This window comes from Amycolatopsis sp. NPDC102522 (assembly GCF_055584485.1).
Window position 1 is genome coordinate 221,389 of record NZ_JBVJLY010000002.1, and the last position, 55,178, is coordinate 276,566.

Annotated in this window: 62 protein-coding genes (2 of these 62 only partly in view); 16 read left to right on the forward strand and 46 right to left on the reverse strand. The window is 68.4% G+C overall.

The window, feature by feature from the left end; all coding sequences use genetic code 11:
- The 3 genes in view from ACZ6YV_RS06960 to ACZ6YV_RS06970 are tightly spaced (at most 20 nt apart) and all read left to right on the forward strand, a layout consistent with a single transcriptional unit that may run on beyond the window.
- A protein-coding gene (locus ACZ6YV_RS06960) for a nicotinate phosphoribosyltransferase (RefSeq protein ID WP_465508743.1) crosses the window boundary here: on the forward strand, positions 1-63 show its end. Its footprint begins 1,242 nt before the window's first position; the window shows 63 of its 1,305 coding nt (coding positions 1,243-1,305); its start codon lies beyond the left edge, outside the window; the stop codon is at positions 61-63.
- Between the two features lie 20 nt (positions 64-83).
- The gene (locus ACZ6YV_RS06965; protein WP_465508744.1) at positions 84-659 is read left to right on the forward strand and encodes an isochorismatase family protein; all 576 of its coding nucleotides are present in this window, start codon (positions 84-86) and stop codon (positions 657-659) included.
- Entirely contained in the window at positions 656-1,306 is a 651-nt protein-coding gene (locus ACZ6YV_RS06970) for a bifunctional 4-hydroxy-2-oxoglutarate aldolase/2-dehydro-3-deoxy-phosphogluconate aldolase (protein ID WP_465508745.1), read from the forward strand. The genes ACZ6YV_RS06965 and ACZ6YV_RS06970 overlap by 4 nt, the downstream gene beginning before the upstream one ends.
- A 171-nt stretch (positions 1,307-1,477) precedes the next feature.
- Here the strand turns inward: ACZ6YV_RS06970 and ACZ6YV_RS06975 are convergent, their stop codons facing one another.
- Positions 1,478-2,143, reverse strand: coding sequence for a choice-of-anchor P family protein (locus tag ACZ6YV_RS06975; protein WP_465508746.1), 666 nt, complete (start codon positions 2,141-2,143; stop codon positions 1,478-1,480).
- A 153-nt stretch (positions 2,144-2,296) separates the two neighbouring features.
- Between ACZ6YV_RS06975 and ACZ6YV_RS06980 the strand changes: the two genes are divergently transcribed.
- The 3 genes from ACZ6YV_RS06980 (at position 2,297) to ACZ6YV_RS06990 (ending at position 5,499) form a co-directional block, all read left to right on the forward strand.
- The gene (locus ACZ6YV_RS06980; RefSeq protein WP_465508747.1) at positions 2,297-2,905 is read left to right on the forward strand and encodes a biotin transporter BioY; all 609 of its coding nucleotides are present in this window, start codon (positions 2,297-2,299) and stop codon (positions 2,903-2,905) included.
- A 125-nt stretch (positions 2,906-3,030) separates the two neighbouring features.
- Positions 3,031-5,088 (forward strand): ATP-dependent DNA helicase, encoded by a 2,058-nt coding sequence (locus tag ACZ6YV_RS06985; protein WP_465508748.1) that lies wholly within the window; start codon positions 3,031-3,033, stop codon positions 5,086-5,088.
- Positions 5,089-5,145: 57 nt separating this feature from the next.
- Entirely contained in the window at positions 5,146-5,499 is a 354-nt protein-coding gene (locus tag ACZ6YV_RS06990) for a hypothetical protein (protein WP_465508749.1), read from the forward strand.
- A gap of 68 nt (positions 5,500-5,567) precedes the next feature.
- Here the strand turns inward: ACZ6YV_RS06990 and ACZ6YV_RS06995 are convergent, their stop codons facing one another.
- From ACZ6YV_RS06995 to ctaD, 5 genes are all read right to left on the reverse strand, one after another.
- Positions 5,568-5,972 carry an OsmC family protein gene (locus ACZ6YV_RS06995; protein ID WP_378243456.1) on the reverse strand — a complete coding sequence of 135 codons (405 nt, stop codon included), beginning with the start codon at positions 5,970-5,972 and terminating at the stop codon, positions 5,568-5,570.
- 11 nt (positions 5,973-5,983) lie between these two features.
- Positions 5,984-7,741: a serine/threonine-protein kinase gene (locus ACZ6YV_RS07000; RefSeq protein WP_465508750.1), complete on the reverse strand. Its 1,758-nt coding sequence runs from the start codon at positions 7,739-7,741 to the stop codon at positions 5,984-5,986.
- A gap of 17 nt (positions 7,742-7,758) precedes the next feature.
- On the reverse strand, positions 7,759-8,517 hold the full coding sequence (locus tag ACZ6YV_RS07005) for a peptidyl-tRNA hydrolase (protein ID WP_465508751.1): 759 nt from the start codon (positions 8,515-8,517) through the stop codon (positions 7,759-7,761).
- Entirely contained in the window at positions 8,514-9,743 is a 1,230-nt protein-coding gene (serB, locus tag ACZ6YV_RS07010; RefSeq protein WP_465508752.1) for a phosphoserine phosphatase SerB, read from the reverse strand. The genes ACZ6YV_RS07005 and serB overlap by 4 nt, the downstream gene beginning before the upstream one ends.
- A gap of 88 nt (positions 9,744-9,831) precedes the next feature.
- On the reverse strand, positions 9,832-11,610 hold the full coding sequence (gene ctaD / locus ACZ6YV_RS07015; protein ID WP_465508753.1) for an aa3-type cytochrome oxidase subunit I: 1,779 nt from the start codon (positions 11,608-11,610) through the stop codon (positions 9,832-9,834).
- A 135-nt stretch (positions 11,611-11,745) separates the two neighbouring features.
- On the opposite strand from ctaD, the gene ACZ6YV_RS07020 reads away from it, so the two are divergent.
- On the forward strand, positions 11,746-12,579 hold the full coding sequence (locus ACZ6YV_RS07020) for a phosphotransferase (RefSeq protein ID WP_465508754.1): 834 nt from the start codon (positions 11,746-11,748) through the stop codon (positions 12,577-12,579).
- A 93-nt stretch (positions 12,580-12,672) separates the two neighbouring features.
- On the opposite strand, the gene ACZ6YV_RS07025 is transcribed toward ACZ6YV_RS07020, so the two are convergent.
- Positions 12,673-13,881: a glycosyltransferase gene (locus ACZ6YV_RS07025; protein WP_465508755.1), complete on the reverse strand. Its 1,209-nt coding sequence runs from the start codon at positions 13,879-13,881 to the stop codon at positions 12,673-12,675.
- Between the two features lie 110 nt (positions 13,882-13,991).
- Entirely contained in the window at positions 13,992-14,729 is a 738-nt protein-coding gene (locus tag ACZ6YV_RS07030) for an alpha/beta fold hydrolase (protein ID WP_465508756.1), read from the reverse strand.
- Between the two features lie 40 nt (positions 14,730-14,769).
- On the opposite strand from ACZ6YV_RS07030, the gene ACZ6YV_RS07035 reads away from it, so the two are divergent.
- Positions 14,770-15,270, forward strand: coding sequence for a GNAT family N-acetyltransferase (locus ACZ6YV_RS07035; RefSeq protein WP_465508757.1), 501 nt, complete (start codon positions 14,770-14,772; stop codon positions 15,268-15,270).
- A gap of 50 nt (positions 15,271-15,320) precedes the next feature.
- On the opposite strand, the gene ACZ6YV_RS07040 is transcribed toward ACZ6YV_RS07035, so the two are convergent.
- Complete coding sequence (locus ACZ6YV_RS07040) at positions 15,321-15,608, reverse strand: hypothetical protein (RefSeq protein WP_465508758.1); 288 nt, start codon at positions 15,606-15,608, stop codon at positions 15,321-15,323.
- A 26-nt stretch (positions 15,609-15,634) separates the two neighbouring features.
- Positions 15,635-16,387, reverse strand: a complete 753-nt coding sequence (locus tag ACZ6YV_RS07045; protein WP_465508759.1) for an AraC family transcriptional regulator — start codon at positions 16,385-16,387, stop codon at positions 15,635-15,637.
- Positions 16,388-16,438: 51 nt separating this feature from the next.
- On the opposite strand from ACZ6YV_RS07045, the gene ACZ6YV_RS07050 reads away from it, so the two are divergent.
- Positions 16,439-17,002 carry a class I SAM-dependent methyltransferase gene (locus ACZ6YV_RS07050; protein WP_465509279.1) on the forward strand — a complete coding sequence of 188 codons (564 nt, stop codon included), beginning with the start codon at positions 16,439-16,441 and terminating at the stop codon, positions 17,000-17,002.
- Positions 17,003-17,069: 67 nt separating this feature from the next.
- Here the strand turns inward: ACZ6YV_RS07050 and ACZ6YV_RS07055 are convergent, their stop codons facing one another.
- A complete protein-coding gene (locus ACZ6YV_RS07055) occupies positions 17,070-18,194 on the reverse strand; it encodes an alkaline phosphatase family protein (RefSeq protein WP_465508760.1) in 1,125 nt (374 codons plus the stop codon).
- A gap of 51 nt (positions 18,195-18,245) precedes the next feature.
- Between ACZ6YV_RS07055 and ACZ6YV_RS07060 the strand changes: the two genes are divergently transcribed.
- A complete protein-coding gene (locus ACZ6YV_RS07060) occupies positions 18,246-18,461 on the forward strand; it encodes an FmdB family zinc ribbon protein (protein ID WP_378243480.1) in 216 nt (71 codons plus the stop codon).
- A gap of 97 nt (positions 18,462-18,558) precedes the next feature.
- Positions 18,559-19,473 (forward strand): mechanosensitive ion channel family protein, encoded by a 915-nt coding sequence (locus ACZ6YV_RS07065; RefSeq protein WP_465508761.1) that lies wholly within the window; start codon positions 18,559-18,561, stop codon positions 19,471-19,473.
- A 34-nt stretch (positions 19,474-19,507) separates the two neighbouring features.
- Here ACZ6YV_RS07065 and ACZ6YV_RS07070 read toward each other — a convergent pair whose 3' ends face one another.
- Together ACZ6YV_RS07070 and ACZ6YV_RS07075 are read right to left on the reverse strand one after the other, a co-directional pair.
- Entirely contained in the window at positions 19,508-19,891 is a 384-nt protein-coding gene (locus ACZ6YV_RS07070) for a DUF6401 family natural product biosynthesis protein (protein WP_465508762.1), read from the reverse strand.
- 63 nt (positions 19,892-19,954) lie between these two features.
- Positions 19,955-21,073, reverse strand: coding sequence for a trans-sulfuration enzyme family protein (locus ACZ6YV_RS07075; RefSeq protein WP_465508763.1), 1,119 nt, complete (start codon positions 21,071-21,073; stop codon positions 19,955-19,957).
- Positions 21,074-21,132: 59 nt separating this feature from the next.
- Here ACZ6YV_RS07075 and ACZ6YV_RS07080 point away from each other — a divergent pair, with 59 nt between their 5' ends.
- On the forward strand, positions 21,133-21,606 hold the full coding sequence (locus tag ACZ6YV_RS07080) for an Lrp/AsnC family transcriptional regulator (RefSeq protein ID WP_465508764.1): 474 nt from the start codon (positions 21,133-21,135) through the stop codon (positions 21,604-21,606).
- 6 nt (positions 21,607-21,612) lie between these two features.
- Here the strand turns inward: ACZ6YV_RS07080 and ACZ6YV_RS07085 are convergent, their stop codons facing one another.
- The 13 genes from ACZ6YV_RS07085 to nucS form a co-directional block, all read right to left on the reverse strand.
- Positions 21,613-22,446 carry a hypothetical protein gene (locus tag ACZ6YV_RS07085; protein ID WP_465508765.1) on the reverse strand — a complete coding sequence of 278 codons (834 nt, stop codon included), beginning with the start codon at positions 22,444-22,446 and terminating at the stop codon, positions 21,613-21,615.
- A gap of 10 nt (positions 22,447-22,456) precedes the next feature.
- Positions 22,457-22,822 carry a hypothetical protein gene (locus tag ACZ6YV_RS07090; RefSeq protein ID WP_465508766.1) on the reverse strand — a complete coding sequence of 122 codons (366 nt, stop codon included), beginning with the start codon at positions 22,820-22,822 and terminating at the stop codon, positions 22,457-22,459.
- Positions 22,823-22,953: 131 nt separating this feature from the next.
- Positions 22,954-24,729 (reverse strand): 3-hydroxyacyl-CoA dehydrogenase family protein, encoded by a 1,776-nt coding sequence (locus ACZ6YV_RS07095; protein WP_465508767.1) that lies wholly within the window; start codon positions 24,727-24,729, stop codon positions 22,954-22,956.
- 96 nt (positions 24,730-24,825) lie between these two features.
- A complete protein-coding gene (dhaM, locus tag ACZ6YV_RS07100) occupies positions 24,826-25,500 on the reverse strand; it encodes a dihydroxyacetone kinase phosphoryl donor subunit DhaM (protein WP_465508768.1) in 675 nt (224 codons plus the stop codon).
- Entirely contained in the window at positions 25,497-26,120 is a 624-nt protein-coding gene (gene dhaL / locus ACZ6YV_RS07105; RefSeq protein ID WP_465508769.1) for a dihydroxyacetone kinase subunit DhaL, read from the reverse strand. The genes dhaM and dhaL overlap by 4 nt, the downstream gene beginning before the upstream one ends.
- Positions 26,120-27,121 carry a dihydroxyacetone kinase subunit DhaK gene (gene dhaK / locus ACZ6YV_RS07110; protein ID WP_465508770.1) on the reverse strand — a complete coding sequence of 334 codons (1,002 nt, stop codon included), beginning with the start codon at positions 27,119-27,121 and terminating at the stop codon, positions 26,120-26,122. Before dhaK ends, dhaL begins: the two co-directional genes overlap by 1 nt.
- Positions 27,122-27,188: 67 nt before the next feature.
- Entirely contained in the window at positions 27,189-28,187 is a 999-nt protein-coding gene (locus tag ACZ6YV_RS07115; protein ID WP_465508771.1) for a DUF3558 domain-containing protein, read from the reverse strand.
- Positions 28,188-28,234: 47 nt separating this feature from the next.
- Positions 28,235-28,501 carry a hypothetical protein gene (locus tag ACZ6YV_RS07120; RefSeq protein ID WP_465508772.1) on the reverse strand — a complete coding sequence of 89 codons (267 nt, stop codon included), beginning with the start codon at positions 28,499-28,501 and terminating at the stop codon, positions 28,235-28,237.
- Positions 28,502-28,511: 10 nt separating this feature from the next.
- Complete coding sequence (locus tag ACZ6YV_RS07125) at positions 28,512-30,209, reverse strand: sodium:solute symporter family protein (protein ID WP_465509280.1); 1,698 nt, start codon at positions 30,207-30,209, stop codon at positions 28,512-28,514.
- 279 nt (positions 30,210-30,488) lie between these two features.
- Positions 30,489-31,496, reverse strand: a complete 1,008-nt coding sequence (locus ACZ6YV_RS07130; RefSeq protein WP_465508773.1) for a calcium-binding protein — start codon at positions 31,494-31,496, stop codon at positions 30,489-30,491.
- A 370-nt stretch (positions 31,497-31,866) separates the two neighbouring features.
- A complete protein-coding gene (locus ACZ6YV_RS07135; protein WP_465508774.1) occupies positions 31,867-32,643 on the reverse strand; it encodes a hypothetical protein in 777 nt (258 codons plus the stop codon).
- A 43-nt stretch (positions 32,644-32,686) separates the two neighbouring features.
- Positions 32,687-33,649 carry a patatin-like phospholipase family protein gene (locus tag ACZ6YV_RS07140; RefSeq protein ID WP_465508775.1) on the reverse strand — a complete coding sequence of 321 codons (963 nt, stop codon included), beginning with the start codon at positions 33,647-33,649 and terminating at the stop codon, positions 32,687-32,689.
- Positions 33,650-33,906: 257 nt separating this feature from the next.
- Positions 33,907-34,566, reverse strand: coding sequence for an endonuclease NucS (nucS, locus tag ACZ6YV_RS07145; RefSeq protein WP_465508776.1), 660 nt, complete (start codon positions 34,564-34,566; stop codon positions 33,907-33,909).
- Between the two features lie 37 nt (positions 34,567-34,603).
- Between nucS and ACZ6YV_RS07150 the strand changes: the two genes are divergently transcribed.
- The gene (locus ACZ6YV_RS07150) at positions 34,604-35,146 is read left to right on the forward strand and encodes an NUDIX domain-containing protein (protein ID WP_465508777.1); all 543 of its coding nucleotides are present in this window, start codon (positions 34,604-34,606) and stop codon (positions 35,144-35,146) included.
- A gap of 67 nt (positions 35,147-35,213) precedes the next feature.
- On the opposite strand, the gene ACZ6YV_RS07155 is transcribed toward ACZ6YV_RS07150, so the two are convergent.
- Together ACZ6YV_RS07155 and ACZ6YV_RS07160 are read right to left on the reverse strand one after the other, a co-directional pair.
- Positions 35,214-35,987: an enoyl-CoA hydratase-related protein gene (locus ACZ6YV_RS07155; protein ID WP_465508778.1), complete on the reverse strand. Its 774-nt coding sequence runs from the start codon at positions 35,985-35,987 to the stop codon at positions 35,214-35,216.
- Positions 35,960-36,946, reverse strand: coding sequence for a GlxA family transcriptional regulator (locus ACZ6YV_RS07160; protein ID WP_465508779.1), 987 nt, complete (start codon positions 36,944-36,946; stop codon positions 35,960-35,962). Before ACZ6YV_RS07160 ends, ACZ6YV_RS07155 begins: the two co-directional genes overlap by 28 nt.
- A gap of 72 nt (positions 36,947-37,018) precedes the next feature.
- Between ACZ6YV_RS07160 and ACZ6YV_RS07165 the strand changes: the two genes are divergently transcribed.
- Complete coding sequence (locus ACZ6YV_RS07165; RefSeq protein WP_465508780.1) at positions 37,019-37,579, forward strand: cysteine hydrolase family protein; 561 nt, start codon at positions 37,019-37,021, stop codon at positions 37,577-37,579.
- Between the two features lie 58 nt (positions 37,580-37,637).
- Here the strand turns inward: ACZ6YV_RS07165 and ehuA are convergent, their stop codons facing one another.
- The 6 genes from ehuA to ACZ6YV_RS07195 form a co-directional block, all read right to left on the reverse strand.
- Positions 37,638-38,402 carry an ectoine/hydroxyectoine ABC transporter ATP-binding protein EhuA gene (ehuA, locus tag ACZ6YV_RS07170; RefSeq protein WP_465509281.1) on the reverse strand — a complete coding sequence of 255 codons (765 nt, stop codon included), beginning with the start codon at positions 38,400-38,402 and terminating at the stop codon, positions 37,638-37,640.
- Between the two features lie 7 nt (positions 38,403-38,409).
- Complete coding sequence (gene ehuD, locus ACZ6YV_RS07175) at positions 38,410-39,066, reverse strand: ectoine/hydroxyectoine ABC transporter permease subunit EhuD (protein ID WP_465508781.1); 657 nt, start codon at positions 39,064-39,066, stop codon at positions 38,410-38,412.
- On the reverse strand, positions 39,066-39,761 hold the full coding sequence (ehuC, locus tag ACZ6YV_RS07180; RefSeq protein ID WP_465508782.1) for an ectoine/hydroxyectoine ABC transporter permease subunit EhuC: 696 nt from the start codon (positions 39,759-39,761) through the stop codon (positions 39,066-39,068). The genes ehuD and ehuC overlap by 1 nt, the downstream gene beginning before the upstream one ends.
- Positions 39,762-39,774: 13 nt before the next feature.
- Entirely contained in the window at positions 39,775-40,668 is an 894-nt protein-coding gene (ehuB, locus tag ACZ6YV_RS07185; protein WP_465508783.1) for an ectoine/hydroxyectoine ABC transporter substrate-binding protein EhuB, read from the reverse strand.
- A 117-nt stretch (positions 40,669-40,785) separates the two neighbouring features.
- Positions 40,786-42,807, reverse strand: a complete 2,022-nt coding sequence (locus ACZ6YV_RS07190) for a protein meaA (RefSeq protein WP_465508784.1) — start codon at positions 42,805-42,807, stop codon at positions 40,786-40,788.
- 81 nt (positions 42,808-42,888) lie between these two features.
- Positions 42,889-43,437 carry a hypothetical protein gene (locus ACZ6YV_RS07195; protein WP_378243528.1) on the reverse strand — a complete coding sequence of 183 codons (549 nt, stop codon included), beginning with the start codon at positions 43,435-43,437 and terminating at the stop codon, positions 42,889-42,891.
- Positions 43,438-43,704: 267 nt separating this feature from the next.
- On the opposite strand from ACZ6YV_RS07195, the gene ACZ6YV_RS07200 reads away from it, so the two are divergent.
- Positions 43,705-44,331: a LysE family translocator gene (locus ACZ6YV_RS07200; protein WP_378243530.1), complete on the forward strand. Its 627-nt coding sequence runs from the start codon at positions 43,705-43,707 to the stop codon at positions 44,329-44,331.
- Here ACZ6YV_RS07200 and murA read toward each other — a convergent pair.
- Positions 44,328-45,602: a UDP-N-acetylglucosamine 1-carboxyvinyltransferase gene (gene murA, locus ACZ6YV_RS07205; RefSeq protein WP_465508785.1), complete on the reverse strand. Its 1,275-nt coding sequence runs from the start codon at positions 45,600-45,602 to the stop codon at positions 44,328-44,330. The genes ACZ6YV_RS07200 and murA overlap by 4 nt on opposite strands.
- Positions 45,603-45,663: 61 nt before the next feature.
- Here murA and ACZ6YV_RS07210 point away from each other — a divergent pair, with 61 nt between their 5' ends.
- The gene (locus tag ACZ6YV_RS07210; protein ID WP_378243534.1) at positions 45,664-46,236 is read left to right on the forward strand and encodes a cob(I)yrinic acid a,c-diamide adenosyltransferase; all 573 of its coding nucleotides are present in this window, start codon (positions 45,664-45,666) and stop codon (positions 46,234-46,236) included.
- 80 nt (positions 46,237-46,316) lie between these two features.
- On the opposite strand, the gene ACZ6YV_RS07215 is transcribed toward ACZ6YV_RS07210, so the two are convergent.
- The 11 genes from ACZ6YV_RS07215 to atpB all read right to left on the reverse strand — a co-directional run.
- Positions 46,317-46,469, reverse strand: coding sequence for a hypothetical protein (locus ACZ6YV_RS07215; protein ID WP_465508786.1), 153 nt, complete (start codon positions 46,467-46,469; stop codon positions 46,317-46,319).
- Between the two features lie 93 nt (positions 46,470-46,562).
- On the reverse strand, positions 46,563-47,804 hold the full coding sequence (gene aroA / locus ACZ6YV_RS07220) for a 3-phosphoshikimate 1-carboxyvinyltransferase (RefSeq protein WP_465508787.1): 1,242 nt from the start codon (positions 47,802-47,804) through the stop codon (positions 46,563-46,565).
- A 33-nt stretch (positions 47,805-47,837) separates the two neighbouring features.
- Positions 47,838-48,272, reverse strand: coding sequence for a DUF2550 domain-containing protein (locus ACZ6YV_RS07225; RefSeq protein ID WP_465508788.1), 435 nt, complete (start codon positions 48,270-48,272; stop codon positions 47,838-47,840).
- Positions 48,273-48,297: 25 nt separating this feature from the next.
- Complete coding sequence (locus tag ACZ6YV_RS07230; protein WP_465508789.1) at positions 48,298-48,663, reverse strand: F0F1 ATP synthase subunit epsilon; 366 nt, start codon at positions 48,661-48,663, stop codon at positions 48,298-48,300.
- Between the two features lie 114 nt (positions 48,664-48,777).
- Positions 48,778-50,205, reverse strand: a complete 1,428-nt coding sequence (atpD, locus tag ACZ6YV_RS07235) for a F0F1 ATP synthase subunit beta (RefSeq protein ID WP_101610244.1) — start codon at positions 50,203-50,205, stop codon at positions 48,778-48,780.
- Positions 50,205-51,143 (reverse strand): F0F1 ATP synthase subunit gamma, encoded by a 939-nt coding sequence (locus tag ACZ6YV_RS07240; RefSeq protein WP_465508790.1) that lies wholly within the window; start codon positions 51,141-51,143, stop codon positions 50,205-50,207. The genes atpD and ACZ6YV_RS07240 overlap by 1 nt, the downstream gene beginning before the upstream one ends.
- Positions 51,144-51,154: 11 nt before the next feature.
- Positions 51,155-52,792, reverse strand: a complete 1,638-nt coding sequence (gene atpA, locus ACZ6YV_RS07245; protein WP_465508791.1) for a F0F1 ATP synthase subunit alpha — start codon at positions 52,790-52,792, stop codon at positions 51,155-51,157.
- 54 nt (positions 52,793-52,846) lie between these two features.
- A complete protein-coding gene (locus ACZ6YV_RS07250) occupies positions 52,847-53,668 on the reverse strand; it encodes a F0F1 ATP synthase subunit delta (protein WP_465508792.1) in 822 nt (273 codons plus the stop codon).
- Between the two features lie 6 nt (positions 53,669-53,674).
- Positions 53,675-54,232: a F0F1 ATP synthase subunit B gene (locus ACZ6YV_RS07255; protein WP_465508793.1), complete on the reverse strand. Its 558-nt coding sequence runs from the start codon at positions 54,230-54,232 to the stop codon at positions 53,675-53,677.
- A 33-nt stretch (positions 54,233-54,265) separates the two neighbouring features.
- Positions 54,266-54,520, reverse strand: a complete 255-nt coding sequence (locus tag ACZ6YV_RS07260; RefSeq protein WP_005150354.1) for an ATP synthase subunit c family protein — start codon at positions 54,518-54,520, stop codon at positions 54,266-54,268.
- A 62-nt stretch (positions 54,521-54,582) separates the two neighbouring features.
- On the reverse strand, positions 54,583-55,178 hold the 3' portion of the coding sequence (atpB, locus tag ACZ6YV_RS07265; protein ID WP_465508794.1) for a F0F1 ATP synthase subunit A. It continues 199 nt past the right edge of the window; 596 of the gene's 795 nt are visible here — the last part of the coding sequence; its start codon lies beyond the right edge, outside the window — the gene reads right to left on this strand; it ends in the stop codon at positions 54,583-54,585.

Below are 55,178 nucleotides of genomic sequence, written 5' to 3' on the forward strand. Positions count from 1 at the left end.
CTTCCGTGGGAAGGCCTCAAGCTCTCGCACGGAGAGCCCGCCATCCCGACCGTATTCGTCTAAAGAGAACTCAGGAGCAACACATGGGGACCGCTCTGATCGTGGTCGATGTGCAGAACGACTTCTGCGAAGGCGGGTCGCTCGGCCTGCCCGGTGGCGCCGCAGCCGCCGAAGCGATCTCCAAGCAGGCCGCGGAAGGGGGTTACGCGCACGTCGTCGCCACCCGCGATTACCACATCGATCCGGGTGACCACTTCAGCGAGACGCCGGACTTCAAGGACAGCTGGCCGCGTCACTGTGTCGCCGGCACCTCCGGCGCGTCGTTCCACCCCGCGCTCGACGTGGTCCCGATCAGCGAGGTCTTCTCCAAGGGCGAGTACACCGCCGCGTACTCCGGCTTCGAGGGCAACGCGCGCGATGGCAAGACGCTCGACGCGTGGCTGAAGGAGCGCGACGTCACCGAGGTCGACGTCGTCGGCATCGCGGCCGACTTCTGCGTCCGCGCGACGGCGCTCGACGCGGCGAAGGCGGGCTTCACCGTGCGCGTGCTGCTGGACCTCACCGTCGGCGGTTCGCAGCCGACGGTCGACGCCGCGCTCAAGGACTTCGACGAGGCAGGCGTCACCTACACCGGAAAGGCGCCGGTCCCGGCCGCATGATCCAGCACGACCTCCAGGACGCCCTGATCGAAAACCGGCTCGTCGCGATCCTGCGGGCTGCGGACGCGAGCCGCTTCGCCGACGCCGCCACGGTGTTGCACGCGGCGGGGGTGCGGGTGCTCGAAGCGGCGTTGACCACGCCGGGAGCCCCGGACGCCATCGCGGCCATCCGCAAGAAGCTCGGCGACGACGCGCACGTCGGCGCCGGGAGCGTGCGCGAGGTGTCCGATGTGGACCTCTCGGCGGACGCGGGCGCGACGTTCCTGGTCACGCCGACGGTGAACCCGCTGGTGCTGGAGCGCGCGCACGAACGCGGGCTGCCGGTGATCTGCGGCGCGCTGACGCCGACCGAGATCGACCAGGCCTGGCGCCTCGGCGCGGCGGCGGTGAAGGTGTTCCCGGTCGCCGCCGTCGGCGGGGTCGCCTACCTGCGGGCGATCCGGGCGCCGATGCCGGACATCCCGCTCGTCCCGACGGGCGGGATCCATCTCGCCGAGGTCGCGAAGTACCTCGAGTCGGGTTCGATCGCCGTCGCGGCCGCCACACCGCTGCTCGGTGACGCGCTCACCTCGGGTGGGTCGCTGACGGACCTCGCGACCCGGGCGAGCGAGTTCGTCGCCGCGGCTGTGCAATTTGCCGCGCGCTGACGAAAACCCGCCGAAGGGGCGAAGTTCACACTCGACGTCACGTTGAACGTGAAAGTCGCCCCTTCATCGTGTTTTCGTGGCCTTCGGCCAAAAGCGGCGCGCGGGTGAAGTCTCCGTCGGGCGCAGAGCGCTCTTTGGGAGACCCTGTGGTCGAGTCGGCATGAGCTTCACTCAGGGCTTCTTTTTGCCGTACGGGTCGCAGCGGGCGGTGCCGAGGTAGATGTCGCCCTTCGCCGGGCCACTGCCCTGCGGGAACAGCTTGATGTGCAGCATGTGCGTCACGAGGCTCCCGTCGGGCGGCGTCGGCGTGACGGTCTCGTTGACCGTGAGCGACGCCAGCGCCGTCCCGCCCTTCCCACCGGCGATGGTCAGCCGGTAGTTCTGCGGGATGTTGTCCGGCAGCGTGAACCCGGTGACGTCGCCGAACTCGATGTAGCCGAGGCTGCCGTCCTCGGTCGTGCTGCACTTCGCCATGAAGGTGCGGACCTTGATCACCGGGCCGCCGAACCGCTTGAGCAGGGTGGTCTCGAACCGCCGCCCGGCCGCTTCGCCGATGGCCACCGCGCCGTTCCGGCCACACCTCGACTCACCCCCGCCGAAGCGGGCGAAGTCACCCGTGGACCCGCCCTGGGTCTTCGCGGTCAAGGGGCCGTCGACGTCGCACGGCGCGAGTTCGCCGGTGACCACGTGCTCGTCGCCGATCTCCACGTCGAGCGACCCGACCGACGCGGACGCCGTCGCGGGCGCCGTGTCGGCCGACGCGATCACCGGGCCTCCCGTCACCAGCGCCCCGGTCAGGATCGTCACCGACACCAGCCTCGAACCGAGTTTCTTCATGTCCGGCAGCCTCCACCAAGAGCCTGACCCGCGCAGGGCCATGCCACCCGGACGAGTGGACGGTCCATGACCGTGAGGTGGCCGACATTCGGTCCGCGGCCCGTCGTCTGGCGTTAACCTCGGTTCACATTCGTGTACTCATAGGAGGTCTGAGTGTCTTCGCTGTCTGTGGCCGGCACCCGTCCGGTTCTCGCCGACCTCGTTCCCGGAGCGCTGGTCCGTGACGCCGTCCTGGTCGCCGGTGGTGCCGTCCTGACCGGCGCGGCCGCGCAGATCCTGATCCCGGTGCCCGGCTCGCCGGTGCCGATGACCGGCCAGACGTTCGCCGCCCTGTTCGTCGGCGCGGCGCTGGGCTGGAAGCGCGGCGCGCTGTCGATGGCGCTGTACCTCGCCGTCGGTGCGGCCGGCTTCGGCTGGTTCCAGAACGGTTCGTCGGGCCTGTTCGGCGCCAGCGCCGGCTATGTCGTCGGGTTCGTCCTCGCCGGCGCGCTGGTGGGCGCGCTCGCCGGCCGCGGCGGGGACCGCACGCCGCTGCGCACGGCGGGGACGATGGTGCTGGGCAACCTCGCCATCTACTCGGTCGGTGTGCCGTGGCTGATGGCGTCGACCGGCTTCGGCCTGTCGACAGCGCTCGAAAAGGGTGTCGTGCCGTTCCTCGTCGGGGACGCGCTGAAGATCGCCGTCGCGGCGGCGCTGCTTCCGGGCACCTGGGCGCTGGTTTCCCGCTTCAGCGAAGACAAGCACAGCCACAAGGAGCCGTGACCGGCCCTTTCACCGCCGTCCGGAGTGTTATGAACGGGACTTTCATGGCGAAATTTGCCATGAAAGTCCCGTTCATAACACCGGGAGGACGATCTTGACGGTGCCCCCGGCTATCGTCTTGTCCCGTGCCCTCCCGTGCTGATTTCCCCGGTGTCCTCGAACTCCTGACCCACGCGGTCGAGTCCGTGGGCGGTGCCGAGCGCGAGGGCCAGGTCCAGATGGCGGACGCCGTCGGCCGCGCCATCCGCACCGGTGAGCACCTCGCCGTGCAGGCGGGCACCGGTACCGGGAAGTCGTTGGCCTACCTCGTTCCCGCGATCCGGCACGCGGTCGAGAAGGAGGCCACGGTCGTGGTCTCCACGGCCACCATCGCGCTGCAGCGCCAGCTGGTCGACAGGGACCTTCCCCGGCTGGCGAAGGCGCTCAAGAAGCCTCTGGGCCGCGAGCCCACCTTCGCGATCCTCAAGGGCCGCCGTAACTACCTCTGTCTCCACCGGCTCGATTCCGGCGCCCCGGACGAGCCCGAAGACCAGCAGCTGTTCGACCCGTTCGCCGTCTCCCGGCTGGGCAAGGAGGTCACGCGGCTGCGGGAATGGTCGTCCGACACCGAGACAGGCGACAGGGACGAGCTGGTCCCTGGAGTCTCGGACCAGGCGTGGCGCCAGGTGTCCGTCACGGCCAGGGAATGCCTGGGCGCCTCACGCTGCCCCATCGGCACCGACTGCTTCGCGGAACGGTCCCGCGCCGAGGCGGGCAAGGCCGACGTCGTGGTCACCAACCACGCGCTGCTGGCGATCGACGCGCTGCAGGGCTACCAGGTGCTCCCCGACCACGACCTGGTGATCATCGACGAGGCGCACGACCTCGTCGATCGCGTGACCTCCGTGGCGACGGGCGAGCTGACCAGCGGCATGGTCTCCGCCGCCGCCCGGCGCTGCGGGAAACTGGTCGACGACGAAGTGGCCGACCAGCTGCTCGAGGCCAGTGACGGCCTGGCCCTGATCCTCGACGACATGCCGTCGGGTCGCATGGACTCGTTGCCGCAGGCCCTCACCGGCGCGATCCCCGCGGTCCGCGACGCCGCGCACCGCTGCCTCACTTCCCTCGGCAAGGACCGGAAGGAAGACGTCGACGAGGCCACGGCCCGCAAACTGGCGCGGTCGCTGCTCGAAGAGGTCCACGACACCGCTGTCCGGCTGCTCGAAGCCTTCGACGACGACAAGGCGCATCAGCGCGACGTCGTCTGGCTGACCGGGGACCGCTTCTCCACGAACCCGCGCCCGCCCGCGCTGAAGGTCGCTCCGCTGGGCGTCGCGGGCCTGCTGCGGGAGCGTGTTTTCAACCAGCACACGACCGTCCTCACGTCGGCGACGCTGACCCTGGGCGGCACGTTCGACACCATGGCCCGGCAATGGGGTCTCCCGCCCGGCGGGGCCAGGGTCGAGAAGTCGCCGGGCACGGCGACGGACAAGGCCGCCCCCGCCGACACTGACGACGCCGAAGGCCCGAAGTGGACCGGGCTCGACGTCGGCTCCCCGTTCGACCACAAACGCAACGGCATCCTCTACCTGGCCAAGCATCTGCCGCCGCCGGGGCGGGACGGGTTGCAGCCCTCGACCATGGACGAGCTGGCCGAGCTGATCGAGGCCGCGGGCGGGCGCACGCTCGGCCTGTTCTCCTCGATGCGCGCGGCGAAGCAGGCCACCGAGGAGATGCGGGAGCGGCTCGACCTGCCGATCCTCTGCCAGGGCGACGATTCCACCGGCCTGCTGGTGCAGAAGTTCTCCGAGGACGCGCGCACCTGCCTGTTCGGCACGCTGTCGCTGTGGCAGGGCGTCGACGTGCCCGGCCCGTCGCTCCAGCTCGTGGTGGTCGACAGGATCCCGTTCCCCCGCCCGGACGACCCGGTCTCGTCGGCGCGGCAACGGGCCGTGGAAGCCAGGGGCGGCAACGGTTTCCTCACCGTCGCGGCCACGCACGCCGCGCTGCTGCTCGCCCAGGGCACCGGACGGCTGCACCGCTCGACCAGCGACCGCGGCGTCGTGGCGATCCTGGACTCGCGGCTGGCCACCGCCCGCTACGGCGGCTTCCTGCGCGCCTCGCTGCCGCCGTTCTGGCCGACCATGGACCCGAAGGTCGCCCGCGACGCACTGCGCCGCCTCGACGCCGCCGCCCCGGCCTGAGTGGCCTGGAACACGGCCGAGTACCGTTAACGGAACGCCGAAGACAGGGAGAACCGGTTGTCCCACGAGTCGCCCAACGCACAATCCCGGACCGTCAGCGTCGATGACACCGGAGTGCGGCGCCAGCTCGCGGACGGAAGCGAGGAAGCCGTCAAGTGGTCCGAGCTGTCCGCGGTGGTGGTCCGAGTGATCCCTGAAGGCCCGTGGAAGGAAGACGTCTTCTTCATGCTCGCCGGCTCCGATGGCAAGGGCACCGCGATCCCCAGCGGCGACCCGGCCGCCGACGCGCTGATCGAGCGGCTGCAGACGCTGCCCGGCTTCGACAACGAGAAGTTCATCGAGGCGATGACCACCGACGCCGACGAGGCGTACGTGGTCTGGAGCTCCGAAGGCCACGCCGCTAAGCACTAAGAGTGTTATGAATGGGACTTTCATTGCAAATTTTGCAATGAAAGTCCCATTCATAACATCCGGGAGCCTTACTCGGCCGGGAAGCTCTCCGTGACCGGGATGCCCTTCTTCAACGTCCGGCTCACCGTGCACAGCCGCTCGATGGCGCGGTCCACCGCCGTCGCGAGCGCCTCCCGGTCCTCAGCCCCAAGCGAAGACACGTCGACGTCGAAGGCCACATGGACGGCGTCGAGTTCCGAAGCGCCTTCGCGCCTGTCCGCTGTCACGCCGACTCGGAACTTCGAGTCCTCCCCGATCCGGCGCGTGATGAGGTTCTCGGCGGTGACGGCCGAGCAGCCCGCCGCCGCGATCTGAAGCAGTTCGGCGGGCGAGAAGGCACCCTCGGCGCCCTTGCGGCCGATCACGACCTCGGCGCCGCGTTCGTTGCGGCCGATGAAGCGGTGCTCACCGTCGCGCTGGACTTCCAAAGACACGGTTCTTCCCCTTATCGAAGTGACGGCAGCCGGGGGGCGATCCCGGCGGCCAGCCGTTCCGCGGCCGGGCACATCTCCTGCGGCGGCTTGACCTTGTCCGAAACGTAGATCTCCACCGTCTCGATCATGGCACGCCCGTCGCCGGTGAAGGTCCGGTGCGGGATCTCGGCCTGGCAAGCCTTCCACTCGGCCGAGACTTCGACGAAGGCTTCCCGCGATCCGAGAGCGACGCGCCTGCCGTCGTCTTCGAACGGCGCCCACTCCCGTTCGAACCGGACAGTCACCTCGGTCTCGCGATGGTTCCAGTAGCACTCCCAGTTCCCGAAGACCGGATCCGGCGTGGCCGGGCCGCCGACGACGGCCTGCGGCAGGTCCCCGCCCAGCGCGCAGGCGTCGAGGCTCCCGAGTGTCCCGGCGGCGAAGGGCGCGGGGCGTCGCTTGATCGGCTCCCGGTTCAGCACCGCGACAGCGTTCGAGGCCACCGGATCGACGTAGTCGCACAGGTGGGCGTGCCAGTTCTTGATGTGCCGGGCGTGCACCCAGATCTGGTTGCCGTCCGGCAGCTCGATGGCCCGCTGGCATTTGTCTTCGGTGTCGCTCGGCAGCTCGCGCACGATCAACTGCCCTGGCGCCGGTTTCACCAGCATCGGCGAGCCGGGAATCGTCAGTTCGAGCCGGACGTCGACGATGTCCTCCTCGTCCGGGCTCAGGCGCAGCATGACGCTGCAGGCGTTGAAGTTCCCGTCGGCGGTGTCCAGTTCAGGGGTCCCGAACTGCTTCAGCACGGCCGGGTCCACCAGCGCGCAGGGATCCGCCGTCCGCGGATCTCCGACCGAATCGGCCGGGGACGTGGCAGCGGCCACCGGCGCCGGTTCTTTCATGACGTAGACCAGGCCACCGGCCAGCACCAGCGCCGCCGCCGCGACGGCTCCGATCACGACGGCGCGCCCTGTCGCGCGGAAACGTCGTGACCGCGCGAGAACGCCGACGTCCGCGACTTCGGACAGCAGCTCGGCGGCGCGGACGGCGTCCGGCCGCCCGGCGGGTTTGCGCCGCAGCAGCTCGGTCAGCACCGGCACCAGCGGTCCCGCTCGGCGGATCGGCTCCAGGGTGTACGACGTCGCCCGCCGGAGCTGCACGAACGGTCCCACGCTCGCGTCACCCCACACCGAGGTGCCCTCGACGGCGGCGAACAACGTCGCGCCGAGCGAGAACACGTCCGCCGCGGCGCCCGCCTGCTGCCCTTCGGCCATCTCGGGTGCGACGTAGCCGGGAGTCCCGACGTCGAGACCGCCGCCGGTGCGGGTCACCTCCGCCCATTGCGCGATGCCGAGGTCGGTGAGTTTGGCGGTGCCGTCCTCGGCCACCAGGACGTTGCCCGGTTTGAGGTCGCGGTGGACCATGCCCTTCTCGTGCATCGCCGCGAGCGCCCCGGCGAGCTGGACACCGATCTTCGCCACCTTGCCGGGCGAAAGCGGCCCTTCGGCGTCGATGATGTCGGCGAGACTGCGCGAGGGCAGGTACTCCATGACGAGCCAGCGGTCGTCCTCGTCGAGCACGGCGTCGAACACGGTGACCACGTTCGGATGGTGCAGACCCGCGCCGATCCGCGCCTCGCGCCGGATCTGGCCGCTGTCCCCGGCCTGCGAGCGCTTGAGGGCGACGACCCGTCCGAGGTCCTGATCGGTGGCACGCCAGACCACGCCCATGCCCCCGGCGCCGATCCGCTCCTCCAAGCGGTAGCGCCCGGCGATCAGCCGGTCACCCATACGGGGAGTATAGGAGGCTAAGCCCTTTGGGCTAGCACCGTGACGGTTCCGGGATCGACTTCGGTGAACCCGGCGTCCCGGACCGCGACGACGCCGTCACGGCGCCATGAGCCCTCGGGATCCTCGACCGGGCACAGCGCCTTCCAGGTCCCGACCAGCGGGGTCCGCACCGAGCACCGGAACCCGGTCTCGGCCCAGGCCGCCCGTTCGGCCTCGTCCAGCAGCGAGGCCAGGATCATCGTCGCGTGCCCGACCTGGGCCGCCCCCTTGCCGACGGTCATCGAGACCTCGGGGTTCAGCAGCAACCGCGGGAGCCCGTCCGGCGCGGGCCCCGGCTCGTCGGCCGGGAGTTCGCTCCCGGAGATCTGGAGTCGCGAGACCTCTTTCGGCGTCTCGACGACGAGGCCGGGGAGCAAGGCCCGCGCCTCGGCGCCGTCGACCTCGATCGTGATGCCCGGCAGCTCCTGGACAGCCTGCCAATGCGCGCCCCGCGCACGCCGGGCGACCTTGCGGATCCGGCCGTCGACCCACGCCGTGAGCGGCTCGTGCCATTCGCCCTCGGGCTCGGCGCGTTCGTCGAGGCAGACCGCGACAGCGGCCGCCGCGGCGGCCTCCAGCAAGGCTGTCCGCGACGGCGGTTCGGCACGCTCCATCCGCAGGATCACCGGCATGGCGCGGACCTTGGCGGGATCCTCGTCGGAGGTGTCCACCGTGTCCTCGGCGGGTAGTCCCAGCCAGTACGCGTAGCGCGCGGCCAGCGGCTCCAGCACGCTCATGGCCGGGAGTACTCGAGACCGTCGGCGGCGTCCGCGGCCTCGATTTCGGACCTGGTGACGCCGAGCAGGAACAGCACGGCGTCTAGGTACGGGTGCGAAAGCGCGGTGTCGGCGACCTCGCGCAGCGCGGGCTTCGCGTTGAAGGCGACGCCCATCCCCGCGACCGACAGCATGTCGATGTCGTTCGCGCCGTCTCCGACCGCGACGCACTGCTGCAGCGAGATCTCGTACTCCTCGGCGAAGCGGCGGAGCGCCTTCGCCTTGCCCGCGCGGTCGACGATCTCCCCGACCACCCGGCCGGTGAGCTTGCCGTCGACCACTTCGAGCTCGTTCGCGGCGGCGAAATCGAGGCCGAGGTCGTCCACGAGGGACTGGATGATCTTGGTGAATCCGCCCGAAACGACCCCACAGCGGAAACCCATCCGCTTCAGGGTGCGGATGGTCGTGCGCGCGCCCGGGGTGAGCTCGATCGACGCGGCGACCTCGTCGAGCACCGACTCCGGCAGGCCTGCCAGCAGGGCGACCCGGCGCTCCAGCGACTCACCGAAGTTCAGCTCGCCGCGCATCGCGGCCTCGGTGATCTCGCGGACCTGCGGTTCGACGCCGGCGTGCGCGCCGAGCATCTCGATGACCTCGCCCTGGATGAGCGTGGAATCGACGTCGAAGACCACCAGGCGCTTGGCGCGGCGGGCGAGCCCGGCCCGCTCGACCGAGATGTCGATCCCGGCCTCGACGGCGGCGTCCGCCAGCGCGGTGCGCAGCGCGGCGTCGGCCTCCGGGGTGTCCTGGGCGAGCGAGGTGTACAGCTCCAGCCCGGTCACCGGGTAGTCGGCGACACTGCGGATCGAGTCGATGTTGACGTCCAGCGCGGCGAGGCGGCGCGCGACGTCGGAGAACGCCCGCGCTGTCACCGGGCGGCCGAGCATCAGCAGGACATGCGTCGAGTCCTTCTGGCCGATGGCGAACGGGTCCGCGCCGATGGCCGAACCGATCTTCACCTCGACCTGCATGCCGACCGACGCCATCGCCTGCTCGACGTACTCCTGCAGGCCCTCGGGGTCGCGGTACACGCCGGCGAGCACGCCGAGTACCAGCTGGCCGCGGATGACCACCTGCTCGACATCGAGGACGTCGACGTCGTGCCGGGAAAGCACGGCGAACAGGACCGAGGACACACCCGGCTTGTCGGGACCGGTGGTGGTGATGAGAACTGGTGTCTGCGTCACGGGGGTCAGTCTCCCTTAACCAGCCATGAAAAAGGCGCGTGCCTTGCCTCGGTGTGAGGCAGGGCACGCGCCATTTCCGCTTATCGGGTCACTGCTCGCTGGAGTTGTCCTTCGAGTGATCACCCGGCATGGCCGCCTCGGTGAGCACCTGGGACGGCGCGCGGTGGGTGTTGGCCTTCTGCTTCCCGAAGAAGCCGATCTCACCCTCCTTGTGGATGCGCTCGACCATATGCGGGTAGTGCAGTTCGAACGCCGGCCGCTCGGACCGGATCCGCGGCAGCTCGGTGAAGTTGTGCCGCGGCGGCGGGCAGGACGTCGCCCATTCGAGCGAGTTGCCGTAGCCCCACGGGTCGTCCACCGTGACGATCTCGCCGTACCGGTAGCTCTTGAAGACGTTCCAGATGAACGGCAGCGTCGAGGCACCGAGGATGTACGCGCCGATCGTGGAGATCGTGTTCAGCGTGGTGAAGCCGTCGGACTGCAGGTAGTCCGCGTACCGGCGCGGCATGCCTTCGGCGCCGAGCCAGTGCTGCACCAGGAACGTGGCGTGGAAGCCGATGAACGTGGTCCAGAAGTGCCACTTGCCGAGCTTCTCGTCCATCATGCGGCCGGTGATCTTCGGGAACCAGAAGTAGATCCCGGCGAACGTGGCGAACACGATCGTGCCGTAGAGCACATAGTGGAAGTGCGCGACGACGAAGTAGCTGTCCGACACGTGGAAGTCGATCGCCGGCGCGGCCAGCATGATGCCGGTCAGACCGCCGAAGAGGAACGTGACGATGAAGCCCATCGAGAAGATCATCGGCGTCTCGAAGGACAGCTGGCCCTTCCACATCGTGCCGATCCAGTTGAAGAACTTCACGCCGGTCGGGACCGCGATCAGGAACGTCATGAAGGAGAAGAACGGCAGCAGCACGGCGCCGGTCGCGTACATGTGGTGCGCCCACACGGCCACCGACAGCGCGGCGATCGCCAGCGTCGCCCAGACCAGGCCCTTGTAACCGAAGATCGGCTTGCGGCTGAAGACCGGGAAGATCTCAGACACGATCCCGAAGAACGGCAGGGCCACGATATAGACCTCTGGATGGCCGAAGAACCAGAACAGGTGTTGCCAGAGGATCACGCCGCCGTTCGCGGGGTCGAACACATGCGCCCCGAGATGCCGATCCGCCAGCAGGCCCATCAGGGCCGCGGTCAGGATCGGGAACGCCAGCAGGATCAGGATGCTGGTGACCAGGATGTTCCAGGTGAAGATCGGCATCCGGTACATCGTCATACCGGGGGCGCGCAGGCAGACCACCGTGGTGATCATGTTGACGCCACCGAGGATGGTGCCGAGACCCGACACGACCAGACCGGCGATCCACAGGTCGGCACCGACGCCGGGCGAGTGGATGGCGTCCGACAGCGGGGTGTAGGCGAACCAGCCGAAGTCGGCGGCGCCACCCGGGGTCAGGAAGCCGGACATCACGATCAGGCCGCCGAAGAGGTACAGCCAGTACGAGAACGCGTTCAGCCGCGGGAAGGCCACATCGGGCGAACCGATCTGCAGCGGCAGCACGAAGTTCGCGAATCCGAAGAGGATCGGCGTCGCGTACAGCAGCAGCATGATCGTGCCGTGCATCGTGAACAGCTGGTTGTACTGCTCCTGCGAAAGGAACTGCTGCCCGGGACGCGCCAGCTCGGAGCGGATCAGCATCGCCATCGCGCCGCCCACCATGAAGAAGGCGAACGACGTGACCAGGTACATGATGCCGATTTGCTTGTGGTCCGTCGTGCGGAACAACCGCAGCAGGTACGAACCCTTAACCGACTCGCGCGCGGGGTATGGGCGCGTGGCGATCGGCTTGGGGGCTACGGCCGTCACTCCTGCCTCCAACACTCAAACCTTGTGGTGGTCAATTTCCTGCCGTCGGCCGGGTCGGGGACCCATTTCGGCGGCTAGTGGGGATCGTAGCCCTCACTACCGACAGTCGCGCGCACCGGCTGGCAAGATCGGGCCGTGACCGACGAACACACGCGGGCGGGAGTGGCCGCGGCGATCGCTGTCGGTGACCGGTACGGGTTGCCGACCGGTGCTCCCGAGGTCCTGCATTTCAAGTCGAACGTGCTGGTGAGACTGGGTCCGGTGGTGGCGCGCGTACCGGGCACGACGCGCTTCGCCCGTCCGTCCCCTGAGGACTGGCTCGCGCGCGACGTCGAGCTGTCGAGGTATCTCACGGAGCGTGGTGTGCTCGTCGTCTCACCCACCACGGATCCCCCGGCCGGACCACATTTCGCCGACGGCCTACCGGTCACTCTCTGGCATTACACGCCTCACGAGCCGGGGCACACGCTTTCGCCGCGAGAGGTGGCGACTTCGCTCGCCCGGATGCACGCGGCGCTCGCGGACTACCCCGGCGAACTGCCCGAACTCGGACCGGTCCGCGAACTCCGGACCCTGCTCGACCGGACCGCCTCCCTCCTGGGCGATGCGGCTCCCCGGCTGCACGAAGAACTCGAACGGGTGGCGGCGGCGCTTCCGGACGACGAGGCACGGCCGCTGCACGGTGACGCCCATCGGGGGAACGTCGTCGCGACGGCGGCCGGACCGTGCTGGCTCGACTTCGAGGACACCTGGCGCGGACCGCTCGGCTGGGACCTCGGCGTGCTCTACGCGGAGGCCGGGCTCGCGACCTTGGAGGCGTACCCGGCGGATGTCGCGCCTTCGTCGCTGGAGCCGTTCATCGCGTTGCGGCGGTTGTTCGAGGTGCCCTGGCGGTTCGTGATCGCGCAGCGGTTCCCGGAACGGCTCGGGGAAGCGGAAGCCGCTCTGGCGCGCTACCGGTGGTCGTGACTCGCGTGCTCGAACCCGGAACTCGCGTGCTTGAGCACGTGACTCGCGTGCTCAAGCACGCGAGTTCCGGGTTCGAGCTGCGGGTTCAGGGGGCTAATCGCGGGAGATCAGGAGTTGCGCCGCCACATCGACGCCGTCCGTCCGCACCTCACCGCCGACCTGTGCAGCGTGCGAAGCGACGTCGGGCCGAAGCACCTCGCCCAACGCGTGCGTCAGTGCCTCGGCGGACGGCTCCCCGGTGATCGAGGTCCCCACCCCGAGGTCGCGGACACGCTGCGCGAAGTAGGGCTGGTCGAACATCTGCGGGACGAGCACCTGCGGCACCCCGGCCCGGGTCGCCGCCGTCGTCGTCCCGGCCCCGCCGTGGTGTACGACCGCCGCGACCCGCGGGAAGAGCGCCTGCTGGTTGACGTCCCCGATGGCCAGGCAGTCGGGTTCGTCGTCGATCAGCGCCAGCTCGGTCCATCCGCGGAACACGATCGCCCGCCGTCCGTGCGCCCTCGCCGCGTCGATCATCGCCTTCGCGATCTCCTCCGGCGCGCGGATGCTCCCGAAGCCGAAGTAGACCGGCGGTTCCCCGTCGTCGAGGAACGCCTCCAGTTCCGGAGACAGCGGGTTGTGGTCCGGCAGGATCCAGGCGCCGGTCTGGTGGACGTCCAGCGCCGACGGTCCCCGCCACGGCGCCAGCACCGGATCGGCGGCCAGCCACGGCGCCTCGGTGAAGATGTGCCCGCGGACGTCGCCGACCGGCGGCAGGCCGAGCAGTTTCCGCTGCGCGTCGAGCACACCGCCCCACTGCTCGTTCCATCGTTCCGCGTCGTCGGCCCACAAGGCCGGGATGTCGGCATCGGGATTCTTCGGCGCCCACCCCGCGAAAACGGGCGGACGATGGTGCAGAGAAGGCAGCGTTATCGGGCAGTAGGCGGTGAAGAAATAGGGAATCCCTTTTCGTTCGGCCACCGAATGGGCGGCGATGTTCAAGGCCATTCCCGCGACGACGGCGTCGCAGCCATCGGCCGCCTCCGGCATCGTCTCGAACTGGTCGACGACCATGGCCTCGGCCATCTTGCGCCGCCCCTCGGGCGTGGCCATCGCCTTGGTCAGCGCGGAATCCGGCTTCGCGGTCGACCGGAGTTCCGGCCCCAGCGGGGCGAAGGAGATCCCGAGACCTTCGGCCCAGTCACGGAAATCCGGCGGCGCGCAGAGCCGGACCTCCTGGCCGAGTTCCCGCAACCGCACCGCCAGTGCCACCAGCGGCTGTACCTCACCCCTCGTCCCGATAGTGGACAGGAGTAAACGCATGGGAATCCCCCTTCGGCAAAACGTGAAGGCACGAATTGTGGACCGGGAATGGGGGCTTGCCGCAAGTCCCCCGGTCCGCTATACCTTTGAAGGGGCGAGGGAAACGTTTCTTACGCGGGGTACCAGCCCAAGATCGCTTCGACGACTCCGGCCGGATCCTCCAGCGGCGTCAGATGTCCCGCCTCCGGCAGCACGACGAGTGTCGCGTCCGGCAGCGCGTCCACCAGGGTGTTCGCCGCTTCCAGCGGGGTCAGGCCGTCCTCCTCGCCGACCACGACCAGCGCCGGCACGTCCACCGAGCGCAGTGTTTCGAGCGAATCGGGCCGGGCGGCCATCGCGCGCGCCGCCCACGCGATCCCCTCCGGGGGCTGCGTCGTGATCAGTTCGCGAAGCCGATCAGCGACTTCTGGTGCGGCCTTTTCGGCAAGCAGCCCGGGTGTGACGGCCTCGGGCATCCATCCGGCGCCTTCGGCCTCGACGCGGGCCGCGACGTCGTGCCGGGCCTGCGCGGCTTCGGGAGTGTCGGCCGTGGCCTTCGTGTCGATGAAAACGAGCCCGCCCACACGTTCCGGCGCGAGGCGCAGCACGGCCATCGTCAGATAGCCGCCCATCGAACAGCCGCCGAGGACGACCTCGTCCAGGCCGAGCCTGTCGAGCAGCGCCACGACGTCGCGGGCGGCGTCGTCCAGGTCCGGCTCACGGTCGGTTCCCGGCAGCGGACTGCGGCCGAGGCCGCGCTGGTCGGGGGTGATCAGCCGCAGGCGTTCTGAGAGAGGCGCTCGCACCCCGTCCCACATGCGGGCGTCGACGGGGAAGGCGTGCAGCAGTACCAGCGGGAGATCCTTCATGGCGATAATTCTGTCGTACCCCCGCGCTACCGTCGGATCCGTGCTGACAGAGATCAAGACGGAGAGGCTGCTGCTGCGGAGGCTGCGCGAGGCGGATCGCGCGAACATCGTCGCGCTCCAGGCCGATCCGGACACGAACAAGTTCAACCCGGTGCCGCATACCGTCGAGGGTTCGAACGAGCTTTACGACGCCTGGATGAAGCAGTGGGACGAGCACGGTTTCGGCTATCTCACGGTGTCCGCTTTGGCCGAACCCGAGGTGATCCTCGGCTTCGGCGGCGTCCGGTGTCACGAATGGAACGGCGAGCGCGTGCTGAACCTCGCGTACCGCTTCTGGCCGTTCACCTGGGGCAAGGGCTATGCGACGGAGATGGCGGCCGCCGTCGTCGAATGGGCCGAGCGGGAGATCCCCGACGTCCCGGTGATCGCCAACATCATGGTGTCCAACGAACCGTCCGTCCGGGTCGCCGAGCGGCTCGGTTTCAAGATCCACACGGAGGAGGAATTCGAAGGCGAACCTTCACTGCACCTACGGCGCTGAATCACCCAAGGCGCTGAATCACCCAAGGCGCTGAGTCACCAGCTGCTGAGTCACCAACGACCTGGCCGACGCCGGGATCGCGCGTCCCAGCACGCCTTGTGCCAATGGCGGCGGTCGGCGACCCCGCCGGTGTCGTCGGCGGGCCAGACGACCAGATGCGGGGTCCCGGGCCGGATCTCGTGGTCGCAGCCGGGGCAGCGGTAGTCCTTGGTGGCCTGTGCGCCGGGCACCGTCCGGACCAGCCATTCGCCGTCGCCTGCCGATTCGGAGCGCGCCCATCCTGTCGACGCGCCGAGGTCGGGGCGTCCACCGTGTTCGGGCCGGTTACGTCGAGGCACCCCGGAACCGTAACCGGAGGACTGGTTCAGCCGTCGAAGTAGGCGCCTGGCGTCACACCGACGGCCTTCCGGAAGGCGAAGACGAACGCGCTCGGCGAGGAGTAGCCGATCCGGCGGGAGACCGCTGTCAACGGCATGCCCTCGGCGAGCAGCGGCAGCGACGCGCGGAGCCTGGCCTGGACCCGCCACGCGCCGAACGTCGTCCGGCACTCGGTGAGGAACAGCCGGGCGAGCGTGCGTTCGCTCGCGCCCGCGTCGTGCGCGAAATCCGCGAGGCCGCGGCGGTCCGCCGGATCGGCGATCACCGCTCGTGCGACGGTCAGCGCCCTGCCGTCGGACGGCATCGGCACGGTGATCGGCACGACGTCCACGGGTTCGAGCAGGTCGAAGGCGACGGCTTCGGCCCGGCGGCGCGCGTCGTCGGCGAGGCCGGCCGCGCCGAGGTGCTCCAGCAGTTCCCGCAGCAGCGGCCGGACGGCGACGAGCGTCGGCGCGGTCCAGCGGACCGGGCACCGGTCCTGAGCGGCATAGATCCCCCGCAGCACGGTCTGCGCGGTGGCGCCGGTCCGGTGGACGACACCGGCGGGGATCCACAGTGCCCGCGTCGGCGGCAGCACCCAGTGCCGCTCGCCGACGTTCACGCTCAGGATCCCCCGCGCCGCCCAGGCGAGCTGGTGGCCGTCGTGTTCGTGCCACGGGAGCCAGGTGCCCGCGGGCAGATCCATCTCACCGAGCACCATCGCCGTCGACATCGGGGGAAGGAGTCCGATTTTCGACATCACTTGGCAGCCTATCGCCTACCGGTCACCGTTAGCTTCGGATTCATGCCGATGAACCTGGTCCACCGCAAACTCTGCAGTTCCGCGTTGTGGGCGAAAGCCGTCGCCGCCGAGATGCCGGGCAACGTCGCCGGCTTCGACCTCGGCGACTCCGTGCTGGAGATCGGACCCGGCTTCGGCGCGACCACCCGGGCACTCGTCGGATTCGTCCCCCGGCTCACCGCCGTCGAAATCGACGAGGCGTCGGCAGAGCTCCTGAAACGGGAGTTCGACGGCCGGGTGCGGATCGTCCAGGGCGACGGCGCGGCGATGCCCTTCGAGGACGGCGAGTTCTCGGCGGTCGTCTGTTTCACGATGCTGCACCACGTGCCGACGGCGGCGCTGCAGGACTCGATCTTCGCCGAGGCGTTCCGGGTGCTCCGCCCCGGCGGCGTCCTGCGCGCGATCGACAGCTTGGAGAGCTTCCCGTTCCGGCTGCTCCACATCGGCGACACGATGAACACGCTCGACCCGGTTTCGGTCTGGCCCCGGCTCACCGGCGCCGGGTTCACCGACATCGAGGTCGATCACGTCCCGAAGCGCAGCATCAGGTTCTCGGCCCTGAAGCCGGCCTGACGCGTTTCGTCCTCTGAATGCGGTAGTTGCCCGCGCAAGGATCGCGTTCAGAGGACGAAACGCGGGGTCAGCCGCGCGCGAGGACCAGGGGGACGAGTTGTTCGGCCGGGGTCAGCGAGCCGTGCTGACCCACCAGGGAGGACTCGACGGCCTCGGCCAGTTCCCGCACGAGCCCGAACCGCCCCTTCGACGCCACGACCACGTCGCCGATACGCGGCCGGATCCGGTCGGCGACAGGCCCGAACCAGCCCGCCTCGATGGCCTCGTCGCGCGAGAGGGTCCACGCCCGGTCGCCGATCACCTCGCGCCAGGCCGCCAGGACGTCGGCCTCCGCGCCCGGTTCGCTGTAGACGTGCCGTGCCCGGACCTCGCCCCCGATGGCCCGGACGCCGCCGAGCAGCGCGGGGGTCTCGTCGATGTCGAGCGCGCCCTCGACGGTCACCATGCCGTGGTCGGCCACGACCGCGAGCAGCGCACCGGGCGGCAGGCCGTCCACCAGGGACTCGACCAGCCTGTCGACGTGCCGCAGCTGCATCCGCCACGGCGTCGAACCCGGCCCGTAGATATGGCCCAGCATGTCGAGTTCGCTGTGGTAGCCCCAGCAGAACGCCGGCCGCGCTTCGAGGCAGTGCAGGATGCAGGCGGCCAGGTCGCCGAGCGCGTGGACGCCCACATAGCGAGCGCCGGACTGCGTCGCGCGGGTCAGCGCGGTGTCGGCGAACTTCGCCGAAGACACCACGCTCGTCTTGATCCCGGCGGCCGCCGCGCGTTCGAACGTCGTCGGCAGGGGTTGCACCTCGCGCGGCGGCAGCGCGCCGCGGAGATCGCCGCCGTCCACATGGCTGGTCCAGCGCAACGCGTTCAGGACGCCGGCGCCCGGGACCTCGAAGCTGTAGCCGACCAGGCCGTGCTCGCCCGAGGCCAGCCCCGTGCCGATGGCGCCGAGACCGGCGGACGTCGTCGCCGGGAAACCGACCCGCAGCGGCGACTTCGCCAGTTGCGTGAGCACGGGCGCGTCGGCGGCGTGTTCGGCCAGCAGTTCCCAGCCGAGACCGTCGATGAGCAGGACGCAGGCGCTGGACGCTTCGGCGAGGCTCAGCGAGTTGGCGAACCCCGCGGCGCCGAGGGCGGAGAGCACGGACGGGACGACTTGGCCGAGGTGCGGCACATGCGCCGCGACAGGCAGTTCCACCCGGCCAGCTTGCCATCCCGAAGCCTGGAGGGAGATGGGATAATGCCGGACATGCCGACTTACGCCTACCGCTGCCGCGAATGCGCCGGGACCTTCGAACTGCTGCGGCCGATGAGCGAGTCCGGCGCGCCCGCGCCGTGCCCGGACGGCCACCAGGACACCGTCAAGCTGCTGACCACCGTCGCGCTGACCGGGTCCGCGTCCGGTCCGGCGCCTGTTCCCGCAGGTGGAGGCGGCGGTTGCTGCGGAGGCGGCTGCTGCAGCTGACCACTCGATCGAGTGGCCTAGCGTGTGATCGCCCGAACGGCGGGTACCCCCTTCCCACCAGCCTGGAAGCTCCAGTGGTGGGAAGGGAGAACGTCCAGTGGCCACATCAGCACTGGCGGCCGTCGATTTCGGTCAAGGCGTGTCGAGCGCCTGGAGTTCGGTCGCCACCTTCGTCCCGAAACTGCTCGCGTTCCTGGTCATCCTGTTCATCGGCTGGCTGGTCGCCAAGGCGATCGCCAAGGCCGTGAGCATGGTGCTCGAGAAGGTCGGGTTCAACCGGCTCCTCGAACGCGGGGGCTTCAAACAGATGCTCGCGCGCAATCAGGTCGACGCGTCGGGCATCATCGGCAAGATCATCTACTACGCGATCCTGCTGATCGCCCTGCAGATCGCGTTCGGCGTGTTCGGCCCGAACCCGGTGAGCTCGCTGCTCAACGACATCGTCGCCTGGCTGCCGCGCGCCATCGTCGCGATCGTCATCGTGGTGATCGCCGGCGCGATCGCCAAGGCGGTCAAGGACCTGGTGGGCAACGCCCTCGGCGGCGTTTCCTACGGCAAGACTCTCGCCACCATCGCGTCGGTGTTCATCTGGGGCCTCGGCGCGATCGCCGCGCTGAACCAGATCGGCGTGGCCACCGCGGTCACGCTGCCGGTGCTGATCACCGTGCTCGCCACGGTCGGCGGGATCGCCGTCGTCGGTGTCGGCGGTGGCCTGATCAAGCCGATGCAGCAGCGCTGGGAGACCTGGCTCGGCCGGGCCGAGGCGGAGATCCCGGCCGCGAAGGCGCAGGCCGAGGCCTACCAGCGCGGCCGTGAGGACGCGAGCCGCTCCGGTGACGTGCCGACAGAACGGACGACCGCGCACCAGTCGGTGCCCGCCGGACATCACGCGGCCGACCCGGACATGACCCGGCAGCAGTTCCCGCCCAACCAGGGTCAGGTGCCCCCGCACCAGGATCCCGGCCAGCGGCCCCCCGGTGGGTCAATGCCCCCTCCGCCGGAGTACCGCTGACCTTCCACGGGAACGGGTAGGACGTCCGGCCGCCCTACCCGTTCCCGGTCGGCCGGGTCCGCTGGTCGTCCATCGCGGCGGCCAGCGAACACACGCCGACCAGGCGAGCGGTCAGCCAGTCACTGGTGCCCCAGGCGGACAGGTCGGCCGGAGCACGGAACGTCCAGCCCTTGGTCTTCGCCTCGTCGAGCAGCCCACGCGTGTAGCCGGCGAGGAGCACGACCCCGGCGACCGCCGCCGAACCTTCGACTCCGGCCGCGAGGATGTCGCGCACCGCCGCCGAGTGCTGATCGAAGACGGCCGAAAGCCCGGGAAGAGCCGCCGCCGCGGCCAGCCCGGCCACGCCGATCTGCTGGTGCAGCCGGGAGAGCGTGCTACGAGCCGAAGATTCCACCCAGGACGAGACCAGATCTTTCACCCGACCAGGGTTAACCAGACCGGGCGATTTGTCGACATCCCGGTGACCATGATCGCAGTGCTCTCAGCAGGCCTTGAGTGCCTGATCCAGGTCGTGCCACAGATCCTCGACGTCCTCCAAGCCCACCGACACGCGGATGAGCCGGTCGGTGACGCCCGCGCCGCGCCGGTCGTCCTCGGCGACGATCCGGTGGCTGATCGACGCGGGATGCTGGATGAGCGAGTCCACGCTGCCGAGGCTGACGGCCGGGGTGATCAGCCGGACCGCGCCGATGAGCGCGTGCGGATCGCCGTCGACCTCGAACGCGATCAGCGGGCCGCCGACGCTCGGGTAGTGGACGGTGCTCACGTTCGCGTGACCGCGCAGCCGCTCGACGAGTTCGGCGGCCGTCGCGGAAGCGGCGTTGACGCGCAGCGGCAGTGTCGAAAGGCCGCGAAGCAGCATGTACCCGGCCAGCGGGTGCAGCACGCCGCCGGTGGCGAAGCGGATCTGCCGCAGCATCCCGGCGTCTTCGGCGCCGCACGCGACCACGCCACCCATGACGTCGCCGTGACCGCCGAGGAACTTCGTCGCGCTGTGCAGGACGAACCGGGCTCCGTGGCGGCCGGGCCGCTGGAGCACCGGAGTCGCGAAGGTGTTGTCGACCAGCACCGGGACCTCGCCCGCGGCGCGCACGATCTCGGCGATGTCGACCTCGCGCAGGGTCGGGTTCGCGGGTGTTTCGAGCAGCACCAGCCCGGTGTCGGGACGCAGCGCCGCGGCGACGCCTTCCGGATCGGCCCAGGTCACTTCGGTGCCGAGCAGGCCGGACGTGAGCATGTGGTCGGTGCAGCCGTAGACCGGCCGGACGGCGACGACATGCCGTTTGCCCTGCGCGACGGCGGCGAGCAGCGAGGCCGACACCGCGGCCATACCGGTCGCGAACGCGACGGCGTCTTCGAACCCTTCGAGTTCGGCCAGCGCCTTCTCGAACCGCTCGACCGTCGGGTTGCTCAGCCGCCCGTAGACCGGGAGCCCGGACAGCGAGCCCGTACTGGCGAACTCGTCGATGCGGCCCGCCTCCTCGACGCTGTCCCGCGACGGGTAGGTCGTGGACAGGTCGAGCGGAGCGGCGTGGACGCCGAGGTCCGTGAGATCGTCACGGCCGGCGTGGACGGCTCGGGTGCGCAGCGTTGCGGTCATACTCCAGATGGTGCGATTTTCTCCGGATACAACGCAATATCCTCGGATATCATTCGCCGATGTCGGATTCTGTCGAACTGAGCACGGTAGACCTCCGGATTCTGCGGCTCCTGCAGAACGACGCACGGATCTCGAACAAGGATCTGGCGGCCGAGATCGGCGTCGCGCCCTCGACCTGCCTCGACCGCGTCAACCGGCTGCGCGAGCTCGGGGTGATCACCGGCCAGCGGGCCGAGGTGGACGCCGCCAAGCTCGGCCGACCGCTCGAGGCGCTCCTGTTCGTCCAGGTCCGCCCGCACCGGCGGGACCTGGTCGACTCGTTCGTCGAGCATCTGCTGGCGCTGCCCGAGGTCCGCGCCGTCTACCACCTGACCGGTCCGGACGACTTCCTCGCGCACGTCGCCACCGCTTCGGCGACCGAGCTGCAACGGCTGGTGCTCGACGAACTGACCGCCCGCGACGAGGTCGCCCGGGTGCACACGAACCTGGTCTTCCAGCACTGGAGCGGGGGACCTTTGCTCCCGCCTGCCTGAGCCGGGTCAGTCGATGCGGACCTTGACCGGATGCGTGATGTCGGTGGGGCAGGTGAAGATGTTCAGCACCTCCTGGCGGGAGAACGACCAGCCGGCCGGTTCGTCCTCGGCGACCTCGCACCCACAGCCGACCTCGTGCTCCTCCGTGGACAGCGCGATCGTCTGCCGCAGTTCGGCGCCGCACTCCCGGCAGCCCAGATCGGCACGATCGGAGGTGTACCAGGCCGTCCAGCCGCCGATCTTCGAGTACTGGTCCAGCTCGGGCCAGCCCTCCGGGTCGGCGCCCGCGCCCTCGGGGATGCCGAGGGCGGCGCGGGTCTCCGGCGGGAAGTCGCAGAGCCGGGGCAGTTCGTCGATCGAGCACGGTTCGAAAACGCAGGGTTGCGGCAGGTAGGCGGCCTTGGCATCCGCAGGAGGAGGCGGTGGCTCCGCGATGTCCCCCACCTCGCCGGAATCGCGCCAGACCAGCCGGACCGCGGGCCCCTGGTGGTAGGGGCTGTTGTGCTCCAGCGGGCAGAACAGGATCTGCAGGACGTCGGTGCTCTCCGGGAAGGGCAGCTCCGGGAAGTCGTCGCGGAAGAACTGCGCCGCGCTGACCATCGCCGGAACCGGCTCGTCGAGCGGATGCCCGCCCAGCCACGCGTCGTCGGACGCGTCCGGGTCGGGGGGCCAGGTCACCGGGCATTCCGGCCATGGCTCGTCCGACGGCCAGAGCAACGGGCCGCCGAAGTGGCTTTCGTCGGGACGGGGCTCGCCCGCCGCTGGGTGCAGCCGGATGGCCGTCCGGACCAGGTCGTTCAAGCCGGGGATGGGCACCCCGTCGTATGTCAACTGACGCACCCAGGGGAGCTTAGAGGTCCGGCAGCGGATCTTCAGGTTTTGCCACATCTCGCAGGATCTCCGCGTCGGCGGCGTGGACCACCGAGACGTACTCGTCGTCGATCTCGTAGACGATGCCGTTGAACTTGAACCACGGGGTGGTGGCCGTTTCGACCGGCCCGATCCGATGGTTCCGCAGCGTCGTCGCGATGACGCGTTTCGGCGACTTCCTGCTCAACCGGCCCGTCGACAGGATCGTGATCGTCTTGCGGGTCACCGCGATGAACACGCTGGGATTGGCGCTGCCGAAGATGTCGGCCGGGAACACGTAATGGATCTCGTCGTCCGGATCGAGAAACTCCCTGATCCGCTTCCTGACCCCTGAGGAAACCGGCATGTCACCCACGGTACCGGTACAGCCCCTTTGGGTGCCTGAGGTACGTGAAGGACCCCTTCATTGCGCCTAGCGCAATGAAGGGGTCCTTCACGTACCGGACCTGACCCGACGCCACTCACGAGCCACCAGGTCTAACGGGCCGAGTAGTCCTTGAAGCCCTTCCCCGTCTTCCGGCCGAGCCGCCCGGCGGTCACCAGGTGCTCCAGCAGCGGCGCGGGCGCGAAGCCCTCCTCGCGGAATTCGTTGAACAGGGTCCGCTGGATCGCCAGCGAAACGTCGAGCCCGACGACGTCGAGCAGTTCGAACGGGCCCATCGGCAGGCCGCAGCCCACCTTCATCGCGGTGTCGATGTCGTCGGCCTCCGCGTAGTGCGCTTCGAGCATCTTCACCGCGTCGTTCAGGTAGGGGAACAGCAGCGCGTTGACGATGAACCCGGCCCGGTCGCCGCAGTGCACGGGGTGCTTTCCGACGGCCGCGCAGACGGCGTCGACGGTCGCGATCACGTCGGGCGCGGTGGCGATGGTCGAGACGACCTCGACGAGTTTCATCACCGGCGCCGGGTTGAAGAAGTGCACGCCGACCACGTCCGACGGCCGCGAGGTGGCCGCGGCGCATTCGATGACCGGCAGGGAGGACGTGGTCGTCGCCAGGACCGCGCCCGGTTTCACGACGTCGTCGAGCGCGGCGAAGACGGCCTGCTTGACGGCCAGGTCCTCGGCCACCGCCTCGACGACGAGGTCGACGTCGGCCAGTTCGTCGAACTCCACCGCGGGCGAGATCCGGCCGAGCGCGGCGGCGGCGTCCTCCTCGGACAGTTTGCCCTTGACGACGGCCTTGTCCAGCGACTTCTTCACCCGCGCGACCGACGCAGCGGCCTTCTCCGCGCTCCGCGCCCGCAGGATGACCTCGTAACCGCGTTTCGCGAACACCTCGACGATGCCCGTCGCCATGGTCCCGGTCCCGACGACGCCGACCTTGCGCACTTCCCTCGGCACCACGGTGTCCACTGTGGACTTCGTGACCGCGTCGGTCACCGTCGGCGAATCGGGTTCGTCGTAGGTGTAGAAACCCTGGCCCGTCTTCCGGCCGAGCAGTCCGGCGGTGATCATCTGCTTCAGCAGCGGCGCCGGCGCGTGCAGCCGGTTGCGCGACTGGTGGTACATCGTGTCGAGGATCTCGTACGCGGTGTCCAGCCCGATGAGGTCGAGCAAAGCCAAGGGTCCCATGGGATAGCCGCAGCCGAACCGCATCGCCGCGTCGAGATCCTCACGGGTGGCGTAGCGCTGCTCGAACATCCGCACGGCGTGGTTGAGATACCCGAAGAGCAGGGCGTTCGCGATGAACCCGGCGCGGTCGCCGATCACCACCGGCGTCTTGCCGAGACGTTCGGCGAACGCGACGACGTCGGTGATCACGTCGGGTTCGGTGACGACGGTGCGGACGATCTCGACCAGTTTGAGGATCGGCGCCGGGTTGAAGAAGTGCATCCCGACGACCTTGCCCGGCCGCGCGGTGCGCACGCCGATCTCGGTGATCGACAGCGAAGAGGTGTTCGAGACGAAGATCGTGTCCGGGCCGGTGATCTTGTCCAGCTCGGCGAAAACGTCGGTTTTCGCTTCGAGGTTCTCCGGGATGGCCTCGATCACCAGGTCCACATCGGACAGTTCGGTCAGCGACGTGGTGTACCGGATCCGGCCCAGCAACGTGTCCCGGCCGTCGGCGTCGAGTTTGCCGCCGGACACCGCTCGTTCGGTCGAATGTTCCAGATGGCCACGGCCCCGGTGCACGCCGTCGTCGTCGATCTCGACCGCGACGACGGACACACCACTCCTCGCGAGCACCTCGGCGATCCCGGCGCCCATGGTGCCGAGACCGATGACTCCCACACTCGAGATTTCCCGCGCCACAACCGGCCTCCGGAGGTTACTCGTCGGTAGTTTCTCCGATCGTGCCATGCCTGGGCGCGGAAAGCAGCCGCTGTCACCCTCCGAATCGAGTAAGTGTCACTCGCCGAAGTTCTGGTCGACGAGGTCTTTGACCTTGGTGAGCGCTTCTTCGGCCTGCGTACCCCTGGCACGGACCTCGATCCGGTCGCCCTGACGTGCGCCGAGCGCCATCAGCGCGAGCACGCTGTTGGCGTCCGCGGTCTCCTCGCCCAGCCGCACGGTGACCTCCGCGTCCAGGCCCGCGATGCTCCGGACCAGGACGGCGGCGGGCCGCGCGTGCAGTCCGACGTCGTTCCGCAGCGTGAGCTCGACACTGCTTTCGCCCTCCTGCGCGCCGCTGTCGAGCGTCAGGTCGGGCGGGGCACCGGCCGAGGCCGCGGCATCGGCGACGGCCTGGCGATCCGCCCCGCCCTGCGCCGCGACGGCGGCGGCGATCGCGCCCTCGACGAGCGGCGCGTCCACGACGACCGCGGCCGACGGGTCGGCGAGCGATTCGACGGCGAGGTCCGCTGTCATCTGCGCGCTGCCCAGGTCGTACAGCAGGACGACGCCCGCCCCCGAATCGGCGCGTTGCGTCGCGGCGACGACCTCGTCGTAATCCGTTCCGATCCCGCCTTCGGACAGGCCGCCCGCCGGCACGATGGTGACGTCCGGCGCCATCTGCGCGGCGAGTTCCGCGAGCCCTTCGGCGATTTTGGCGCTGTGGGAGACGAGCACGATTCCGACGCTCACTTGGCGGCCTCCGCGAACGCGCGCAGCAGCAGCGCCGTCGAGCGGGCGCCGGGGTCCATATGCCCCTTCGCGCGCTCGCCGAGGTACGAAGCCCGACCCTTGCGCGGCACGAGGTCCACAGTGGACTCGGCACCCTTGTCCGCGGCGTCGGCGGCCGCTGCCAGGATCACCGCGAGGTCCTCACCGGAGGCCTCCTCGGCGGCGGAGACGGCCGGGATCAGCGCATCGACCATGGTCGCGTCTCCCCCGACGGCCTTGCCCCTCGCCTGCACTCCTTCGAGCGCCGCGCGCAGGGCCTCGACGAGCAGCGGACCGTCCACTTCGGCCGCGGTGCCCAGCTTGACCGAGGCGCGCAGGAAGGCCGTGCCGTACAACGGGCCCGCCGCACCGCCGACCTTCGAGATCAACGTCGTGGCGGCCAGTTTCACGACCGCGGCCGGGGTTTCGGGGGTCGCGGTGTCCAGAGCGGACACGATGGCGGTGAACCCCCGGTCCAGGTTCTCGCCGTGGTCGGCGTCGCCGATCGCGCGGTCGAGGTCGACCAGTTCGGCGCGATGCTCGGCGATCACCACAGCGGCCGCCCGCAAGGCGGCGGCGAGCGTCTCGGCGGTGCAGGCCATCAGATTCCCCACCTCAGGGCCGGGGTGTTCACCGGCGCGTCCCACAACTCGGTCAGCTCGTCGTCCAGTTTCAGCAACGTCAGGCTCATCCCCTGCATCTCGAGGCTGGTGATGTACGGCCCCACCAGGCGCCGTTCGACCACGATCCCACGCTCGGCCAGCAGCCGCTCGGCGATCCCGTGGGCCAGGTACAGCTCGACCAGCGGGGTGCCGCCCATCGAGTTCGTGAACAGCAGGACCTTGTCGCCCTCGCCGAAGGGCAGGTCCGTGACGATCGCTTCGACCATGCGGGCGACGAGTTCGTCGGCCGTCACCACCGCTGTCCGCTCGATGCCGGGCTCGCCGTGGATGCCGATGCCGAACTCGATCTCGTCGTCGGCGAGGTCGAAACTCGGCTCGCCCGCGTGCGGCACTGTCGGCGCGGTGAGCGCGACACCGATCGAGCGGACCTGGCCGATCACCTTGCGCGCCAAGGCCTCCACCGCGTCGAGCGCGTCGCCTCGTTCGGCGGCGGCACCGGTGATCTTCTCCAGCAGCACCGTGCCGCCGACCCCACGGCGGCCGGCGGTGTAGGTGGAGTCCTTGACCGCGACGTCGTCGTCGATGACCACGCTGCGGACGTCGAGCCCCTCGGCGGCGGCGAGTTCCGCGGCGGTCTCGAAGTTGAGCACGTCACCGGTGTAGTTCTTCACGATCAGCAGCGCGCCCGCGTCGCCGGTGGTGGCCTTGACGGCGGCCTCGACGGCGTCCGGCGTCGGCGAGGTGAACACCGGACCCGGGACGGCGGCCGCGAGCATGCCCTGCCCGACGAAGCCCCCGTGCAGCGGTTCGTGCCCGGAGCCGCCGCCGGAGATCACCGCGACCTTGCCCGGCACGGGCGCGTCCACGCGCACCACGATCGCCGGGTCGTCCTCCACCCGCAGGACGTCCGCGTGTGCCGCGGCGAGGCCGCGCAGGGATTCCGCGACCACCGTTTTCGGGTCGTTGATGATCTTCTTCAAGGTGGCCTCCGGCCGTCGGCGGGTGGGGTGTCCCCTTCCTACCTCTCCCGGCCGGATGCCGCCAGCGTCAGGGCTTCGGCAGCTTGGAGATCACCGATTTGGCGATCTTGGTGGCCTTGCCACAGGACGCCGCTTCGTCCTTCTTCTCGTCGTAGTTCTTGTAGATCACACTGACGATCTCGACGCCCTCGTCGGCCCACGGCTTGTGCTGCCACTCGATCTTGCACTCGGCGTCGCTGGTGGTGCCGACCTTCTGGTACGCGGCCATCCCGTCGATGTCGATCTTCTTGGTCCCGTCGCGTTCCTCCGGCGGCAGGCCGTGGCGGAAGCCGATGGAGATCCGCGGGTTGGAGCCCGGGGTCCAGTCGCAGGAGTGGAAGCTGCTCAGCGCGGTCGCGCCGTGCGGCACGACCTCGGCGAGGACGGCGGGGTCCGCGACGGCGCACGGGTCGACGGTGGTCAGCGAGCCCGCGCCGGCGGGGAACTTCGCCGGCGACGCGTGCAGGCTCTTCACGGCCTTGGCCGCCACCGCCCGCCCGGTCGCGCAGGGGTCACCACCGTCGTAGGTGACCATGAAACTGATCCCGCGCTCGGGTTTGCGCAGCGTCATGATGCCGATGTCGCAGCTGTTGCCGTCCTTGTTCTTCCGCTCGATCTGCGGCAGTCCTTCGACCGCCGAGACGACCGCGTTACTGGCCGAGGAGAAGGTCGACGAGCCGATGTCGATACTGACCGAGAGCTTCTTGCCACCGGCGTCGGTGGCCTTCCCGGTGCAGGTGCCGAAGGAGGTGAGCGACGGCCGCGGGTCGTCCGGGGTACCGAGGTCGCTCAGCGCTTCCTTGCCCACCAGCGGGCACGGGTCGATCGTGCGCATCACCGCGGGGGTGACCGCCGGGTCGTTGATGTCCCCGCTCGGCACCTCACCACCGGAACCGGCTTCGGCGGCGGCGGTGGTGCGGGCGAAGTTGGACTTGCCGAGGTTCTGACCGCAGGCCGACACCACGCCGAGCGCGGCGACCAGGGCCAGCACGGACGCGATCCGGCGACGTCGAGCGTTGAGCAGCACGAAGTGCACGGTAGCCGGACCGCCCCGGCGCTGTCCGGACAACCCGGCTATTCGCCGCCCTCGCCGGTCTCGGACGTGGGCGGCACCACGATGGGCCGCAGCTTCGCCCACAGGACGAACAGCAGCCCGAACACCAGCATGCCGATGCCCGCCCACAGGTTGATCCTGACCCCGGCGGCCTTGTCCAGGTCCGCTTGGGTGGTGAAGCCGATGCCCAAGATCGTGAGCACCAGTCCGTAGCCGCCGACGAGCAGGGCGATGATCAGCCGGATGTCGAAGACGCCGGCCTTCTTGGGAGCTTGGGAAGCAGCCATCTCCGGCCTCCTAGAAGATGATGTTGAGCGCGATGGTCAGGATCAGCACGATGCCCGCGAGCAGGCCCGGCTTGCGGTACCAGCCCGCGTCGTCGCCGGTCTCGTCGTGCTTCAGCGACTCCTTCGGGGTGAGGGAGTAGACGAGGCCGACCAGCTGCGACTCCGGCTTCGGCGTGGTGGCCAGCGAAACCCCGACACTGACCATGATGTCGACGGCGAACGCCGTACCGGCGGCCACGAAGCTGATGCCCTGCCCGGTGAGCCCGAGGACCCCGGCCTGCGACAGCAGCCACACGGTGATCGCGGACGCGGTACCGGCGACAAGGCCGACCCAGCCCGCCGTCGGCGTCATCCGCTTCCAGAACATGCCGAGGATGAAGGTGGCGAACAGCGGCGCGTTGAAGAAGGAGAACAGGTCCTGCAGGTAGGTCAGGATGTTCCCGGAGTTCGACGCGATGAACGCGGTACCGACCGCCAGCACCGTGCCGACAGCGGTGACCAGGCGGCCGAGGCGGAGGTAGTAGCCGTCCGACTCGTTCTTCTTCACGTACGACTGCCAGATGTCGTAGGTGAAGACGGTGTTGAACGAACTCAGGTTCGCCGCCATCCCGGCCATGAACGACGCGAGGAGGCCGGCGATCGCGACGCCGAGCATGCCGTTGGGCAGCAGGTCGCGCATCAACAGCAGGATCGCGTTGTTCGCGGTGACCCCGCTGGGCGCTTCGCCGCCGTCGAGCAGGATCTGCTTGTCCTGGACGTACTCGGAAACGGTGACCGCGGCGATCATGCCGGGGATGATCACGATGAACGGGATCAGCATCTTCGGGAAGGCACCGATGATCGGCGTCCTCCGCGCGGCCGACATGCTCTTCGACGCCATCGCGCGCTGGACCTCGACGAAGTTCGTCGTCCAGTAACCGAACGAGAGCACGAAACCGAGACCGAAGACGAGGCCGAGGATGGAGAGGAAGCTGTTGCCGAATCCGGTGAGGTTGTCACCCGGCCAAGAGGACAGCTGCGCCTCGCCGCCGGGGTCCGCGCTGAGCTTGTCGACCAGGCCCTGCCAGCCGCCGACCTTGACCAGGCCGACGATGGTCAGCGGCAGCAGCGCCGCGACGATCACGAAGAACTGAAGGACCTCGTTGTAGATCGCGGCGGACAGGCCGCCGAGCGCGGTGTAAGAGAGCACGACCACGGCCGCGACGAGGATCGACACCCACAGCGGCCAGCCGAGCAGGAGGTTCACCACGCTGGCGAGCAGGAACAGGTTCGCGCCGGCGATGAGGATCTGCGCGCTCGCGAAGCTGATGCCGTTGACCAGGTGGGCGGGTTTGCCGAACCGGCGGAGCATGAACTCCGGGACGCTGCGGACCTTCGAGCCGTAATAGAACGGCATCATCACGATGCCGAGGAACAGCATCGCCGGGATCGCGCCGATCCAGAAGTAATGGACGGTCGGCAGGCCGTAGAGCACGCCGTTGGCCGACATGCCCATGATTTCGACCGCGCCGAGGTTCGCCGAGATGAAGGCGAGGCCGGTGACCCAGGCGGGCAGCGAGCGCCCGGAGAGGAAGAAGTCGAGGCTGCTCGAGACCGACTTTCGCGCCATGTACCCGATGCCGAGCACCAGTGCGAAATAGAAGGCGAGCAGGACGTAGTCGATAGGACTTGCGTCGAGCCGCAGATTCGCATCGGCCAGCACGTGCAACCGACCCACCTCCATAGTGAAAATGTTCACGAGAAACGCCGGTATCGCGTCAATCGCGGACCATACTGCATGGATTCAGGAACGGCAGCGCGGGTGGGCGACGACCGCCCTAGAGTGTCTGTTTCGGGGCGGTTCTTGACAATTCCTGTCCTGTCGCCGCCGGATCGCCTGGCCTTGATCAGGGCAGCCGCACCGCTTCGATCTCGGCGCGGTGCCCATGCCGCGGCCACCGCGCGACGGCCGAAGGTGTCGGCGCGTCGCGCGGTGGGGAATAGAGAGTCAGCAACTGCTGGCGGTGTCACCGGCGTCCGCCGTGCAGGTGTCGCTGCCCAGTCCACCGCCGGCGGTGTCGCCGCCGGTGCCGTCCTGGACGTTGATGCTGTCGTTGCCGTTCCCGCCGGACATGGTGTCGGTGCCGTCCTGGTCGACGAGGGTGTCGTTGCCGTTCTGGCCGTTCATCGTGTCGTTGCCCGGACCGCCGTAGAGGGTGTCGGCACCGTTGTCGAGAATCGACAACAGATCCTCGCCGTAGCTGGTGTCGTTACCCGGGTCGCCGTAAACGGTGTCGCTGCCATTGCCGCCGTTGAGCGGACCGTCGTCGCCGGAACCGGCATAGATGATGTCGTTGCCGTTTCCGCCGCTGATGGAGTCGTTGCCACCCAGGCCACAGATCACGTCGTTACCATTGGTGCCGACGAGGGTGTCGTTGCCCGCGGTGCCGGTGATGGTGCATCCCAGGGAATTGATCGTCAGCGTGCCCGGGATATCGACCAGCGCGTTGCTGTCGTCGGGGTCGTTGGAGAGCCCACCGGTGTAGGGGATCGTGCCGGACGCGCTGTCGGTGACGGTGAACCGGTAGACCACGGTCGATTCAGCGTTGGCGGCGTTCGGCCAGCTCACGTCGTTCCCCCCGGGGTAGCCGCAGGAGGTGGCGTTCCCGCTGAAACTGCACGAGTCGTACATCCAGTTCCCGCCGTTGGCCAGGACGAAATCGTTGGCGCTGCCGGTGGATGCGTAGTGGTAGTTGTAGTGCATGGTGACGGTGAAAGCCTGACCAGGGTCGAGCGTGTCGTCGCTGAAAGTGGCCGATGCGCCCGGGGTCGAGTGGACGATCGGGTCGGCCTGTGCCGAGGTGGCGGGCACGAGCACGAACCCGCCGATGGCCAATGCGGCGGCCAGCAACGCCTGGGCGTTCTCCGTCTGTTGGACCGGGAACCTTTCCCGGTGGCGCGTAGGTAAAATTTCGCTTCGCGCGATCTGCTTCCGATGGTGTACATGGATCCTCATTTCTTCGGGACGGGCACCATGCTTACCCGAAAAATGCACCCCTGAAGGGCCGAAATACCCGACGAAATAGCGTCCAAATACTCTATACGGAATTTCGCGAATTATCTCCAACCGGAAACGCCGAACGGCACAATATCACCGTATCACTTTTCCTCCTGACTCAGGACCGCGGCAGAACTGCCGTGTTCGTTTTCGGCTGGTCGCGGTCGTCACGGCTTGGGCGGCGTACCGGGCGACCAAGGGGACCGTGCGGCACCGGCTGTCCCACGACCGTGCCGCTGGTGCGCACCCGGATCGCCGTCGACCGTCAGGGCAGCGGAAAAGGGCCGCTCCGCATCCGGAACGGCCCTTTCCCGTGACCGGTGGGGGTTTACCGGTCCGTGGGCAGGCCTACTTCGCCGTCCTCCTTGATCAACCGGGCGAGGACGTCGTCCGGCAGGTACGTGCGGTGCGGGTAGCTCGGACCCCACGAGTTGAGGAACGGCACGGCGCCGAGTTCGTCGGCACGCGGGTTGCCGAGGACCTCGTGCACCTCGTCGACGGTCTTCGCCCAGCGATAGGCCTGGATACCGTTCTTGACGTCGGGCGTGTAGGCGGCCCGCTTGACGTAGTCGTCACTGGCGTAGGCCTCGGCCCACGTGACGTGTCCCAGTCCGAGCAGCACCTCGGCCGCCGCGCGGACGGACGTGCCGTTGTTGTCGCCGGGATTGGTCTCTTCCCATTCGTCGCGCAGCTTCGCCTGGTCCCACAGCCACCGCGCGGCGTAGAGGTCGCCGTTGAACAGCGTCATGCAGCGCGACCAGCCGAAGCCGACGCAAGCGCCTTCCCTGCCCTGGTCGTAGAAGGCGTACTGGGTGTCGCCGTCGGCCGATTCGCCGGGTTCGAGGCAGACGCAGTGCCCGCCGCGGATCTTGGTGAGCGACTTCGCGCCGCCCTTCGCGACGAAGAACTCGCCGGACTTCTCGTCCTTCTCCGGTACGTCGAATTCCTTGTACCAGTTGACGCCGATGACGACCGGCGACCGGGTTGGCCGGTCCTCGGCGGCCAGCGCGGTCAGCGGATAGCTGTCGACGTGGCGCCAGTCATCCGGGACGAACCGGCCGAGGCGGCCGTCCGCCGGGTCACTGCCGATCGGGCGATAACGCATGGGATCCTCCTATCCCTCATCCCGCCGGAATACCGCCGGCGAGTCACTGCGGCACAATCTTTTCCAGAAACCTCCGCACGGCCTCCCGCCCGTTTTCGAAGAGGCGCTTCTTCTCCTCGTCGCCGAGCCCGAAGTCGACGGCGGAAACACCGGTCGTGTCGACGCACACCGTCCGCCGGTTCACACCTTCCTCGTGCAACCGGTAACGATTCCAGTCCGAAAGCAGGGTTTCGAGCGAACCGATGGCGATCCGCAACGCGCTCTTCACCGGTTTGTCCCTGCCGCCCACGGGTTCACCGGAAAGCTTCACGCCCCAAGTCGGCCATCGCGGCTCCTTCGCGTCTGTCCGGTCGAAGACGGTGATCGGGAAGTTCGACAGCAGACCGCCGTCGACCCAGGTGACCGTGCCCTCGGGACGGACGTCGAACTGCACCGGCCGGAAATAGAACGGGATCGACATCGACGCGCGGACGGCGTCGACGACGTTCTCCTCACCGGGATCACGACCGTACTGGGAATAGTCCCAAGGCAACCGGACGAGCACGCGGCGGGTCAGGTCGCTGACGTGGACGACGAGTGAATACCGTTGATACGGAAGCAAAGTACCGCCGGGGTCCTCGATGGCGAGATCGGCGAAAGTGTGCACGTCCACCTCGTCCAGCAACGGGGTGAGCCATTCGGCGAGATAGTCGCCGGTGTGCATCCCGTCGTGCAGGACCAGGCCGACGCCGTCACCGATCGGGCCGGTGATCTTGCCGAGCAAGGACCGACCCTCGAAGCGGCGGCAGTCCATGTCGTTCATCACCGCTTCCAGCGCGCCGAGATCCTTCCCGGCCTTCTGATAAGCGGCGACCAGCGTCGCGACTATCGCCCCCGCGCTCGTCCCCGCGATCCGGGGGAACGAATAGCCGGCTTCGTGCAACTCCAGTACCGCGCCCAGCAACGCGATGCCTTTGACGCCGCCGCCTTCCAGCACCAGATCGACGCACTTCGGAGAATCAGCCATGGCACATCACCCCTGCACCCACGACCGCCGCAGATCGGCGGTACCCCTCGGGGAAATCGAGTGTGGCACAACGCGAGACCGGGTAATCCGGCGTTCACCCGAATGGCACAGAAACAGCTGGTTCTTTTGCAGGACGAGTCGAGTTCGTTAATTTCTCGCCGCCCTTTTGGGCATTCTGTGGTGCGGGAAAGAATGCAGATACAAAACCGAGGACTCGATTGGATCTCGGCTGTTCAGCGGGGAAGTCGCAGAGCGGCTCAGAACAGGCGGAACTCGTCCGACTCGATGCCGCGCAGCGCGTCGTAGTCCAGTGTGAGGCACCGGATCCCCCGGTCCTCGGCCAGCACCCGAGCCTGCGGCTTGATGAGCTGCGCCGCGAAGACGCCCTGCACCGGCGCCAGCAGCGGGTCGCGGTTGAGCAGTTCGAGGTACCGAGTCAGCTGCTCGACGCCGTCGATCTCGCCGCGCCGCTTGATCTCGACGGCGACACTGGCGCCGTCGGCGTCGCGGGCCATGATGTCGACCGGCCCGATCGCGGTCGGGAACTCCCGCCGCACCAGGGTGTAGCCGTCACCGAGGGTCTTGATGTGCTCGGCGAGCAGTTCCTGCAGGTGCGCCTCGACGCCGTCCTTCTGCAGTCCCGGTTCCGCGCCGAGTTCCTGGGAGTGGTCGTGGAAGATCTCGTCGATCTTGATGACGAGCTTCTCCCCCTGCTTGTTCTCGACGATCCACAGCTTGCCGTCCTCGATCAGCCAGCACGGCGGGCTCATCCAGTTCAGCGGCTTGTAGGCACGGTCGTCCGAGTGCACGGACACCGAGCCGTCGGCCTTGACGAGCAACAGCCGGGTGGCCATCGGCAGATGGGCGGTCAGACGGCCGGCGTAGTCGACCTGGCAGCGAGCGATCACTAGGCGCACCACGCGAGGGTAGGACAAGCATGGCGATACTGTGCGCATGGACCCCGTTCAGCGTGTCAGCTCGCGTGAGGTGTACCGGAACAACTGGATGGCCGTGCGCGAGGACTCCGTCCGGCGGCTCGACGGTTCCGAAGGGATCTACGCGGTCGTCGACAAACCCACTTGCGCGGTGATCATCCCCTTCGACGGCGCCAGGTTTCACCTGGTCGAGCAGTTCCGCTATCCGCTCGGGCTGCGGCGCTGGGAGTTCCCCATGGGCACCGCCCCCGATCGGGCCGACGTCCCGCCGCCCGAACTCGCCGCCCGCGAACTGCGCGAGGAGACCGGGCTGCTCGCGGGTTCGATGGCCGACCTCGGCGTGACCGACGTCGCCGCCGGTATGTCGAGCCAGCGCGGTCGCGTGTTCCTGGCCACCGCTCTCACGCAGGGTGAGACCCAGCGCGAGGTCGAGGAGCAGGACATGCGGACGGCGTGGTTCGAGCGCGAAGAGTTCGAAAAGATGATCGCTTCGGGTGACATCACCGACGCGCAGACGCTGGCCGCCTACACGCTGCTGCTCATGCGCGAACGCGTGTCATGAAAGGGTCGTTCAGGACGTTTTTCGTCCTGAACGACCCTTTCATGACACTTGAGCGCGGAGCGGGAGCTCAGTCGGGCCAGACCGGGGAACGCTTCTCCAGGAAAGCGGCCATGCCCTCGCGCGCCCCGGGAAGCTGCGACGCCGAGGCCATCACCTCCAGCGCCAGCGCGTAGGCGTCGGCCTCGGGCCGGTCCAGCTGCGCGTAAAGGGTCTGCTTCCCCATCGCCTTGCTCGCCCTGCTCCCCCGCGTCGCGCGCCCCAGCAGCGCAGCGACGGCTTCGTCGAGCGAGTCGTCCGGGACCACGCGGTTCACCAGGCCCCAGTCCAGCGCGGTCGCGGCGTCGACGACGTCGCCGGTGAGCGCCAGTTCCATCAGCCGTTTCCGCCCGATCGAGCGGGCGACCGGCACCGCCGGGGTGTGGCAGAACCAGCCCGCCTTGCCGCCGGGCAGGGCGAATCCGGCGGATTCCGCGGCGACGGCGAGGTCGCAGGTGGCCACCAGCTGGCAGCCCGCCGCGGTCGCGAGCCCGTGCACCCGCGCGACGACGACCTGCGGCACCGACTGCATCGTGCCCATCAGGTCGGTGCACAGCCGCAGCAGCTCACGCACGCCCATCAGATCTCGCGCGGCGACGTCGCCGAAGTCGTGTCCCGCCGAGAACACCGGCCCGGCGCCGGCCAGGACGATCCCGGTGGCGTCGGTCTCCCCGGCTTCGCGGAACGCCGCGAGCAGTTCGGCGAGGTGGTCCGCCGACAGCGAGTTCCGCCGCGCGGCGCGGTTCATGGTGATGGTGACGGTGTCGCCGTCCCGCTTCACGAGGATGTGCTCGTACTCGACCATGCTTCGACGGTAACCGACCGGAACGTCCGGCGATACGAATCGGGCCCGACGCCGACGTCGGCCCGGAGCCGTCGCCGCAGGTTGGCGGCGGTGCCGAGGCCGGAGCGCTGCGCGACCCGCTCGACCGGGAGCTCGGTCGTCTCCAGCAGGCGCCGCGCGAGCCGGACCCGCTGCGCGCGCAGCCAGCGCCCCGGCGTCACCCCGGTGGCCGCCGCGAACTCGCGGTGGAAGGTCCGCTCACTCAGCCCGGCGTGACCGACCAGGTCGTCGACGCCGATGTCGTCCGCGATCCGCTCCAGCGCCCAGTCCATTGTGGACGAAACGCTCGGCCGCGACGGTTTGGGCGGCAACGGGTTGTCCACGTACTGCCGCTGCCCTCCCTCCCGCGCGGGCGGCATCACGAGCCGCCGGGCGAGGGCGGCCGCGACCTCGGCGCCGTGATCGCGGCGCACCAGGTGCAGGCAGAGGTCCAGCCCGCCGACCACGCCGGCGGACGTCAGCACGTCACCCTCGTCGGTGAACAGGACGTCCCGCTGGACGACGGCGTCGCGGGCGGCGGTTTCGAGGGCGTCCAGCAGCCGCCAGTGCGTGGTGACGGACAGGCCGTCGAGCAGCCCGGCCGCGGCGAGGGTGAAGGCGCCGGAGCACAGCGACGCCACGGTGATCCCGGCGCGGTGCGCCTTGCGCAACGCGGCGACGGCGGCCGCGGGCACCTCGGCGTGCGGATCGACCCGACCGGGCACGAGGACGAGATCACAGCCCGCCAACCCGCTCAGCGCATGAGTCGCCTCGACCTGGCCGAACGGGTGGATGGCGACCCGCTCGCGGCCGGGTGCGCAGAGCCGGACCTCGAAGGGGCCGATGCCGCTGTCGGTCCGGTCCACGCCCCAGACCTCGCCGATCACGCCCAGATCGAAGGACCGGCTGCCCGGCAGGAGGAGCACACCCACGGTTCGCATGGCAGAAAAGTACCGCATCGCGCGTCTTCTGCCACTCCCTTGCCTGCCGCCGCGGGAGCGAAACTCGTAGCCATGACCGCTGAAACCAAGGCCCTGCTCGTGATCGACGTCCAGCGCGGCTTCGACAAGCCCGTCTGGGGCCCCCGCAACAACCCCGGCGCGGAGGCCAACATCAAGGCGCTCGTCGACGCCTACCAGGAACGCGGACTGCCCATCGTGCTGGTGCACCACGACTCCGTGAAGCCCGGTTCGTCGCTGCAGCCCGGCCAGGAAGGCAACTACTTCAAGCCCGAACTCGACGGTGTGCGCGCGGATCTGGTCTTCGGCAAGGAGGTCAATTCGGCCTTCCACGGCGACGTCGACCTCGACGGCTGGCTGAAGACCCGCGGCATCACCTCGTTCGTGCTCGCCGGGATCCAGACGAACTTCTGCTGCGAGACCACCGCGCGCGTCGGCGGGAACCTCGGCTACGACGTGACTTTCGCGCTCGACGCCACGTTCACCTTCGACCTCGCCGGGCCGGACGGCAGCGTCCTCACCGCCGACGAGCTGTACCGGGCGACCGCGACGAACCTGCACGGCGGCGGGTTCGCCACGGTCACCTCCACGAAGGAGATCCTCGGCAGCCTTTGAGACCTCGTGAGTGGTAAAGACGGTTAGAACCGTCCTCACCACTCACGAGACCGACGGCTCACGCGCGGTCGATCACGGCCTTCAGGAACCGCCGCGTCCGGTCGTGCTCCGGGTCGTTGAACAGCTTCTCCGGCGCGGCGTCCTCCAGCACCTGTCCCTCGTCGAACATCATCACCCGATCCGAGACGTCGCGCGCGAATTGCATTTCGTGCGTGACACAAAGGATCGTGATGTCGGTGGACGTCGCGATCTCGCGCAGCACACGCAGCACGTCGGCGACCAGTTCCGGGTCGAGCGCCGAAGTCACCTCGTCCAGCAGCAGCACGTCCGGCCGCATCGCGAGCGCACGGGCGATCGCGACGCGCTGCTGCTGGCCGCCGGAGAGCCGGGTGGGGTGCGCGTCCTTCTTGTCCGTGAGCCCCACCATTTCCAGCAGTTCGACGGCCCGCGCCTCCGCCTCGTCCCGCGAGACGCCGAGCGAGTGGATCGGCGCCTCGGTGATGTTGCGCAGCACGTTCATGTTGGGGAACAGGTTGAACTGCTGGAACACCATGCCGATCCGCTTGCGCATGTCCCGCAGGTACTTCTCGTCGGCGCGCACCAGCTTCTCGCCGCGCTTCATGTGACTCAGGTAGTCGCCGCAGACCTCGATGGTGCCGCCGTCGACCTTCTCCAGGGTCATCAGCAGCCGCAGGATCGTCGTCTTCCCGGACCCGCTCGGCCCGATCAGCGAGACGAATTCCCCCGGTGCGACGGTGAAATCGAGGTCACGCAGCACGACGTGGTCGCCATAGGACTTGACCACCTGCGAGAACCGGATCATCGGGGAATCAACTGTGGGCGGCACGTCGCTCCAACCTTCTCACCAGAATCGAAGCCGGCAGGCTCACCAGCAGGAACAGCACCCCGGCCAGGGTGTACGGCTCGATGACGCGGAACGTTTCGGCACCGACCTCCTTCGCCCTGGCCAATACGTCGACGACGCCGATCGCCAGCAGCAACGGGGTTTCCTTGAACATCGAGATCGTGTAGTTGCCGAGCGCGGGCAGCACCCGCGGGACGGCCTGCGGCAGGACGACCGCGGTCCACACGCGGGACCTCGGCAGGTTCAAAGCGGTCGCGGCCTCCCACTGTCCTTTCGGGACAGCCTCGATGCCGGCCCGGTAGACCTCGGCCGCGTAGGTCGCGTAATGCACGCCGAGTGCCACCACACCGGTGACGAACGGCGACATCGTGAACCCCGTCAACGGTGGCACGACATAGAAGATCGCGAACACCTGGATCAGCAACGGCGTGCTGCGGACGAATTCGATGAACAGCCGGACCGGCTGGGACAGCACGGGAATCCCCGAGCGGCGGATCAGCGCGAACACCAGGCCGAGAACGTACCCGACCACCGAAGCGAGCAGTGTGATCTCGACGGTGACGAGAAGCCCGTCCAGCAGCAGAGGAATCGAATTCGCGGCCGCTTCCCAGCTCCAGTCCATCACACACCTCCCGCGGTGGCCGTCATCCTGGCCGGAGCCCGGCCGAGGCGCCGGGCCGCGAATCGTTCCATCAGCCGCATTCCGCTGGTGATCAGCAGCGCGAGCAGAAGGTAGAGCACGAGTTCGGTGCCGTAGATCCAGCCGAGGTCGGCACCGAACACCGGCCGCAGTAGTTCACCCTGGCGCGCCATCTCCGGAACGGCGATGAACGACAGCAGGGCGGTACTCTTCAGCAGTTGGATGAACAGGTTGTTGAACGGTGGCAGCATCTCCGCGAACGCCTGCGGCAGGATCACCCGCCGCATCCGCTGGGCGGGCGTCAGGTTGAGTGCGACGGCACCCTCGAACTGTGCCCGTGGCACGGAATTCACCGCACCGCGGACGATCTCGGCGCCGTAGGCCCCGTGGTTGAGCCCCAGCACCAGGATTCCGGCGAACAACGGCACGAGCTGGAACCCGATCAGCACCGGGAGGACGAAGTAGAGCCAGAACAGCTGGACGACTTCCGAGGTGCCGCGGAAGATTTCGACGTAGACGCGGGAAATCCCGCGAACCAGCCGCGAAGGCGATCTCAGCGCGAGCCCGGCGACCAGGGAGAGCACCACGGTGAGCGCGATCCCGCCGAGCGTGGCGGTGACGGTCGCGGTCAGTCCACTGAGGACGGACGTGATGATGTGCGATACCGACGACGACATGACGTCAGCCCCGTTACACCGCGCAGAGTTTCTCGGTGGTGACTTCGGCCTTCGGCAGGTTGTCCGCCGAGAACCCGAACGGCGTCACGATCTTGGTCCATTCGCCGCTGTCGTGCAGCTTCTTGAGTTCGGCGTTGAACGCCTCGCGCAAGGGATTGTCGTCCTTGCGGAAGACGAACGCGCCGGCGGAGACGACCGGCTGCCCGTTCTTGATCGGATCGAAGCCCGGCGTCACTTCCGCTGCGGCGCCCGGGCTCTTCGCCAGGACGTCCTTGAGCGAGATGTCGGTGAGCGCGGCGCAGTAGACCCGGCCGTCGGTGACCGCGCGGAGCATGTTGTCCTGTGAATCGAGGGTGACGATCTGGTCTTCGGCGACACCGGAGTCGGTGGCGTACCCCTTTTCCACGGCCGCCGAGAGCACGGCGACCTTGACCTTCTTGGCCGCGATGTCCTCGAACTTCAGCACCTGCTGCGGATTTCCCTTGGGTACCAGCAAAGCCGTCAGCGCGGAGTAGTCGGGGATCGAGAAGGCCGCCGCGTCGCACCGCTCCTTCTTGATGTTCATCCCGGCCGCGACGATGTCGTACTTCCTGGCGTTGAGCGCGGGGATCAGCTGGTCGAAGGAGACCGCTTCGGCTTCCACGTCGTCGATGCCCATGGCCTTGAAGACGGCGCGGGCGACTTCCGGCGCCTCACCGGTGACCTTGCCGCTCTGATCAGTGAATCCGTAGGGCGCTTCGTTCGCGATTCCGATCTTGATCTTCTTCGCGCCTTTGGCCGCCTGGAGCGCGTCGCCGGAGGACGTCGATGTGCACGCGGACAACAGAACCGGACCGCCGATCGTCACCGCCCCCAGCACCGCGGACCGCCGGAAGAACTCCCGCCTGGACCATTCGCCGTGCGTCATAGCCGCACCTCTTTTCGATTAATCGGTTTAATCGAAACGTAGGTGGGCACCTTTGCCCGGGCAGCGTGAGCGGGTGACGAACCATCCGCCGTTACGGTACCGAGATTTACGGTGACTTTACGTGCTCAGACCGTGGCGCTCCCGCACCAATCCGACAATTCCGTCCATGATGTCGGTGAGCTCGTAGTCCTTCGGCGTGAACACTTTCGCGATTCCGCGCTCCAGCAAGAGCTTTTCGTCGTCGGGCGGGATGATGCCCCCGACGATGACCGGGATGTCGCCCGCGCCCGCGGCCCGCAACCCGTCCACGACCTGCGGCACGACCTCGAGATGCGAACCCGAGAGCACCGAAAGACCGACCACGTGCACGCCCTCCTGGACGGAGGCCGCGACGATCTGTTCCGGCGTGAGCCGGATGCCCTGGTACACCACCTCGAAACCGACGTCGCGCGCCCGGACGGCCACCTGCTCGGCGCCGTTGGAATGCCCGTCGAGACCGGGTTTGCCGACCAGGATCCGCAGCCGCTCACCGATCTCGGTGCTCGTCGCCTTGACCCTGTCGCGGACACGGCGGATCTCCGCGTTGCCCTCGCCCGCGGCCGCCGAGGCGGAAACCCCGGTGGGAGCGCGGTATTCGCCGTACACCTCGCGCAGCGCGCCCGACCATTCACCGGTGGTGACCCCGGCGCGGGCGCAGTCGATCGTGGCCTCGAACAGGTTTTCCGACGTCTTCGCGACGGCCTTCAGCTTCTCCAGCGAAGACTCGGCGGCCGCGTTGTCGCGGTGCGCCCGCCATTCCTCGATCGCGGAGACGGCCTGCTTCTCGACGGCGGGGTCGATCGTTTCGATCGCCTTGGCGCCTTCGGCCTGCAGCGGGGAGGGCTCGGTGGTCTCGAACTTGTTGACCCCGACCAGGATCCGCTCGCCGTTCTCCATACCGCGCCGCAACTCCGCGAGCGAGGCGACGAGCTGGGACTTCATGTAACCGCTCTCGACGGCCGCGACAGCGCCGCCGAGGTCCTGCACCCGCGCGATCTCCTCGCGCGCGCCCGCCATGATCTCGTCGACCTTGGCCTGGATGACGTGCGAGCCGTCGAAGATGTCCTCGTACTCCAGCAGGTCGGTTTCGAAGGCCAGCACCTGCTGCATCCGCAGCGCCCACTGCTGATCCCACGGCCGGGGCAGGCCGAGCGCCTCGTTCCAGGCGGGCAGCTGGATCGCGCGGGCCCTGGCACCGCGGGAAAGCGAGACCGCGAGCATCTCCAGGACGATGCGCTGGACGTTGTTCTCCGGCTGCGCCTCGGTCAGGCCCAGCGAGTTGACCTGCACGCCGTAGCGCAGCCGTCGCGCCTTGGGATCCGTTACGCCGTAACGATCCCGGGTGATCTCGTCCCAGAGCGCGGTGAACGCGCGCATCTTCGACAGCTCCTCGACGAACCGCACCCCGGCGTTGACGAAGAACGAGATCCGCGCGACCACCTTGGCCATGTCCGCCTGCTCGACCTGACCGGAATCCCGGACCGCGTCGAGGACGGCGATGGCGGTGCACAACGCGTACGCGACCTCTTGCGTCGGCGTCGCGCCGGCCTCCTGCAGGTGGTAGCTGCAGATGTTGATCGGGTTCCACTTCGGCACGTGGTGCACGGTCCACGCGATCATGTCGGTGATCAGGCGCAGGCTCGGGCCCGGCGGGAAGATGTAGGTGCCGCGGGAGAGGTATTCCTTGATGATGTCGTTCTGCGTGGTGCCGGTGAGTTTGGCGAGAACCTCGTCCACGTCGCGGCCCTCGGCTTCGGCCTGCTCGCGCGCCACGGAGACGTAGAGCGCCAGCAGCCACATGGCGGGCGCGTTGATCGTCATCGACGTGTTGGCCTCGGCGAGCGGGATGCCGTCGAAGAGCCGCCGCATGTCGCCGAGGTGCGAAACCGGGACGCCGACCTTGCCGACCTCACCCTTGGACAGCTGGTGGTCCGGGTCGTAGCCGGTCTGCGTCGGCAGGTCGAAGGCGACGGAGAGACCTGTCTGCCCCTTGGCGAGGTTGCGCCGGTACAGCTCGTTGGACGCGGCCGCGGACGAGTGGCCCGCGTAGGTCCGCATCACCCAGGGGCGGTCCCGTTCACGGTCCGTGGGATAGGGCACGGTACACCTCCGGCGCTGGACGACCGTCTGAGTGTACCGGCCGGTAACATCGCTCGCGCAGTTGAATCGGACACAGTCGGGTCATTCTCCGACTGCGTGGACCTCCGGAGGCTGCTGACGCTGTCGTGCCTCGTCCACGGCTTTCGCGAGCTTTTCCCGCACCTTCGCCACTTCGCTGACACCCACAAGGATGACCGGTGGCTTCGCCGACGCCCAGGTCAGCACGCCGAGCCTGCCGAACGTGATCGTCCCGGTCTTGCCGGGCCCCGGGGTGACGACGGGATCCGCGAGTCCGGCCAGCTCCGCGGACTCCTCCTTGCGGCGGACCAGCGAACTGGTCGCGATCACCCGGCCGTCGGTCACGGCGTAGGTGGTCGAGGCGAGCCTGAGGGAGCGGATCAGCGGCCTGCCGACGAGAAGGGACAAACCCGCGACGGTGAGCACGGCCCACGCGGCCTTGAGGAACGCCGTCCCGTGGTTGCCGGAGAAGAACAGCGTCACCCCGCCGAGCCAGAGCAGGCCGAAGGGAACGTTGAAGTAGTCGCCGGGATTGAAGAGGGGCCTGCGCACCGGGTGTCCGGCCCAGATGACCCGTTCGCCTGGAAGGAGGTCGATCTGCCCCTCATGCATGGCATCGCACACTACCCGTCGTTCCCGGGAGGGCGCAGTGGCCGATCGTCGGTCGCGCGACGGTCCACCGGCGCTACCGCTTGCCCCGCGTGGGTCGTGAGTGGCGATTCCCTCCCCCAAGTACATGAAGGCCCCCTTCCTTGCGCTAGGCGCAAGGAAGGGGGCCTTCATGTACCTCAATGACGCATCGGTCCAGGTGGTCGTGACCGGCGACTGTGACCGAAATCCGCGAGACTCGCCCACCTCCGGCGGCTAGCGTGAAGGACCGTGACTTGGAGTTCGTACAGCAGCTATCTGCTCATCGTCGTCCTGATCGTCCTCGCGCCGGGGCCGGACACGATGGTGATGCTCAAGAACTCGCTTTCCGGCGGCACTCGAGGCGGTTTCCTCGCCACAGCGGGGATCTTCGTGGCCAACTCCGTCCAGGGCACCGCCGCCGCGCTCGGCCTCGGCGTCGTCATCTCGCAGTCGCAGCCGGTGTTCGTGACGCTCAAATGGGTCGGCGCCGCCTACCTGGTCTTCCTCGGTTTCCAGGCGCTGCGCGGCGCGTGGCGGGGCGACTACTCCGGCGTCTCGGCGGTGAAGCAGCACCGGACGAGCGGGTTCCGCCGCTTCCGTGAAGGCTTCCTCTCCAACATCACCAACCCGAAGGTCCTCGTGCTGTACCTGTCGGTGCTGCCGCAGTTCCTCGATCCCGTGACGACCTCGGCGTGGGACGCGCTGCTGCTCGCCTACACCGTCGCGGTGCTGGGCGCGATCTGGCTGCTGACGCTGCTGTTCTTCGTGCACCGCGTGCGGACCTGGCTGGAACGCCGCAAGGTCCGCCGCGCGCTCGACGGCGTCACCGGAACCGCGCTGGTCGGTTTCGGCGCCGCTTTGGCGCTGGAAAGCTAGGCCCGCTCGGGTTCGCCCGCGACGCGCTCGATCCGGGCGCCGAGCCGGTTCAGGTTCTCCACGAAATGCGGGTAGCCGCGGTCGATGTGGAAGACGTCCCAGACCTCGGTGACGCCGTCCGCGCACAGCCCGGCCAGCACCAGCCCGGCGCCGGCGCGGATGTCCGCGGCCCACACCGGAGCGCTCGAAAGCTTCTCGACACCGCGGACGACGGCGTGGTGCCCGTCGGTGCGCGCGTCGCCGGAAAGCCGCATCATCTCTTCGATGAACCGGAACCGGGCCTCGTAGATGTTCTCCGTGATCATCGAGGTGCCTTCGGACACCGCCGACAGCGCCACCGCGAACGGCTGGAGGTCGGTCGCGAAGCCGGGGTACGGCAGCGTCACCCAGTCGACGGCCTTCGGACGCTCGTTCTGGACGATGCGGAAGCCCTCGCCGTCGAACGTCTCGACCTCGGCGCCCGCCAGGCGGAGCTTGTCGAGGACCAGGTCGAGGTAGTGCGGGTTGACGCCGCGGACGGTCAGGTCGCCCCGGGTCATCGCGGCGGCGAACGCCCAGGTCGCGCCGACGATCCGGTCGCCGATCACGCGGTGCTCGGTGGGGTTCAGCTTCTCGACGCCCTCGACGGTGAGGGTCGAGGTGCCAGCGCCTTCGACCTTCGCGCCCATCTCGGTCAGCATCGTGCAGATGTCGACGATCTCGGGCTCGCGTGCGGCGTTGTCGATGACCGTGGAGCCCTCGGCGAGCACGGCGGCCATGAGGATGTTCTCGGTGGCGCCGACGCTCGGGAAGTCCAGCCAGATCTGCGCGCCGTGCAGGCCGTCGGCCTTCGCCACGACGCAGCCGTGCTCGATGGTGCTGGTGGCGCCCAGTTTGCGCAGGCCGTTCTGGTGCATGTCCAGCGGCCGGGAACCGATGGCGTCACCGCCCGGCAGCGCCACGACGGCCTGCTTGAGCCGTCCGACCAGCGGGCCCAGCACGCACACCGACGCGCGCAGCTTGCCCATCGCGGCCGAATCGGCCCGGTGCGACAGCTCGGCCGGAGTGGTGATCTTGGCGGTGTCGCCGTCGATGACGACGTCGCAGCCGACACTGCGCAGGACGTCGCCCATCAGCGGGACGTCCAGGATCTGGGGGCAGTTCGTGATGGTCGTCGTACCCTCGGCCAGCAGTGCCGCGGCCATCAGTTTCAGGACGCTGTTCTTGGCTCCGACCACGTCGACCTCGCCGACCAGCCGTGCTCCGCCGTGCACGTCGAAGTGCTCGCTCATGGGCGCCAATCATGCCCTCTCGCCCGGATTTGCCTTACGCCGGGCCGGTAGAGTCGGCTTCATGGTCGTTCGCATCAACCGCGTGTACACGAAGGTCGGCGACAACGGCACCACGGCGCTCGGCGACGGCTCCCGCGTGCCGAAGACTTCGCCGCGGCTGTCCGCCTACGCCGACGTCGACGAAGCCAACTCCGTCATCGGGCTCGCGCTCGCGATGGGCGGTCTGTCCGAAGAGATCACGCAGGTGCTGCGTGGGGTGCAGAACGATCTCTTCGACGTCGGCGCGGATCTGTGCGCGCCGATCGTGGAAAACCCGCCGTACGAGCCGCTGCGGATCACCGAGCGGTACATCGAGCGGCTGGAAGGCTGGTGCGACGAGTTCAACGAGCGCGTGCCGAAGCTGACGTCGTTCATCCTGCCGGGCGGTACCCCGGGGGCGGCGTTCCTGCACCAGGCCCGCACTGTCTCGCGGCGGGCGGAGCGGTCCGGCTGGGCGCTGTTCGAGGCCGAACAGGCCACGACGAACCAGCTGGCGATCAAGTACCTGAACCGGCTTTCGGACCTGCTGTTCATCCTGTCGCGGCTGGCGAACCCGGATGGCGACATCCTGTGGCAGCCCGGCGGCGCGAGCTGAAGGGGACTTTCCCCGCATAAGAAGCGGTGAAGGACGCTTTCCCTGCGTCTGATGCGGGGAAAGCGTCCTTCAGCGCGCGGTCAGCCCTGTTCCTGTGCCGCCCAATAGCGCTCGAGGTCGACGTCGGGCGTGCCGTCCTTGCCCGGGTCGATCGCCTTCATCGTGATCGTGTCCTCCATGGACACGGACTCGGGAAGGTGGCTCCAGCGGTTCATGTCCTCGCTCTGAGTCATGGACCGAGAATAGACGTGGATCACGTTCGAAGCCCGGTAGAAATGCCGCTTCGTGATGATCCCATGTTTCCGCGCGCCTACCGATGTCCGCATTCAGAGGACGAAGCCCCAAGAAGCCCGAAGCGCGGCGAGAGCGTCATGGAACCCCGGGAAGGTCTTCTTCACGCAACCCGGGTCGTCCAGCGTGATCCCCGGCGTGCGCAGCCCCGTGACGCTGAACGCCATCGCGATCCGGTGATCCCGCCGGCACTTCACCAAGGCCCCCGTCGGTACCCCAGGCTGGATCTCGATCCAGTCCCGCCCGGTCTCGACCGAGACACCCATCGCGCGCAGGTTCTCCTCGCACGCCGCGAGCCGGTCGCATTCCTTGATCCGGGTGTTGTAAACGTCCTCGATCCGCACCGGCCCGTCCGCGAACGGCGCGATGGCCGCGAGCGTCGGCACGGTGTCGGAGATGTCGCGCATGTTCACGGTGACGCCGCGCAGCCCGCCCGTCCCGCTCACGGTCACGGCGTCCGCGCCGACCTCGACGTCCGCGCCCATCTGCCGCAGGACTTCGACAAAGGCCAGATCCCCTTGCAGGGCGCCCTCGCCCAGACCCGGCACGGTCACAGACTGCCCGGTCAAGGCCGCCGCCGCGAAGAAGTAGCTGGACGTCGAAGCGTCGGGCTCGATCTCGTAGTGGCAGGCCCGGTACGGCGTGGGCGGCACGACGAACGTGTCGCCGTCCCGGACCACCTCGACGCCGAAGCGCCGCATCATCGCGATGGTGATCTCGACGTAGGGCACCGAAACGAGGTCCGTCACGGTGATCCGCAGTCCCTCCGCGGTCAGCGGCCCGACCAGCAGCAACGCGGTCAGGAACTGCGAGGACAGCCCCGCGTCGAGCGTCAGGTCGCCGCCCTTGATCCCGGCGGCCCGCACCACCAGCGGATGGTGGCCCGGCTCGCCTTCGAAGGTGAGATCGACACCCAGTTCGAGCAGCGCGTCGGTCAGCGGCCCCAGCGGCCGGGCGCGCATCTGTTCGGACGCGTCGAAGCGGAAGGTCCCGTGCCCGGCAGCGGCCAGGGCTGGGAGGAAGCGCGCGGTGGTGGCACCGTCACGGCAGAAGACGTCGGCGCTGTCGGCGGCGGGGCCTTCCGGCCTGCCGGCGATGGTCCACTCCGACTCGGAGCGGGAAACCTGATAGCCGAGCTTCAGGAGCCCTTCGGCGAAGCCCTCGGAGTCGTCCGAACGCAGCGGCCTGCTCAGCACGGTCGTTCCGTGGGCGGCGGCCGCGAGGAACAGGCCTCGGGCGGTGATCGACTTCGAACCGGGGATGTCGACGATGGTCACGGCGTGAGCATACGACGTGCGCCCGGAACCGATTCAGGAAGCGCGCGGGAGGCGACGGCCCGGAGGAGCGGACTCGAGCCAGGAAAGGAAGCCGGTGAGGGCGCCGGGGCCCATCGCGATCTCGATCGCCTCCTGCGTGGCGGACTCACACCGCAGGACGATCGAACCTTCGGGGACGGCGTACGCCTCCGTGCCGGAGGGGTCGCGCCGGTCCGCGATCTCCATACTCGCCCGCTGGAAGACCCGATCCGGGCCGGTCCGCAGGCTCCACACCCGGAACCAGACGAACTCGTCGCCCTCATAGCGGCCCAGCCCCAGATGCCAGCTGGACCGCGCTTCGTCCGGACGCCACCGCAGCGCGACACTCACGCCACCGCCGCGGCGCATCCGGACCCACCGCAACGAATACCAGGCCGCGACGACGGCCAGGATGGTCAGGGCCCCGAGAACACCCACGGCGATTTCCACGGCCCGGCCCCTGCCCGTCGCCCGGTCAGACCGACTGACCGGCCGCGCGAAGCTGGGCGGTTGCCCTAGCCCGCTCTTGCTCGTCTTCGCCGCTCAACGCCTTCTTGGCCGCGTCGACGTCGATCTCGTGCGAAAGTTCCGCGCTCTCGGCGAGGATGCTCACGCCGGTCGCGGTGACCGACAGGAAACCGCCGTGCACCGCGGCGCAGACGGTCTCGCCGTCCGTGGTCGTCACCTTCACGACGCCACCCTCGACGAGCTGGCCGAGAACCGGCTCGTGACCGGCCATGATGCCGATCTCGCCCTCGGTGGTCTGGGCCACCACGAACGTGGCGGTACCGGACCAAAGACGGCGCTCGACGGCTACCAGCTCGACAGAAATCTCAGCCACGTAGCTTCCCTTCACCTCAGGTGCTGCCACCGAGTGTAATAGTCAAGGTTCCATCTATGCGAACGGCGGGACCAGCGTCCACAGTAGACACTGATCCCGCCGCTCATCGGAACATCACTTCTTGGTGATTTCCTTGTACTTCTTCTCGAGGTCTTCGAGGCCACCGATACCCAGGAACGCCTGCTCCGGGTAGTGGTCGAAGTCGCCCTTGGTGATGCGGTCGAAGGACTCGATGGTCTCCGACAGCGGCACGGTCGAGCCCGGGATCTGCGTGAACGCCTCGGCGACCAGCATGTTCTGCGACAGGAACCGCTCGATGCGGCGCGCGCGCTGAACGGTCAGCTTGTCTTCTTCCGACAGCTCGTCCATACCGAGGATCGCGATGATGTCCTGCAGTTCCTTGTACTTCTGCAGGATCCGGATGACCTCGGAGGCCACACGGTAGTGGTCCTCGCCGACGATGGCCGGGTCGAGAATGGTCGACGTCGACGCCAGCGGGTCCACCGCCGGGAAGATGCCCTTCTGGAACACGCCACGCGAAAGCTCCGTGGTGGCGTCCAGGTGGGCGAACGTCGTGGCCGGGGCCGGGTCGGTGTAGTCGTCCGCGGGGACGTAGATCGCCTGCATCGAGGTGATCGAACGACCACGGGTCGAGGTGATCCGCTCCTGGAGCTGACCCATCTCGTCGGCCAGCGTCGGCTGGTAACCCACGGCCGAAGGCATGCGGCCCAGCAGGGTCGACACCTCGGAACCGGCCTGGGTGAACCGGAAGATGTTGTCGATGAAGAGCAGCACGTCCTGGTTCTGCACATCGCGGAAGTACTCCGCCATGGTCAGCGCGGACAGCGCGACCCGCATACGGGTGCCCGGCGGCTCGTCCATCTGACCGAAGACGAGGGCGGTGTCGTTGATGACGCCGTCCTCGGACATCTCCAGGAAGAGGTCGTTGCCCTCACGGGTGCGCTCGCCGACACCGGCGAACACCGAGGTACCACCGAAGTTCCGGGCGACACGGGTGATCATCTCCTTGATGAGCACCGTCTTGCCGACGCCGGCACCGCCGAACAGGCCGATCTTGCCACCCTCGACGTACGGGGTCAGCAGGTCGACGACCTTGAGGCCGGTCTCCAGCATCTTCGTCTTGCCTTCGAGCTGGTCGAAGGAAGGCGGGTTGCGGTGGATGCCCCAGCGCTCGAGGTCATCGCCGTAGCCGGGCTCGTCGAGGCACTCGCCGAGCGCGTTGTAGACGTGGCCCTTGACCTTGTCGCCCACCGGGACGGTGATGGGGCCACCGGTGTTGGTGACCTCGGCGCCCCGCACCAGGCCGTCCTGCGGCTGGAGCGAGATGGTGCGGACGAGGTTGTCACCGAGGTGGCTGGCGACCTCGAGGGTCACCGTCTTGCGCAGCTGCTCGAACTCGATTTCGACCTTGAGCGCGTTGAACTGGTCGGGAACGGCACCGCGCGGGAATTCGACGTCGACGACCGGGCCGGTCACCGAGACGATGCGCCCCTTGGCACGCGGGGTTTCAGTACTGGTCATCAGTCATCACTTCCTGCTGCGGTCAGCGCGTTCGCGCCACCGACGATTTCGGAGATCTCCTGGGTGATCTGCGCCTGGCGGGCCTGGTTCGCCTCCCGCGTCAGCGTGTTCACCAGATCGTTCGCGTTGTCCGACGCCGCCTTCATCGCGGTACGGCGGGCCGCGAGTTCGGACGCCGCCGACTCGAGCATCGCCGCGAAGATCCGCGTGTTGATGTACTTCGGCAGCAACGCGGAGAGCAGCTTCTCGGCACTGGGCTCGAACTCGTAGCTCGGGAGCAGGCTTTCGGGCTTCTCCTCGTCACCCTCGGTGTACTCGACCTCGAGCGGCGCGACGCGCTTGGCGGTCGGACGCTGGGTGAGCATCGAGACGAACTCGGTGTAGACGACGTGGATCTCGTCGACACCCAGGATGCCGTCGGCGTTGCCCGCCTCGTCGTCGGCGCCGTTCAGGAACGACTCGACGATGAGCTCACCGGCTGTAGAGGCGTTGACGTAACCGGGCTGGTCGGAGAACCCCGTCCAGCCTTCGGTCACGTCGCGGCCGCGGAACCGGTAGTAGCTCAGGCCCTTGTTGCCGGTCACGTACAGCACCGGCTCCTTGCCCTGCTGGCGCAGCAGCGTCAGGAGCTCCTCGGTCGCCTTCAGCACGTTGGAGTTGTACCCACCGCACTGGCCCTTGTCGCTGGTGATCACGAGGACCGCCGCGCGCTTCGGGTCGGTGCGCTCGACCAGCAACGGGTGGTCGAGGTTGGACGAGGCGCTGGCCAACGCGGAGAGCACGTTCGTGATCTCGTCCGCGTAGGGGCGCGACGCCGCGACCTTCGCCCGCGCCTTGGTGATGCGCGCGGTGGCGATGAGCTCCATCGCCTTGGTGATCTTGCCGATGGACTTGGTCGCCTTGATACGCGACCGGAGTTCTCGGAGTTGTGCGGCCATGAGCTACCAGCTCACTTCTTCGGTGCGGGCTTGTTGACCTTGACGGTCTCCTGCCCGACCTTCTCGGCGTCCATGGCGTCGGAGACCTCGACCAGGCTCTTGCCCTCGGCGGTGGTGAACTCCTTCTTGAACTCGTTCACCGCGTCGACCAGCCCGGAAGCGGTCTCCTTGGAGAACTTGCCCGACTCGCGGATGTCCTTGAGGAGCTCGCCGTGCTTGCGACGGGCGGAGTCGACGAACTCGTCACGGAAGCGGCGCACGTCCTCGGTCGGAACCGTGTCGAAGTGACCGTTCGTGCCGAGGTACACCGTGACGACCTGCTCCTCGACCGGGATCGGGGAGTACTGGGGCTGCTTGAGCACCTCGTACAGGCGGGCACCACGCTCGAGCTGCGCCTTCGACGCGTCGTCGAGGTCCGAGGCGAAGGCCGCGAAGGCCTCCAGCTCGCGGTACTGCGACAGGTCGATACGGAGCGAACCCGAAACGTCCTTCATCGCCTTGACCTGCGCGGCACCACCCACGCGGGAAACCGAGATACCCACGTCGATGGCCGGGCGCTGACCGGCGTTGAACAGGTCCGACTGGAAGAAGCACTGACCGTCGGTGATCGAGATGACGTTGGTCGGGATGTAGGCCGACACGTCGTTCGCCTTGGTCTCGATGATCGGGAGACCGGTCAGCGAGCCCGCGCCCAGCTCGTCCGAGAGCTTGGCGCAACGCTCGAGGAGACGGGAGTGCAAGTAGAAGACGTCGCCGGGGAAGGCTTCACGGCCCGGCGGGCGACGCAGCAGCAGCGAGATCGCGCGGTACGCGTCGGCCTGCTTGGTCAGGTCGTCGAACACGATGAGGACGTGCTTGCCCTCGTACATCCAGTGCTGGCCGATGGCCGAACCGGTGTACGGCGCGATCCACTTGAAGCCGGCGGAGTCCGACGCGGGGGCCGCGACGATGGTGGTGTACTCCATCGCGCCGGCGTCCTCGAGGGACTTCTTCACGGCGGCGATCGTGGAGCCCTTCTGGCCGACCGCGACGTAGATGCAGCGAACCTGCTTCTTCGGGTCGCCGGTCTCCCAGTTGGCCTTCTGGTTGATGATCGTGTCCACCGCGACGGCCGTCTTACCGGTCTTGCGGTCACCGATGATCAGCTGACGCTGGCCACGGCCGATCGGGGTCATCGCGTCGATCGCGGTGATACCGGTCTGCAGCGGCTCGGCCACCGGCTGGCGCTCGACCACCGAAGCGGCCTTGACCTCCAGCGGACGACGCTCGGTGGTCTCGATCTCGCCGAGGCCGTCGATCGGGGCGCCCAGCGGGTTCACCACGCGGCCGAGGTAGCCCTCGCCGACCGGGACCGAGAGGACCTGGCCGGTGCGCTTGACCTGCTGGCCTTCGACGACGGTCTCGAAGTCACCGAGGATCGCGGCACCGATGGAGCGCGCGTCCAGGTTCAGCGCGACGCCGAGGACCCCGCCGGGGAACTCGAGCAGCTCGTTGGCCATCGCCGAGGGAAGGCCCTCGATGTGGGCGATACCGTCACCGGCGTCGACGACGACGCCGACCTCTTCCCGGCTCACGTCCGGGGCGTAACTCGAGACGTAGTTCTCGATCGCGCTACGGATCTCATCCGAGGAGATCGTCAGCTCCGCCATTTCAATCCCGCTCTCGCTTCGTTCGTGCCAGTGTGCAAAGTCGTTGTTGTGGGTTCAGCCGGCCAGCCGGCGACGCAGGGCGTCGATGCGCCCCGCGGTGCTGCCGTCGATGACCTCGTCGCCGACGCGGACGAGGAGTCCGCCGCCCAGTGACGGGTCGACCTCGACGTGCAGCGCGAGCTGCCGCCCGTAAAGGGCGTTGAGCTTCTCGCTCAGCCGAGTCTGCTGCTCGTCGGACAGCGCGCTCGCGCTGATCACCTGGGCGACCGAGCGTTCACGGCGTTCCGCGGCCAGCTGGACCAGCCGCTCGAGCGCGTTGGCGACCCCGCGGCCCTTGGCGCGCAGGACGACCTGCTCGACGAGGGTCTCGGTGACCACGTCCACCTTGTCGGCGAACAGGTTGCGGACGAGGGTCCGCTTCGCTTCCGCAGGGGCTGTCAGGTCCGACAGCGCCCTTTCGAGCTCCGGGGCTCCCGCAACGATACGAGTGACCCGGAACAGCTGGTCTTCGACAGCGTCGATGTTCCCGGACTTCTCCGCACTGGTGAGCAGCGCCGAGCGGCCGAGGGCTTCGAGCCCGTCGGTCAATTCGCGCGGGCTCGACCAGCGGCTGCCCGCCACGGAGTCGAGCACCTGCAGGGCCGGTTCGGAAACCTTGTTCGCGAGGATCCCGCGGACGAGGCCGATCCGGGCTTCGGGCGAAGCCGAACCGTCGGCGACGGCCCGGCGAAGGCCGATCTCCCGGTCCAGCAGGGCGACGACCGAAAGCAACTCGTCGCCGACCGTCGCCGGGTCAGTACCCGCGGCGGCCAGAACCTCGCCGAGACGATTCTCGGCGAGGTCGAGCGCTTCACGGCTCGCAGCATGCAGCGTCATTCTGGTCTACTTTCCCGCTCCGTTGGAGGCGCCCGCGGTCTCCAGCTCGGCAAGGAACCGGTCCACGGTGCCGTGACGGCGCGCGTCGTCCGCGAGCGACTCGCCGACGATGCGGCTGGCCAGCTCGACGGAGTTACGGCCGAGTTCGGCGCGCAGCTCGGCGATGATCTGCGCCTTCTGGGCCTGCAGCTGAGCCTGGCCCTGGGCGACGATGCGCTGGGACTCGGACTCCGCCTCGGCCCGCAGCTCCGCCTTGATCTGCTCGGCTTCGAGCCGGGCGTCGTCACGGATCTTCGCTGCCTCGGAACGGGCTTCCGCCAGCTGCGCCTTGTACTGCGCGAGGTTTTCTTCGGCTTCGGCCTGCGCCTTCTCAGCCCGCTCGATGCCACCCTCGATCAGCTTGGTCCGCTCTTCGTAAGCCGTCTCGAAACGCGGGACGACGTACTTCTTCAGAACGAACAGCAGCAGAAGGAAGGCGATGAAACCGAGGATGAGCTCGGGAACGTGCGGCACGATCGGGTTGGGCACCTCTTCGGAGGCCAACACCAATTCGGTCTTCAGCACAACGTCTCCTTAAGCGATGAGCGAAACTCAGCCCTAGGCGGAGGCGAGGAAGTAAATGACGATACCGATCAGCGCCAGAACCTCGGTCAGAACGAAGGTCGAGAAGGCGATGCTCTGCAGCTTGCCCTGGGCCTCCGGCTGACGGGCGGTGCCGTTGATGACGGCGGCGAAGATGAGACCCACACCGATACCGGGGCCGATCGCGCCGAGGCCGTAACCGATGGCGGCGAGACCCTTGTTGATGCTGACGGCCTCGGCAGCCTGCTGCGCAAGAACGATGTTGCTCACGTGCGTTTCCCTTCAAACTCGGTCCGCGCGACTCACGCGGATCGGGGGCTTTTGGTGTTCTCTCAGTGCTCCGACGCCAGCGCGGCGCCGATGTACCCTGCGGACAGCAGTGCGAAAATGAATGCCTGCAGGACCTGGATGAATGCCTCCAGGAAGGTCATCGCGATGGCGAACAGGAACGCCACCGGCGACGCGATTTTCACGAGGCCTTCGCCTTCGGTCAGCAGGAAGCTCCCACCGAGCGTGAAGACCATGATGATGAGGTGCCCGGCGAACATCGCCGCGAAGACTCGGATGGCCAGAGTGGCCGGTGCGATGAAGAACTTCTGCGCGAACTCGATGGTGGAGTACAGCGGCAGAACGAATCCGGGAATACCCGCCGGCGCCAGTTCCTTCTTCAGATAACCCTTGAAGCCGTGGCGTTTGAACCCGACGTAGTGGTACACCGGGTAAACGACAAGGAACGCGAGGGCGACGGGGAAGCCGATTCGCGCCATCGTGGGGAACTGGAAGAACGGGATGATCCCGAAGAGGTTGTTCACCAGCACGAAGCTGAAGAGACCGAGTACAAGCGGGATGAACGGCTTGAAGTCGGCCGAACCGATCTGCTCACGCGCGATGTTGTTGCGGCCGAAGTTGTAAATGCTTTCGGCGATGA

Bases quoted from the DNA above. Each gene is read 5' to 3' on its own strand.
- ehuA (WP_465509281.1), bottom strand. From the start codon at position 38,402: ATGATCCGGTTCTCGCAGGTGGTCAAGTCCTATGGCGACCACGTCGTG.
- ehuD (WP_465508781.1), bottom strand. From the start codon at position 39,066: ATGGACTGGAGCTGGGAAGCGGCCGCGAATTCGATTCCTCTGCTGCTG.
- ACZ6YV_RS07130 (WP_465508773.1), bottom strand. From the start codon at position 31,496: ATGAGGATCCATGTACACCATCGGAAGCAGATCGCGCGAAGCGAAATT.
- atpD (WP_101610244.1), bottom strand. From the start codon at position 50,205: ATGACCAGTACTGAAACCCCGCGTGCCAAGGGGCGCATCGTCTCGGTG.
- ACZ6YV_RS07210 (WP_378243534.1), top strand. From the start codon at position 45,664: ATGGTCGTTCGCATCAACCGCGTGTACACGAAGGTCGGCGACAACGGC.
- ACZ6YV_RS06965 (WP_465508744.1), top strand. From the start codon at position 84: ATGGGGACCGCTCTGATCGTGGTCGATGTGCAGAACGACTTCTGCGAA.
- ACZ6YV_RS07150 (WP_465508777.1), top strand. From the start codon at position 34,604: ATGGACCCCGTTCAGCGTGTCAGCTCGCGTGAGGTGTACCGGAACAAC.
- ACZ6YV_RS07000 (WP_465508750.1), bottom strand. From the start codon at position 7,741: ATGGGTGACCGGCTGATCGCCGGGCGCTACCGCTTGGAGGAGCGGATC.
- dhaL (WP_465508769.1), bottom strand. From the start codon at position 26,120: ATGGCCTGCACCGCCGAGACGCTCGCCGCCGCCTTGCGGGCGGCCGCT.
- ACZ6YV_RS07045 (WP_465508759.1), bottom strand. From the start codon at position 16,387: ATGTCGAAAATCGGACTCCTTCCCCCGATGTCGACGGCGATGGTGCTC.
- ACZ6YV_RS07060 (WP_378243480.1), top strand. From the start codon at position 18,246: ATGCCGACTTACGCCTACCGCTGCCGCGAATGCGCCGGGACCTTCGAA.
- ACZ6YV_RS07165 (WP_465508780.1), top strand. From the start codon at position 37,019: ATGACCGCTGAAACCAAGGCCCTGCTCGTGATCGACGTCCAGCGCGGC.
- ACZ6YV_RS07080 (WP_465508764.1), top strand. From the start codon at position 21,133: ATGTCGGATTCTGTCGAACTGAGCACGGTAGACCTCCGGATTCTGCGG.
- ACZ6YV_RS07240 (WP_465508790.1), bottom strand. From the start codon at position 51,143: ATGGCCGCACAACTCCGAGAACTCCGGTCGCGTATCAAGGCGACCAAG.
- ACZ6YV_RS07215 (WP_465508786.1), bottom strand. From the start codon at position 46,469: ATGACTCAGAGCGAGGACATGAACCGCTGGAGCCACCTTCCCGAGTCC.
- ACZ6YV_RS07160 (WP_465508779.1), bottom strand. From the start codon at position 36,946: ATGCGAACCGTGGGTGTGCTCCTCCTGCCGGGCAGCCGGTCCTTCGAT.
- ACZ6YV_RS07140 (WP_465508775.1), bottom strand. From the start codon at position 33,649: ATGGCTGATTCTCCGAAGTGCGTCGATCTGGTGCTGGAAGGCGGCGGC.
- ACZ6YV_RS07250 (WP_465508792.1), bottom strand. From the start codon at position 53,668: ATGACGCTGCATGCTGCGAGCCGTGAAGCGCTCGACCTCGCCGAGAAT.
- murA (WP_465508785.1), bottom strand. From the start codon at position 45,602: ATGAGCGAGCACTTCGACGTGCACGGCGGAGCACGGCTGGTCGGCGAG.
- ACZ6YV_RS07030 (WP_465508756.1), bottom strand. From the start codon at position 14,729: ATGAAGGATCTCCCGCTGGTACTGCTGCACGCCTTCCCCGTCGACGCC.
- ACZ6YV_RS07025 (WP_465508755.1), bottom strand. From the start codon at position 13,881: ATGCGTTTACTCCTGTCCACTATCGGGACGAGGGGTGAGGTACAGCCG.
- ACZ6YV_RS07135 (WP_465508774.1), bottom strand. From the start codon at position 32,643: ATGCGTTATCGCCCGATCGGCAGTGACCCGGCGGACGGCCGCCTCGGC.
- ACZ6YV_RS07050 (WP_465509279.1), top strand. From the start codon at position 16,439: ATGAACCTGGTCCACCGCAAACTCTGCAGTTCCGCGTTGTGGGCGAAA.
- ehuC (WP_465508782.1), bottom strand. From the start codon at position 39,761: ATGTCGTCGTCGGTATCGCACATCATCACGTCCGTCCTCAGTGGACTG.
- ACZ6YV_RS07120 (WP_465508772.1), bottom strand. From the start codon at position 28,501: ATGGCTGCTTCCCAAGCTCCCAAGAAGGCCGGCGTCTTCGACATCCGG.
- ACZ6YV_RS07005 (WP_465508751.1), bottom strand. From the start codon at position 8,517: ATGAGCGTGCTGGAGCCGCTGGCCGCGCGCTACGCGTACTGGCTGGGA.
- ACZ6YV_RS07155 (WP_465508778.1), bottom strand. From the start codon at position 35,987: ATGGTCGAGTACGAGCACATCCTCGTGAAGCGGGACGGCGACACCGTC.
- ACZ6YV_RS07195 (WP_378243528.1), bottom strand. From the start codon at position 43,437: ATGCATGAGGGGCAGATCGACCTCCTTCCAGGCGAACGGGTCATCTGG.
- ACZ6YV_RS07075 (WP_465508763.1), bottom strand. From the start codon at position 21,073: ATGACCGCAACGCTGCGCACCCGAGCCGTCCACGCCGGCCGTGACGAT.
- ACZ6YV_RS07090 (WP_465508766.1), bottom strand. From the start codon at position 22,822: ATGCCGGTTTCCTCAGGGGTCAGGAAGCGGATCAGGGAGTTTCTCGAT.
- ehuB (WP_465508783.1), bottom strand. From the start codon at position 40,668: ATGACGCACGGCGAATGGTCCAGGCGGGAGTTCTTCCGGCGGTCCGCG.
- atpA (WP_465508791.1), bottom strand. From the start codon at position 52,792: ATGGCGGAGCTGACGATCTCCTCGGATGAGATCCGTAGCGCGATCGAG.
- ACZ6YV_RS06975 (WP_465508746.1), bottom strand. From the start codon at position 2,143: ATGAAGAAACTCGGTTCGAGGCTGGTGTCGGTGACGATCCTGACCGGG.
- ACZ6YV_RS06970 (WP_465508745.1), top strand. From the start codon at position 656: ATGATCCAGCACGACCTCCAGGACGCCCTGATCGAAAACCGGCTCGTC.